The sequence below is a fragment of the Sphingobium sp. TomTYG74 genome, assembly GCF_055393875.1.
Genome location: NZ_AP027341.1, coordinates 1,679,951 through 1,737,621, shown reverse-complemented (window position 1 = coordinate 1,737,621; position 57,671 = coordinate 1,679,951). Strand labels below are relative to the sequence as shown.

At 58.8% G+C, this 57,671-nt stretch carries 45 protein-coding genes and 1 pseudogene (2 of these 46 running past the window's edge); 34 read left to right on the top strand and 12 right to left on the bottom strand.

The genetic code is table 11. From position 1 onward, the window contains the following. The 5 genes from ACZ5TB_RS08685 to ACZ5TB_RS08665 all read left to right on the top strand — a co-directional run. Positions 1-400, top strand: partial view of a tyrosine-type recombinase/integrase gene (locus ACZ5TB_RS08685; RefSeq protein ID WP_464790926.1) — the 3' end only. 761 nt of this gene lie to the left of the window's left edge; 400 of the gene's 1,161 nt are visible here — the last part of the coding sequence; its start codon lies off the left edge, out of view; its stop codon occupies positions 398-400. Between the two features lie 83 nt (positions 401-483). Continuing rightward, on the top strand, positions 484-765 hold the full coding sequence (locus ACZ5TB_RS08680; protein WP_464790925.1) for a hypothetical protein: 282 nt from the start codon (positions 484-486) through the stop codon (positions 763-765). Between the two features lie 206 nt (positions 766-971). Next, a complete protein-coding gene (locus tag ACZ5TB_RS08675; protein WP_464790924.1) occupies positions 972-4,661 on the top strand; it encodes an RNA-directed DNA polymerase in 3,690 nt (1,229 codons plus the stop codon). 169 nt (positions 4,662-4,830) lie between these two features. After that, positions 4,831-5,082, top strand: a complete 252-nt coding sequence (locus ACZ5TB_RS08670; RefSeq protein WP_464790923.1) for a type II toxin-antitoxin system CcdA family antitoxin — start codon at positions 4,831-4,833, stop codon at positions 5,080-5,082. Next, positions 5,082-5,381 carry a CcdB family protein gene (locus ACZ5TB_RS08665; RefSeq protein WP_464790922.1) on the top strand — a complete coding sequence of 100 codons (300 nt, stop codon included), beginning with the start codon at positions 5,082-5,084 and terminating at the stop codon, positions 5,379-5,381. Before ACZ5TB_RS08670 ends, ACZ5TB_RS08665 begins: the two co-directional genes overlap by 1 nt. 36 nt (positions 5,382-5,417) lie before the next feature. On the opposite strand, the gene ACZ5TB_RS08660 is transcribed toward ACZ5TB_RS08665, so the two are convergent. From ACZ5TB_RS08660 to ACZ5TB_RS08635, 6 genes are all read right to left on the bottom strand, one after another. Continuing rightward, on the bottom strand, positions 5,418-6,305 hold the full coding sequence (locus ACZ5TB_RS08660) for a plasmid partitioning protein RepB C-terminal domain-containing protein (protein WP_464790921.1): 888 nt from the start codon (positions 6,303-6,305) through the stop codon (positions 5,418-5,420). After that, complete coding sequence (locus ACZ5TB_RS08655; protein ID WP_464790920.1) at positions 6,302-7,027, bottom strand: plasmid partitioning protein RepB C-terminal domain-containing protein; 726 nt, start codon at positions 7,025-7,027, stop codon at positions 6,302-6,304. Before ACZ5TB_RS08655 ends, ACZ5TB_RS08660 begins: the two co-directional genes overlap by 4 nt. After that, positions 7,014-7,193, bottom strand: coding sequence for a ParB N-terminal domain-containing protein (locus tag ACZ5TB_RS08650; protein ID WP_464790919.1), 180 nt, complete (start codon positions 7,191-7,193; stop codon positions 7,014-7,016). Before ACZ5TB_RS08650 ends, ACZ5TB_RS08655 begins: the two co-directional genes overlap by 14 nt. After that, on the bottom strand, positions 7,190-8,764 hold the full coding sequence (locus ACZ5TB_RS08645; RefSeq protein ID WP_464790918.1) for a recombinase family protein: 1,575 nt from the start codon (positions 8,762-8,764) through the stop codon (positions 7,190-7,192). Before ACZ5TB_RS08645 ends, ACZ5TB_RS08650 begins: the two co-directional genes overlap by 4 nt. Positions 8,765-10,150: 1,386 nt before the next feature. After that, positions 10,151-11,236: a PepSY-associated TM helix domain-containing protein gene (locus tag ACZ5TB_RS08640; protein ID WP_464790917.1), complete on the bottom strand. Its 1,086-nt coding sequence runs from the start codon at positions 11,234-11,236 to the stop codon at positions 10,151-10,153. Beyond that, positions 11,233-13,467, bottom strand: coding sequence for a TonB-dependent receptor (locus tag ACZ5TB_RS08635; protein ID WP_464790916.1), 2,235 nt, complete (start codon positions 13,465-13,467; stop codon positions 11,233-11,235). Before ACZ5TB_RS08635 ends, ACZ5TB_RS08640 begins: the two co-directional genes overlap by 4 nt. A gap of 302 nt (positions 13,468-13,769) precedes the next feature. On the opposite strand from ACZ5TB_RS08635, the gene ACZ5TB_RS08630 reads away from it, so the two are divergent. From ACZ5TB_RS08630 to ACZ5TB_RS08585, 10 genes are all read left to right on the top strand, one after another. Beyond that, positions 13,770-15,227 carry a family 16 glycosylhydrolase gene (locus ACZ5TB_RS08630; RefSeq protein WP_464790915.1) on the top strand — a complete coding sequence of 486 codons (1,458 nt, stop codon included), beginning with the start codon at positions 13,770-13,772 and terminating at the stop codon, positions 15,225-15,227. Between the two features lie 1,037 nt (positions 15,228-16,264). Then, the gene (locus tag ACZ5TB_RS08625) at positions 16,265-18,214 is read left to right on the top strand and encodes a flavin-containing monooxygenase (protein ID WP_464790914.1); all 1,950 of its coding nucleotides are present in this window, start codon (positions 16,265-16,267) and stop codon (positions 18,212-18,214) included. A gap of 74 nt (positions 18,215-18,288) precedes the next feature. Further along, complete coding sequence (locus tag ACZ5TB_RS08620) at positions 18,289-19,227, top strand: alpha/beta hydrolase (RefSeq protein ID WP_464790913.1); 939 nt, start codon at positions 18,289-18,291, stop codon at positions 19,225-19,227. Positions 19,228-19,251: 24 nt separating this feature from the next. Further along, positions 19,252-20,133: an SDR family NAD(P)-dependent oxidoreductase gene (locus ACZ5TB_RS08615; RefSeq protein WP_464790912.1), complete on the top strand. Its 882-nt coding sequence runs from the start codon at positions 19,252-19,254 to the stop codon at positions 20,131-20,133. 27 nt (positions 20,134-20,160) lie between these two features. Next, positions 20,161-20,931, top strand: coding sequence for an SDR family NAD(P)-dependent oxidoreductase (locus ACZ5TB_RS08610; RefSeq protein WP_464790911.1), 771 nt, complete (start codon positions 20,161-20,163; stop codon positions 20,929-20,931). Positions 20,932-21,135: 204 nt separating this feature from the next. Continuing rightward, positions 21,136-22,512: a hypothetical protein gene (locus ACZ5TB_RS08605; RefSeq protein ID WP_464790910.1), complete on the top strand. Its 1,377-nt coding sequence runs from the start codon at positions 21,136-21,138 to the stop codon at positions 22,510-22,512. A gap of 38 nt (positions 22,513-22,550) precedes the next feature. After that, positions 22,551-23,999: an acyl-CoA reductase gene (locus ACZ5TB_RS08600; protein ID WP_464790909.1), complete on the top strand. Its 1,449-nt coding sequence runs from the start codon at positions 22,551-22,553 to the stop codon at positions 23,997-23,999. A gap of 32 nt (positions 24,000-24,031) precedes the next feature. Further along, entirely contained in the window at positions 24,032-24,445 is a 414-nt protein-coding gene (locus ACZ5TB_RS08595; protein WP_464790908.1) for a nuclear transport factor 2 family protein, read from the top strand. Positions 24,446-24,493: 48 nt separating this feature from the next. After that, entirely contained in the window at positions 24,494-25,840 is a 1,347-nt protein-coding gene (locus ACZ5TB_RS08590; RefSeq protein WP_464790907.1) for an MFS transporter, read from the top strand. Between the two features lie 41 nt (positions 25,841-25,881). Continuing rightward, positions 25,882-26,697, top strand: a complete 816-nt coding sequence (locus ACZ5TB_RS08585; RefSeq protein WP_464790906.1) for an SDR family NAD(P)-dependent oxidoreductase — start codon at positions 25,882-25,884, stop codon at positions 26,695-26,697. A gap of 19 nt (positions 26,698-26,716) precedes the next feature. Here ACZ5TB_RS08585 and ACZ5TB_RS08580 read toward each other — a convergent pair whose 3' ends face one another. Then, entirely contained in the window at positions 26,717-27,577 is an 861-nt protein-coding gene (locus ACZ5TB_RS08580) for an SMP-30/gluconolactonase/LRE family protein (RefSeq protein ID WP_464792518.1), read from the bottom strand. Between the two features lie 578 nt (positions 27,578-28,155). On the opposite strand from ACZ5TB_RS08580, the gene ACZ5TB_RS08575 reads away from it, so the two are divergent. Continuing rightward, on the top strand, positions 28,156-28,896 hold the full coding sequence (locus ACZ5TB_RS08575) for a helix-turn-helix transcriptional regulator (protein WP_464790905.1): 741 nt from the start codon (positions 28,156-28,158) through the stop codon (positions 28,894-28,896). A gap of 279 nt (positions 28,897-29,175) precedes the next feature. Next, positions 29,176-31,554, top strand: coding sequence for a TonB-dependent receptor (locus ACZ5TB_RS08570; RefSeq protein ID WP_464790904.1), 2,379 nt, complete (start codon positions 29,176-29,178; stop codon positions 31,552-31,554). A 566-nt stretch (positions 31,555-32,120) separates the two neighbouring features. Here ACZ5TB_RS08570 and ACZ5TB_RS08565 read toward each other — a convergent pair. Together ACZ5TB_RS08565 and ACZ5TB_RS08560 are read right to left on the bottom strand one after the other, a co-directional pair. Next, on the bottom strand, positions 32,121-32,663 hold the full coding sequence (locus ACZ5TB_RS08565) for a hypothetical protein (RefSeq protein ID WP_464790903.1): 543 nt from the start codon (positions 32,661-32,663) through the stop codon (positions 32,121-32,123). Positions 32,664-32,908: 245 nt separating this feature from the next. Continuing rightward, on the bottom strand, positions 32,909-33,214 hold the full coding sequence (locus ACZ5TB_RS08560) for a hypothetical protein (protein WP_464790902.1): 306 nt from the start codon (positions 33,212-33,214) through the stop codon (positions 32,909-32,911). Between the two features lie 260 nt (positions 33,215-33,474). Here ACZ5TB_RS08560 and ACZ5TB_RS08555 point away from each other — a divergent pair, with 260 nt between their 5' ends. Then, a complete protein-coding gene (locus ACZ5TB_RS08555) occupies positions 33,475-34,548 on the top strand; it encodes a helix-turn-helix domain-containing protein (RefSeq protein WP_464790901.1) in 1,074 nt (357 codons plus the stop codon). A gap of 112 nt (positions 34,549-34,660) precedes the next feature. Here the strand turns inward: ACZ5TB_RS08555 and ACZ5TB_RS08550 are convergent, their stop codons facing one another. Next, complete coding sequence (locus ACZ5TB_RS08550; RefSeq protein WP_464790900.1) at positions 34,661-35,914, bottom strand: hypothetical protein; 1,254 nt, start codon at positions 35,912-35,914, stop codon at positions 34,661-34,663. A gap of 194 nt (positions 35,915-36,108) precedes the next feature. Here ACZ5TB_RS08550 and ACZ5TB_RS08545 point away from each other — a divergent pair, with 194 nt between their 5' ends. The 4 genes from ACZ5TB_RS08545 (at position 36,109) to ACZ5TB_RS08530 (ending at position 43,651) form a co-directional block, all read left to right on the top strand. Next, complete coding sequence (locus tag ACZ5TB_RS08545; RefSeq protein WP_464790899.1) at positions 36,109-37,401, top strand: sulfotransferase family protein; 1,293 nt, start codon at positions 36,109-36,111, stop codon at positions 37,399-37,401. A 62-nt stretch (positions 37,402-37,463) separates the two neighbouring features. Continuing rightward, positions 37,464-39,734, top strand: a complete 2,271-nt coding sequence (locus ACZ5TB_RS08540) for a TonB-dependent receptor (RefSeq protein WP_464790898.1) — start codon at positions 37,464-37,466, stop codon at positions 39,732-39,734. Positions 39,735-40,237: 503 nt separating this feature from the next. Continuing rightward, positions 40,238-42,616: a glycoside hydrolase family 2 TIM barrel-domain containing protein gene (locus tag ACZ5TB_RS08535; protein ID WP_464790897.1), complete on the top strand. Its 2,379-nt coding sequence runs from the start codon at positions 40,238-40,240 to the stop codon at positions 42,614-42,616. Between the two features lie 235 nt (positions 42,617-42,851). Then, positions 42,852-43,651, top strand: a protein-coding gene (locus ACZ5TB_RS08530; protein WP_464790896.1) for an IS5 family transposase whose coding sequence is annotated in 2 segments (ribosomal slippage) — positions 42,852-43,185 and positions 43,185-43,651 — 801 coding nt in all. Because the reading frame shifts where the segments join, the coding sequence is not laid out codon by codon here. Here the strand turns inward: ACZ5TB_RS08530 and ACZ5TB_RS08525 are convergent. Next, positions 43,618-43,767, bottom strand: a pseudogene (locus tag ACZ5TB_RS08525) (IS630 family transposase); the annotation flags it as partial. The gene ACZ5TB_RS08530 and the pseudogene ACZ5TB_RS08525 sit on opposite strands and share 34 nt — an antisense overlap. A 135-nt stretch (positions 43,768-43,902) precedes the next feature. Between ACZ5TB_RS08525 and ACZ5TB_RS08520 the strand changes: the two are divergent. The 5 genes from ACZ5TB_RS08520 to ACZ5TB_RS08500 all read left to right on the top strand — a co-directional run bounded on the left by ACZ5TB_RS08520 (position 43,903) and on the right by ACZ5TB_RS08500 (position 50,944). Further along, positions 43,903-44,304, top strand: coding sequence for a nuclear transport factor 2 family protein (locus ACZ5TB_RS08520; RefSeq protein WP_464790895.1), 402 nt, complete (start codon positions 43,903-43,905; stop codon positions 44,302-44,304). 460 nt (positions 44,305-44,764) lie between these two features. Beyond that, on the top strand, positions 44,765-45,700 hold the full coding sequence (locus ACZ5TB_RS08515) for a helix-turn-helix domain-containing protein (protein WP_464790894.1): 936 nt from the start codon (positions 44,765-44,767) through the stop codon (positions 45,698-45,700). Between the two features lie 122 nt (positions 45,701-45,822). Next, on the top strand, positions 45,823-48,432 hold the full coding sequence (locus ACZ5TB_RS08510) for a TonB-dependent receptor (protein ID WP_464790893.1): 2,610 nt from the start codon (positions 45,823-45,825) through the stop codon (positions 48,430-48,432). Positions 48,433-48,434: 2 nt separating this feature from the next. Continuing rightward, a complete protein-coding gene (locus ACZ5TB_RS08505; protein WP_464790892.1) occupies positions 48,435-49,526 on the top strand; it encodes an NAD(P)-dependent alcohol dehydrogenase in 1,092 nt (363 codons plus the stop codon). Then, complete coding sequence (locus ACZ5TB_RS08500) at positions 49,523-50,944, top strand: aldehyde dehydrogenase family protein (RefSeq protein WP_464790891.1); 1,422 nt, start codon at positions 49,523-49,525, stop codon at positions 50,942-50,944. The genes ACZ5TB_RS08505 and ACZ5TB_RS08500 overlap by 4 nt, the downstream gene beginning before the upstream one ends. Before the next feature lie 60 nt (positions 50,945-51,004). Here the strand turns inward: ACZ5TB_RS08500 and ACZ5TB_RS08495 are convergent, their stop codons facing one another. Then, positions 51,005-51,688 carry a TetR/AcrR family transcriptional regulator gene (locus ACZ5TB_RS08495; protein WP_464790890.1) on the bottom strand — a complete coding sequence of 228 codons (684 nt, stop codon included), beginning with the start codon at positions 51,686-51,688 and terminating at the stop codon, positions 51,005-51,007. A 151-nt stretch (positions 51,689-51,839) separates the two neighbouring features. Between ACZ5TB_RS08495 and ACZ5TB_RS08490 the strand changes: the two genes are divergently transcribed. The 7 genes from ACZ5TB_RS08490 to ACZ5TB_RS08460 all read left to right on the top strand — a co-directional run. Continuing rightward, a complete protein-coding gene (locus tag ACZ5TB_RS08490) occupies positions 51,840-53,009 on the top strand; it encodes an amine dehydrogenase large subunit (protein WP_464790889.1) in 1,170 nt (389 codons plus the stop codon). Beyond that, on the top strand, positions 53,006-53,497 hold the full coding sequence (locus tag ACZ5TB_RS08485) for a MauE/DoxX family redox-associated membrane protein (RefSeq protein WP_464790888.1): 492 nt from the start codon (positions 53,006-53,008) through the stop codon (positions 53,495-53,497). Before ACZ5TB_RS08490 ends, ACZ5TB_RS08485 begins: the two co-directional genes overlap by 4 nt. After that, positions 53,497-54,084: a thioredoxin fold domain-containing protein gene (locus ACZ5TB_RS08480; protein WP_464790887.1), complete on the top strand. Its 588-nt coding sequence runs from the start codon at positions 53,497-53,499 to the stop codon at positions 54,082-54,084. Before ACZ5TB_RS08485 ends, ACZ5TB_RS08480 begins: the two co-directional genes overlap by 1 nt. Positions 54,085-54,087: 3 nt before the next feature. Next, a complete protein-coding gene (locus ACZ5TB_RS08475; protein WP_464790886.1) occupies positions 54,088-54,633 on the top strand; it encodes a methylamine dehydrogenase light chain in 546 nt (181 codons plus the stop codon). Beyond that, complete coding sequence (locus ACZ5TB_RS08470; RefSeq protein WP_464790885.1) at positions 54,630-55,079, top strand: c-type cytochrome; 450 nt, start codon at positions 54,630-54,632, stop codon at positions 55,077-55,079. Before ACZ5TB_RS08475 ends, ACZ5TB_RS08470 begins: the two co-directional genes overlap by 4 nt. Then, positions 55,076-55,546, top strand: a complete 471-nt coding sequence (locus ACZ5TB_RS08465) for a cytochrome C (protein WP_464790884.1) — start codon at positions 55,076-55,078, stop codon at positions 55,544-55,546. The genes ACZ5TB_RS08470 and ACZ5TB_RS08465 overlap by 4 nt, the downstream gene beginning before the upstream one ends. Positions 55,547-55,620: 74 nt before the next feature. Continuing rightward, a protein-coding gene (locus ACZ5TB_RS08460) for a TonB-dependent receptor (RefSeq protein WP_464790883.1) crosses the window boundary here: on the top strand, positions 55,621-57,671 show its 5' portion. The gene runs 79 nt beyond the window's last position; the window shows 2,051 of its 2,130 coding nt (coding positions 1-2,051); it begins with the start codon at positions 55,621-55,623; the stop codon falls past the right edge of the window.

Genomic DNA, 57,671 nt, shown 5'->3' with positions numbered 1-57,671 from the left:
CCTGGAAAAGCGACAATGGCTGATCCCGACTTCGAAGACGGGGAAGGCGCGATATGTGCCGCTGTCCAGGCCTGCGATCGACATCCTCAATGCTGTGCCAAGGTTCGATAAGTGCCCCTATGTCCTGCCCAATCTCGAAACCCGCAAGCCGTTCGTTTCCATCAAGCGGGTGTGGCAGACGGCGCGGGAGGAGGCGAAGCTGCCCGATCTCCGTATCCATGACCTTCGACACTCAGCGGCCAGCTTCATGATCAATGCCGGGATCGACCTTTTTGCCGTGGGCAGAGTGCTGGGTCACGCCGATCACAAGTCGACCATGCGCTACTCCCATCTCGCCAATGACACTTTGCTGGCAGCGGTGGAGGCCGGGGCGAAGAAGATGCAACTCCCTCTGGCCTGATCGGCCGCACCCCATCCATGTTCTGGCCGAAACGGCTGGCGCGTGGATGGGGTCATTTTCCATATTTTTTCGAAGGAAATCCCATGACCACTAACCCATCCGACAGCAGCGCCGCGCTGTTCGACCGACTACGCGATCTCATTCACGCTTGTGACGATACCAGCAAGCACGACCAGGCCATCGCGGTAATCACTGCCTGCATTTCAGAGGGCGTTAACACCCGTCCGCGTCTCGTCGGGGCGATGAGGCATCTTGGCTTTGACTATCGACATGCCGCACTGACGTTGAACAACGGCACGGGCAGCGATCCAGAACGACATCGCTGGCAGCGGGACGCCGAAGGCCGCTACAGCCTGCTGGCTTAAGGGAAGTGCCCCATCAGGTGCGTACTGTGATGGATGGGGCGTTTTCCATTCAAGGCGCTGCAGCGGCGCGATAACGGCCATTATGTTGATCAACCGTGATTCACGCGAGTTGCTCGCCCGGAAGTTGAGCAGCGCAGATTCACCACACGTTGACGAAGCGAAACATATTCGCAAATAGATGATGCATAGTGACGCGGGGAAAGTGAATGCATCATCTAATTCCAGATATCGATCTGGCTTCCCAAGAATACGTTCTGGTACAAGCTTGGAAAAAGACTGCTTCATATATCCGCTATCATAATTGGTTTGCAGATACGCTGGAGCTGGACCGTACGGCTGCCGATCTTCCAAAATTCATTAACCGGCTTTCCCAGCGCATCAAAGCAGGAAATTATCAGACGCGCGAAATCCGAATTGTACCAGCTCCAAAGAGCCAAACTTGGTTGATCGACAAAGAGGGCCAGTGGAAACCATCAGATAGGCGAGATGTAAAAATTCGTCCGTTGGCCCATGTATCGCTTGCGGATCAGGTGGTCACGACAGCTATCCTGCTGTGTTTGAGCGAGCGAGTGGAAACACGACAAGGTGATCCGGCCGCGCCTTTTCAGCAATTGGCGCAACGCGCATCCGTGCTCTCCTACGGCAATCGACTGTTCAGCGACTTTGACCGTTCACGGCAAACGCTCGTTCATAGATGGGGATCGACGAAGCTATATCGCGCTTATTTCCAAGATTACAGATCGTTCCTCGCACGACCTGAGACGGTTGCGGCAGGCTTGGTAGGCGGTGATCGTACGTTCATTCTTCAAACCGACCTGAAACAGTTCTATGATCGGGTTCGACCAAGCCTTCTAAAAGAGAAGATCGGTAACTTTCTCACCGACGAGGATGACCCACGTTTTCGCGATCTCGTCAGCCAGTTTTTTTCCTGGCGCTGGAACGAAGGCTCTAGGCAACGAGCTGAACATTATTCTCAGGCTGCAGGCCTGCAATCTTATTCGGAGATATCTCTCCCCCAAGGGCTAGTCTCTGCTGGTTTCTTTTCAAACATTGTGTTGATCGATTTCGATGCGCGATTGCGTGGCCATTTCGGGCAAGAGGTCGTCCCAGGTGTATGGCTGCGAGATGCGTGCCGTTATGTGGACGACCTGCGGCTCACAGTCACTGCGGCTGCGGGAGTGGACAGCACCGACGTGCAACTGCGGCTCTACGAGTGGCTTGGTAATCTGCTTTCAGAAGAGGCTCCCGGCCTCCTCCTGGCTGAGGAAAAAACGCAGACTGCGGAATTCGGCGGCGAAGACCAGCAGCTCATTCGGCAGTCGCGGAAAATGGAGAGGATTCAGGCTGCCGTTTCGGGTGGCTTCGACGCGGCGGGAGGCGAAGAAGTAATACAGGCGATTGAGGCGTTGGTTCGCTCCCAAGGCGCACTGAACGTTGCAAGCGAAGACGGGCGTCCGGTCTCGCTGCGGGCGTTTTCGGATGTCAAGGACGAAACTATTGGCCGCTTTGCCGCAGCCCGTTACAGAAGGACCTATCGCTCCCTTCGTCCTTTACTAGAACACCGCCCAGTTGGGGTTATGAACGAAATAGGTGAGGAAACCTTTCGGCGTCAGCGCTTGACGCAGGAGGAGCTTGACGAGGAAGCGCGAGCGTTCGCGCTTACACTTATCGATCGCTGGGTTACTAACCCGGCGAATGTTCGACTTTTACGAGTAGCACTGGATATTTGGCCTTCTCAGCAAATATTGAGAGAGGTTTTGCATCTGCTTGAGCCTTACATCGATGGTACCTTGAGGCAGAAACTGCCACGGGAAATCGCTTACTACTGCATGGCTGAGATATTGAGGGCGGGGGCTACCGAGACCGGATTTGTAAACGACGACGAGGAGCTCCCAAAGGGCGCTAATTTAGAGGGATATCGGCTTCTTCTAGGCAAAGCCGCTCTAAAAATTGGCTTGAGCAAGAGCAGAGCCATACCCTGGTTCGTCCGGCAGCAAGCCTTGTTGTATCTAGCCGTACATTCAAAAGAACAGGTGAAGTTGCCCCGCCAACGTGCTGCCGAAGACCGTTACCTGAGGATGATCAGGTTTCTAACAGGCGAGCATGACACCTTTGCAGATGCAGAATATGCGATTCTTTCGATCGTTGCCAGAAGGTCATTTTTATCCGAAAATGAAGCAATCTCGCTGATATCGAATTCAATGTCGGAAGGCCGCTTTTCCGAAATCGCTGCGCGAGATATTGAATTCGCACGAGATGTTCATCGTGCGACTAATATCTCAATCGGGTCAACAAGTGGGCTCGCAGAAGATTTAGGTGTGGTGGAATGGGCGATGTCGAAAGACCGTCGGCCGCTAAAGGATATCGTTGGGAATAATCCGTTAAATCCTCTACGGCACGAAATTGGCGTCTTGAGCTTTGCATTGGCGTTCGTGCGTGAGGTTAAGGCTGGTAGGATCCCCACCATCGTCACACCCGCCACCATTCAGGTAGCCCTGGAAAGGAGGGGTGCATACGAAACGGCTCAGGAACTGAGCTTTCAGTCCGTGGCTACCGCCCCAACGTATCGATCGATTTATACCCCACCATACTGGGCGCCTAAGGGGCAAGAATGGCGTTTCCAACTGGGGTACCTTCTTCGGTACATCTTGACCGCTCGAGTTGATTTTACTGCACCCGTTCGGCCAGCATCCCGAAAGGAAGCGGAGCCGATTTACCGGCCAACACGCGGTCATTGGTTTCAGAGGCTTTATGGTTTTTACAACGGTCATGAAGCGTTTGGCGACGATTGGCTCCCAATTTCGCAATTTACGCAAGATCTTCTTTTTTCACTTTTGGTCTGGCCGGGGTGCTACTCACCGAACGCCCATCCAGATGAGTTGAATATCGACAGCACCGAGGAATTAATCTCCGATAACCTCAGCAAAGCATATGAAATGGTCGGTAAATCTACCGGTGTCTTGATGATACCAGTAGCCGCTCCAATTCCAGGTACACGTTCTAGCGCTGGCCGACCGTTACGTGGCTGCGTCGTTCAATCCGTCACGCCTGAGGTGGCCGACTTCCGGACTCACGGACCAGAACTGTCAAATCCCAGCATCAGGCGTAAACACCGAAATCATCTGTCTACGGCATTAGCAGCTGTGGAAAAGATGCTGGACCTTCGAGATACCCACAAAAACCAAAATAAGCGTCTCGACTGGCTTATACTTCCTGAGTTGTCGGTACATCCACGCGACATAGCGACGCACTTGGTCCCTTTCGCACGAGCGTTCAAGACAGCGATTTTGGCAGGACTGACGTATGAGCGGGTTATTCCTGGTGGATTGTTAGTAAACTCCGCAGTTTGGATTATCCCTCGGATGGTTCCCGGCCAAGGGCTTCAGACTATCATTCGGCGGCAGGGGAAGAAGTACCTCTCGCCCATGGAAACGCCGTTCAATACACCTTCTCCAGTGATCGACGGCTTTCGGCCTTGCCAATGGCTCGTGGGTTATGAATGGTCCTCACAGCCCCACGCCGATCCTTTATGGCTTACAGGGTCTGTTTGTTACGACGGCACTGACTTAGATTTGGTCTCAGATTTGCGCGGACGATCAGACGTTTTTGCCATTCCTGCGCTCAATCGTGATGTCGGCACGTTTGACCAAATGGCTCAAGCGCTTCATTATCATATGTACCAGCTCGTGATCGTAGCCAACAACGGTGCCTTCGGGGGCAGTAACGCGCACCTTCCCAAAGGGGCTACCTTTCAAAGGCAAATTTTCCATACGCACGGACAGCCGCAAGCAAGTATCTCGTTTTTTGAGATCGACGATATTGCTGACATGAAGGCGCGCCGTGCGAATGGGTTCACCGGAGCTGGCGAATGGAAATATCCTCCTGCGGGCTATTAGGCCAGAGGTGCCTGGGTGTTCCCGCTGGCATTTTAAGGAGCGCATCAGCGTCTATAATTTCGATGCTGTTCCATACGTGGAGTGATAACTGCGGTTATGTTTAGGCCTGCTGACCGGTTGACGAGACAGAGCGGAATGCGCATATTTGTGCGCATGGAAGGAGGCTGCAATGGGCAGGCTTGAGCATGAATTCACAGGACAGGGGCGGAAGCCTACCAATGTGTCCCTCGACATGGCGTTGGTAGCGGAAGCTAAAGGGCTCGGCATCAACATTTCGCGCGCGTGCGAGGTGGGATTGCTCGAGCAGATAGCCAAGGAGCGGGGGCGACTCTGGAGGGAGGAAAATGCTTCCGCCTTGAAAAGTTCCAACGACTATGTTGAGCAACATGGCTTGCCCTTGAGCAGGCATCGCCAGTTCTAATGGCAAAGTTTGATGTGTATCGTCAAGAGAATGGCGGTCCTCTTGTGCTCGATTGTCAGGCGGATCTTCTCGCTGATCTCAACACCCGTTTAGTCGTTCCGCTTCTCCCGATTGAACAGGCTCCCAAACCTGCAGCGCGCTTAAACCCCATATTTAATCTGGACGGTGAGCGCTACGCCATGGTGACGCAGTTTGCAGCGAGCGTGGCAACGCGGGAGTTGGGGGAAATCACGCAATCGCTCAGGTCAGAGCAGGACTCTATTGGTGCTGCGCTAGACATGCTCATTTTTGGCTTCTGATTGGCAAAGGGTGTGGTCGTCCGGGGGGGGCGGGCGTCACGCAGCTTGTGGAATATCGACGATCTTTTGGAACTCGCCCAATATTTCGGCATGATGATGCGCCAGATATCGCACGATGCGCGCATTGCTGAGAAGGCGGTTCACGTATCCAATCGCTAAAACGAGATCGAGGTGATCTGCGCCGTAGGTTTGTTCAACCATCTTGAATTCCCGATCTAGGCTGGCTGACTCCCGTTCCATAAGCGCGATTTGCTCGGAGGTTAATCCCTTCAGGATTTTCGGACGTCCCGCGACCAGCTGATCCTCTGGAGTGGCCGCAACCAGAGATTTGGCATAGCCGGAGGAAAATCGGTTCATCGCGATCATTAGCTCGGCCGCTTCAATCTGTCGTAATGGCTTCAATTTCCGAAGTTCCACAAAGGCTGCAAGCGGGAGGTGCTTATCGTCAAGCAGGGCAACAGCTTCAGGGCAAATGCCTCTAAGAAGATTTCTCTTCGAGCGAATATTTGCGATATTAACATTTAGGGCGCGAGCAAGCCTCTCCTCCGAAACGCCCTTGTGAATCGCGTTGAGAATCATTTTGTGTTCTTGAATTATAGCAATTCTGTTGACGCGCTTATTATAGGTGAATGCTTCATCTTCAGTAGCGACAAGGCATACCACCTCTGAATCGCCTCGCTCGAGCAGGATTTGTACTCGGAGATGGCCATCAAGAAGGTGATACTGATCCGGATTATGGGGGTCCCTAACTACGACAGGCGGTTCAATGATGCCGACCTCGCTGATGGACGCAGCGATCTGAGCATATTTCACGGATTTCTTTACCTGATCGGATACCTCTCGCAGGGGAAGTATTGCCGCGAGATTGATGCGCAGAGTAGCGTCTTCAAATGCTTGAGCGATTAACTTGCGCGGCCTCCTCATAGGTTGGCTCCCTGCATTCCTAAGCGAAGAGCTATATTTTCAGGCAGGGTGGCGAGATTTTCGTCTTCGGCAAGCCCAACGAATTGCTGGTCCTTAATCAGCTTGCGAAGCGCCTCCGCAATGAAAATTAAGCGGCTGCGGGTGATTTCGGTGCGCCTAATCATGACGCGTTTCCTGTCGGTTTCTTCCTGATATGCTTTTACCAGGGCTTCGGCGGAAACCGGGATGCGCGGCCTGCTGTTAGACCAGTCCAGGCCTTTGCCTCGGCGTCTTCGTATCTCGAGGAGCCTCTTTGCGGCGACAAACCGGCGACCTCTGAGAAGGCCCTTATCATATGCGCTGCTTAGCGCTGTCTGTGCATCTTGGTCAGGAGCGTCTGCGATTTCGATAGCTATACTCAGGGGAATCGTTCCGCTTTCCACCGATTGGAGCAGGCGCTTCTCCCCATTTTCTAACAGATGGGCGACGCCGCTAACATATTCAGCGGTTAAGCCGGTTCGCCGCGCGATATCCGCGATAGAATACCCGCGCCGCCTCATCCCCGCTATATCTTGAAGGAGGTCGATAGCTTTGTGCTGCCGCCGTGCGCAATTCTCCACCAAGCTTGCCACGAGGCAATCCTCCGGATCGGCGCTGACGACCAAGGCGGGAACTTCCGTCTGATCCAATGCCCTATAAGCTTCCAGGCGGCCTTGCCCGCACACCAAATCATAATGGGCCATCAGCTTCCGCCCGTCGAGTGACGGTGATGGGGCGCTTGAGGCCGACCTTGCCAATATTATCAACGATTTCTCGGAAGACCCGGCTGTTCCTGATGCGCGGGTTCACCACCGTGATCCGGTCGATTGGGATCAATTCAACCCTTTGTGCGGGTAGCGCATTTGTCATGCCGCATTCCTTAGTCGACGACGTGCAGCCATTCGGTAGAACGACGAGAGATCATCAAAGCGGTAAGCGTCAAAGGAAAGGCCGTTATATTCAGCCAAGCGTAAAAGTGCCGATCTCATGTCGAGGCGGGGCAAGATGTAGAAGTCTTTTGGGTGGTCGTTTTCCTCATCCATTCGGGCTACGACTGTTACGTCCGGATTAAGAGCTGTATCCAGTCTGACCTTCCATCTCAGTGAGCCAGCGCTAGTTTGAAAGCAGCGGACAATCACAATAGATGCGGTAAACTCTCGATTTACAGTTAATATGTCTGTTGTCTCATCAACGAGCGCTAAGCCTCCTGCCGCTTCGATACCAGCAGTTACATCGGTGATAACACTAGGATGGATTTCTCGTAGTCTTTTATTGATTTGGAGATATCGATAATCATGGTCCGGCGAGAAACCGACCAGTGCGTAAGCGCGCAGAAGGCTACCAAACCGCGAGCGAAATGCGCTGCTCGATGGCGCGTCACAGGCTTCGTCTATTATGATCCCTGAAAGCTGGCCGTTCCGTTCGAGTATCTTCCTCAAAGCATCGAGCATCTCGGCATCAGAAAGTTTCTCCGACCGAGCTGCAATGATGGCCTGAGCCTTTGCAAACACCGTTCGGTCAACGATTGCGTGAAATGCACCGTCCGATCTTATCCACTCTTCTGGGCTGTTTCGAACATACTCGCGTTTCAGTTTGAAGGAGGTGCGCCCCCAAACATTGTTGCCGATATATTTCTCGTTGATCAGTAGTTGGTGGATGGAGCCTCGCGTCCACGGGCGGCCTAAATCTGACAGGACGTTCTGGCCGTTGAGCATCGCTGCAATTTCGCGCTCCTGCATGCCATCGTGAACGAAGCGACGGTAAACATCCTGAACGATTTTCACCTCGTCGTCGGGTCCGGGAACAAGAATGATCCGATCGGTTGCAATGCTCTTGTGTTCGCCTCGGCCCAGTTCGCTCTTCTGGTGACCGTCCTGATCAACAAGCACTCGCCGTAGTCCGAAGCCAGCAGCGCCACCCTGCCGAAAGCCGAGTCGGATCAAATTTGCCTGACCAGCAAAAACCTTCACTGAAAGTTCTCGGCTGTATTCGCCCGCCATTGCTCGTTTGACGGTCTTTATGATGGATGAGCCGATGCTGCCATCGTTCTCAAGCGGTTCAGCGCAATAGTGCACGGACACACCAGCATGCCTGCATCTGAACTCGTAGGATGCTGCTTCATCCGTGTCCTGGAAACGGCCGAAGCGACTGATATCGTACACGATGAGCGCCTTGAACTGGGCACGTCCTGATTCGATATCGCCCAAGAGGCGTTGCAGCGCTGCGCGACCGCCTAAACTGAGGCCGCTCTTCCCTTCATCCGCATAGGTTTTGACAATCTCATAACCTCGCGCTTCGGCATACTCCCTGATGGCCTGGGCCTGATTGTCAGTCGAATATCGCTGATGTTCCGTCGACATGCGGACATACTCAGCCGCTGGGATGCGCTTCCCTTCCTGGTGGGCGTCTGGTGCGCCGGGCTGGTTCCAGTTGATAACCATACCAGTCTCGCATTTGGCAGAATGTGCCAGCTGGTCGGCTTACTATGGAAGGCGGTGAAGTATGCTTCCTAATACCGGAACTCGGCTTCCGAAACGGCCCTTGTGGTCGGAATTTGAAATCGCAGCTGCTATTAGTCAGGCGCTCACCGAGGAGCTCGGAGGCTCGCGACGGGCCGCAAAGACCGTGATGAAGTGGGCTGACGTGAGCGATCGGTCCGCCCGGGCTTGGCTGCATGGTCAAAGTTGCCCGAGCGGACGGAACTTGCTCGTGCTGGCCGCACACTCACGGCGCGTGATGGCGGCATTGCTAAAGCTGCTGGGCCATGATCAGCTAATGGTCGCGCTGGACCTTCAGGAGATAGAGAACCAACTTGAGCGGATGGCCGAGCGTGTCAGACGCCTGCGCAGCGAGTTGTCCCCATAGGCCGCGCGCGCATCCACGCCGGGTGGGCCGAGGCATGACCTGCGCTGCCGACTTGGACTTCGCAGGTATGGCGCAGGTCGAAGTCCAGGATTGCTTCCTAGCAAAGTGCCTTCAGTAGGAAGCGGCCCAAAGCTGGACTTCCGCTGCGTTTGGGTAGGGCGTGGGAGAAGGCGAAATTGCCTCCCGCTTTGATCCGAAAATCGCCAGAAAAACCTAGCCTTTCGCTCAACCCGTGAGTCGCCTTCGTAATGATGGGGTCACGTGTTCGAGTCACGTAAGCGGCACCATTACCCCCTGAAATCGTTGGGAATCTGCGAAATCCGCGCTAATCTGCGGTTTCTGTCTGCTTCACTGGTGCAATCGCTGGTGCAAAATGCACCCGCTGAGCGTGGAGCGATGAGGCTGTGGGAGTGGCTGTGCGATACATTGACAAGGACCCGAAAACCGGAATCCGGTCTTACTGACGAATCTTTCCGGCTGGCTTGCGGCCCTTCCTTCCGCGCCGCGCCCGAGAGCTAAAGCGGTCCCTTCGCGCCCGAACGTTTCATGAGGGGAAGGCAGCGGAAATCTATTAGCAGGCAGCAGCCGACTATGAGCGGATGTTGGCCGATGCCCAGGCGAAGGCGACAGGGACGCAGCGTCCCCTCCAAGATGCAGACATTCCCTTCCTGGTGGACAGCTATGCCTTCCGCATCTTGAAGGACGCTGAGCTTTCCCACTTCGATCCCGACGATAGCGCCTTTAATCTGCCTTGGGTCCCATCGCTCCGCTACAGTCCGATAGCTCTTAACGCCCTGGACGATGCTGGGCAGGAAATCCCCGGCTCCAGGCGCGAGCGGGTCCTTTCTGGCCTGCCTATTGCGCTCCAGGTCTGGAAGGGGGCGCTAGGCTCGGGGGACCGGGCGAAGGTCATAGAGAAACAGAATCAGCGGTATGCTCGGAGTGGATCCGATTTATCCTACTCAGCGCTGCACCTCGGCCAATTGGGGCACATAGCGGTCGGCGCGTTTTCTCGCGAACCAGAAGGACCAGACGGTTAAAGTCCCCAGGAGGCCCAATGCCAATCCAGCGAAGGTCATAACCAGTCGATAGCTCAACCCTCCCACCTTGGCGGCGTGAAGCGGGTAGAGCATGTTGTAGATCTTCACGGTCTGAGACAGACGCGAGGCATCCCGTGCTTTTACCAGGCGATCATCATCCGCCGCGAACCACAAGGTTGTGCGCCCGTTTGGCAACCATTCGTTCGGCCCTTTCATCCGCAGGGTGATGAGGCCGCTGCTTTGCCGAGGCAGGGACAGGCTGCGTATTTCGGCGTCAGGAAAACGCGCCCGAGCCTCCACGATAACAGCACGCCAGTCATGCCTTGCCGCCAATGGAACGGGCGGATGGGAAGGCGGCTTGAGACTGGCATCGATCTGCGCGGGTGCGGCGGGTCCCAAGATCAGGGCCGCCATGGGACGGAAGACCAGAATGGCCCCTGTCAGCAGCGCCAGCGTCAACAGCGGCGCCGCGACGACGCCCAAATCACGATGATGGCGCAGGATCGCCGGTCGGCTCACCCGCTTGGGCAGAATGCGGAACTCGAACGTCTTGCGCGTGCGGGTCCACAGGATGACGCCTGAGATGACGAAGAACAGCCCGGCAATCGCAGCGACGCCAATCACCGTTTCGCCCGCATCACCCGCAAACAGATGATGATGCAGATCGAACAGCCAGAGTTCTGGTCGCTCCCACTGGCTACTCCAGCGCGTGACCATATTGCCTGCCTGATCGGTATAGGCGCCGGAACCGTCCGGGTAGCGCAACCGGTTGAGGCCGAAATTCTGCCCTGCGAAGGTGATCATCTCCGGCCGGGTCGCGGAATCGGCCATGATCCTTTCGACCGTAGCAGCGATGGCAGTGGTTTCCTGCACTTGCGCGTCGGACGCGTGCGGCAGCAGAACCCATGCATCCTTGTGCACCAACAGGGCGCCCGAAAACCCCAACACCGCCAGAATGAGGCCGATCAATCCGCCGATCCAGCGGTGCAGGAGGTCAAGCGTCTTCAAAAACCATAATCCCAACTCAGCGTGAAGGTGCGGCCGCGTCCCGCGAAAAAGGCGAGGTTGTCAGTCGGAAGCCGCGTGTCGCTGCTATAGTCGATGTAGAATTTGTCGAACAGGTTCTGCACGCTCAGCCGCACCCCGCCGAAGTCCGTCTGGTAACGGATGCTGGCGTCGGTAATGTGATAGCCTCCGAAATCATTTTCGCCGAGCTTGAGGGGATGCAACGGATTGGCATCGTCGGCCGCCCTCGCAAGACCTTGGAAACGACGCGACAGGTAGAACTGCGTCTGCACGATCGCCGACACCGGCCCGCGATTATAGGTTGCCGACAGGTTGACGCGATCAGGCGAGATATTCACGCCGTCGAGGTCAGTATCCACCTTCCCGTCGGCATTATTGTCGTAACGTCCGTCGATATGGGCATAGCCGATGCCGAGCTTCAGCCCTTCTATGGGTGTCTCGCTGCGCAGATTGACCTCAATACCCTGTATTTCGATGCGCTGGCGTTGCACGTCGAAATTGCGGCCAAGGCCGGGGACCAGAAGCTGGCCCTTGTCGCTCGACGACCAGAAATAGGTAACCGATGCATCGACAGGCCCGCGCTTCACTTCCACGCCAATCTCGCGGTTGTTCGACACGATAGGTTCGATGGCGAGGTAGCTGTCGATATCGACGCCCGACAGATTGATCGACCGGGCGATGCGGCCGACATCGGGCGCGGTATAGCCCTCGGCATAGCTCGCATAGGCGCGGATGCCGTCCCACGGCTCGATGATGACCCCGCCGTTCAGCAGCAGATCGTCGAATTTGGGCTTGCCACCAGCGACCGCGACACCGCCATAGGTCGAAACGCCGCAAGGGGTGCCCACCGGCAGGCTGGCCGAGCAGGCGACAAAGGTCGTCGATGCCAGCGTGCGATAATCGTCGATCTTGATCTGGACATTTTCCCACCGCGCACCGCCCGCGACGCGTACCAGGCCGTCGAACAGCTTGAGATTGGCCTGCGCGAAGGGTGCCAGGCTGCGGAACTCGGCCGGCGGCACCCAGACGCGGTTGGTGGCTATCAGCCGCTGCTCGGTCTTGTCCCACAGCGCGTCGAAGCCGAGCGTCGCGGTCAGCGCTTCGAAGCCCGGCATTGCGCGTTCGTAGCTGAACTTCGCGCCGATCTTGCGGGAGCGGTTTTGCGACTGGTCGAACAGCGTGTTGACGGTCGCGATGGCGGGGTCCTGGAACGTCGGGATCGGCGCAACTTCGCCGCCGAACGTGTCACGGGAGCGGTTGAAGAAGATCTGGCTGACGAAATTGCCGCCCAGCAGATCGCTGTCGGTGTAGGACAGGGCGACGCTCTCGGTGCGATTGGCGGCCGGTTCGCCTGGAGGCGTGCCCCGCGCGGCGCTGGTCGGCAGGCCGGTGGTGCGGTTACCGGGGACGGCAACGAAATCGCCTTCGCCCTTCAGTTCAAAGCGGCTGGCGATCAAGTCGATGCGACCGGTCGCGGAGACGGCATAGCCAAGGCGCGCGAAGAGATTGTTGGTCCGGGAATCCTGTGTCTCACCCTGTGTCAGGTTGAGGCCTACGCGCCGGTCCCGCCCGTCGTAGAACACTCCGCGCTTTTCGTAGGTGGCGCCGATCGTCGCGTCGAAATCGCCGGCCTTGTATTGGAACAAGCCGCCAGCCTTCCAACCGAATCCGTCGGAGTGTAAGTTGTTGTCGGCGGTGCCCTGTAACAGCGCCCGGCCGCCAAGGCCCTCCTGCGTGGGTGCGCCGACCGTCACCTGGTTGACGATGCCACCCGTGCCGCCGATACCCTGCAGCGCGTTCGATCCGTAGATCAGCTCGACCCGGTCAACAAAGAATCCGTCGATGGTAAACCCGTCGCGGGCGCCGTCGCGCAATGGCGTCGATTGCGGGATGCCGTTGATCGCATAGAGCGGCGAGCGACCGCGCAGGGTTTCACCCGCGCCCGAGAGCTTCTGGCGGGTGGGCGAGAAGGACGGGGTCAGCGTCGCGATCGCGTCGGTCACCGAACCGGAAATTGCGAGCTGCTGGTCGAGTTTTTCCTTGTCCACGACGTCGATCGTCAAGGGTAGCGCGTTGACGGGCAGGATGCTGCGAGCGGCCGTGACGATGATCGCTCCTTCGGCCACCGCCTCAGCGGGCACGGATCGCGCGTGGACAGAAGTGGTCAGCAGGATTGCAGTGGTGGAAAGCAGAGTCGGAATCGCCGAACGCATGAAGGAGCCCCTTTTTGCTGGCCGCTCGCTAGCGAAAGAATTGTACTAATGCAAGTCACTCGCAACTGGAGCGAGGTCGCCCAAACGAAGCGCCGCCAAAGGCGTGATCGCGGCGGATCGTTCCCGGAAGCCGTTGAGACGATGCTGATAGTCGTTTCGCTTATGTCAAAAAAGGATTGATATACAGTGATATAGCTGCGTCGCGTTCCGTGCGGATTAGTCGGCGGCGGCAGCTCTTTTGCCCATGAAAGGAGAAACCAGCGAAGCGGTAAATCTGCCACAGAAACAACAGGGGTCGCATCATGAAAAAATCATCGTTCTCCCGCCCGCTTTCGGGCGCTCTGTTCGCATGTCTTTTTGTGGTCTGTGTGAGCGCCTGGGCCATAACCTCAAACGCAGGCTTTCAGCGTTCCGATTATGAAGCGCCGCCACCGGCTCAAGCAGGTAGCAAACATGCTTCAGACGACGAGTTCAACACATTGGCATTCATGCGCGCTCCTATAGACAGCGCAATGGCGCAGCAACTTGCCAGCGCTGACACCAGCGCCGCAGCTTTCTCCTTATCGACCGATGCGGGGGATTTTGCTGGCTTCGACTTCGCCAATGGCACCCGATACCCGGAGCAGGCTATCGCATCGGTTGGCCCGGCCACCTATCAGCCAGGTGCTACCGTCGCCTATGTCCCTATCTCTCTTGACCGGCCGACGCCGAACACAGTCATCGCGCGGGTCATGACGGAGGATGGCACTGGCCTTGTGAGAGGCGTTGCTGGGGTCAACTACCAGGCCATCTATAAATCCGTCATCTTCCGTCCTGGCGATCCGCTCACCAAAACGGTCGAGGTGCCGATCATCCTGGGGATTCCGCAGGCTGATTTTATCGTCAGGTTTGTCGAGGCGCCGTGGGGAGGCAAAATGGGCACCGACCGGGCCTATGTGCAATGCGATTTTCTTAAGGAGGCCACACCCGCACAGACAGCAGGGCGAGAAGCGCGAACGTTCACGCCAAGCGGCACGCTCCAATGGCGGATGAGCAGGGAAACGCTGAAATGGTCGGACGCGGGACATGACAAGGCTTGGTCAACCAAGCTGCCAAACGGCCGCTCGCAGCCTGGCAATCAGGAAACCGGGATCTATCTCGATGGCTGGGTGTACCGTGACGCGGGGATCGAGGCGCCCCTGCGTTACACGGACGAAGGGCTTGTCATGCATAGCCAGAAGTTGAAACAGCCGCTGGAGTGGGATGGGGTTGCCTATGACTACGGCGCGGTTGTTCTGAGCGGTCACAACACCAAGCCGGTGCAGATCGGCCACGGTCAATATGAATTCACTGCCAAGATGCCCGACAGGCGCGGTTCATGGCCGGCATTCTGGCTCATCTCCACAGCCGGCTGGCCGCCAGAAATCGACATTTACGAGGGCTTCGGTTTTGAGAGTTGGTGGGATTTTGATCGATATACCGCCAATACTCTGCACGGCGGCGCCAATATCACACGGACCTTCCAGCAGGGCATATTCATGAACACTGACGAGGTTTATGGCATCGGGGGTTTTACGAAGGGGTTCCACAGTTTTGCCGTGGATATCCAGCCCGATTACATAACCTGGTTCATAGACGGCAAAGAGACCTATCAAGCGGTCAATCCCTTTGCCGGATTCCGCTGGTATCCAATCATGAATGTCGCGGTAAAAACCACTAGCGATTACACCGACGGCTCAGGTGACATGATCGTCAAGGACATTAAGATCTATTCCAATTGACGGGATCAAGCGCGGTCCTCGATCGGAAGGGTGGAACCACCGAACATCAGGGCGCCGCCAACTGCATGGGCGGCGCCGGGACGGATCGCCTATCGAAGTTCATCCTGAGCGGTCGTTCCGCAGTCGGCCAGCCGATGCCATTGAGTGCCTGCCAAACGACGTTGCCTTGCACGAGTTTTCAGAGAATCGGGCGTCGATGATTCTGAGTTTTGACGGAATTGTGACTCGAACGCGTGCCGAAAGTCGTCAAAACTGTCTGGGGGTAAGGGCGGGGGTGTCAGTCAACTTGACTTTTGAGAAAGTCGAGAAGACCAGCCATATCAAGGCGCTATTCGAGGATCGTAAGCGCACCAGCCCTCGAGATCTGCGAAAAAGCTGGGTCTTCACCGACCCCATAGAGGGCTATCTGAGAACTGAGCGCCTATCCGGAGCTGCAGTTCTGCCCATATTGCCACAGGAAGGTACCTCATTCCCCGCCGCCCCGGCTAAAAAGCGGGTCGTGCGTTCAGCGTCCAGATCTGGTCAAGTGCTGCGTGCGATACGATCCATTAAGGGCGCGACGCTGGCCATCCGTTTTCTAGCGTTGGAATTTTCGACAACAGCAGGGGCCGGATGGACAGGCTCGGCATCGACAGGATGTGCCGGTGATCATTATCTCCAGCCTCTAGGCGCATTCTGATGGCGGTCTCCTGAAACTACCATAATTATGGTAAGCGGCTCCGCGATACCCAAGCTAAGTCACGAGGCACGAGGATAGTTCTGCGATTACGGAACGAGATCATTTCTGGTTCATCTGCGGTCGATGCTCACTCAGGATGTCCACGGACGACAATAACATATCGAGAGGAACGCGAGATGTCTCTCCAGAGAAGCGGCGCTCTTTGTCTGCCAGAAATTTTGACGCATTCGTCGGCCTGGCTGAGAGACCTTGCTGCGTCGATCCCTCCCTGTTCCTTGCCCACTAAAGCCATGCCCGGTCATGTCCGGTCAGTCGGAATATTCGTCCAGACATCGCAACCCAAAGGAAAATGCCGAGCATGAATATGCTGGAAGCTAGCGTTGCCCAATTAGACCCCGTCGTCGCCCTTTTGGCATTGGTTCAGATAACCGGCGATCGGTCACTTCTGGATCAGCATGGACCTGCGCTTCGCCTGCGGCCGGGGGACAGGAACCAGACCATGTTTACCGGTGAGCGCCGGGGCGATGAAGGCGGCGCCGACGGTTACGAGGATGCGGCTGCCCAGGTGCGCGCCATGCTTGTCGCCGAAATGAAGGCGGGTGCCAAGCCACTGCTGCCGAACCTTGACCTTCCACTCTTCCGCAAAATGGCCGAATTTGCCGCCGGCCAACCGTTGCCCGACATATCCGTCGGCCCGGCTTATCAACATAGCGGTTTCACCACGGACACGCGTGTGCGTCGACCGCAAAAGGCGCCTCCGTCGGATTTCAAGGTGCTGGTCATCGGAGCGGGCATGATGGGCATCAACGCCGGGGTAAAGCTACAGCAGGCGGGATTCAACTTCACGATCCTTGAGAAGCATGGCGACGTCGGGGGCAACTGGCTGGAAACCCGTTATCCGGGCGCTGCCGTCGATACGCCCAGCCGCAGCTATTCCTACTCCTTCGACCCTAATCCCAACTGGACACGCTTCTACCCGACTGGGCCGGAGTTTCTGCACTATATCCAGGACATTACCGACAAATACCGCCTTCGTCCGCAAATCCAGTTCGACACTGCGGTGAGCGGCGCGCGATGGGATGAGGAGCGCAACCTGTGGGTGGTCGAAGCAAGGCAGGGGGAAAAGACGCAAAGTTACGAGGCCGACTTCGTTATCTGGGCGGTAGGGCCGAATAATGCCCCCAATTTCCCCGATGTGGAGAATCTGGACAAGTTCCGGGGTCCCGTCATGCATACCGCACAATGGGATGCGGACATCGACCTGGAAGGCAAGAAGGTGGTGCTGGTCGGCAGCGCCTGTAGCGGGGTTCAGGTGGCAACCGCTATCGCCGATCAGGTCGGCGACCTGACCATTGTCCAGAGGCAACCGGAATATATTGTGCCCAACCCGCTGGCTCATACCGGCGTTGATGCGCTGGAACGGTGGGCGCTGGAGAATATCCCGTTTGTGCACCAATGGCTGCGATTTCAGGCGGCGGCTCTGGCGTATCAGGATTTGCGCGGCCTCGCCGTGATCGACGAGGAATACCGCGCTCGCACCGGCGGTGCATCGCCGCTCAGCGACATGATCAAGCGTCAGGCGATGGACTATCTGGAAAGCCATTTCGGCGACGATCCCGCCATGAAGGCCGAATTGACGCCGAGCTACCCGCCTTTCGCCAAGCGCATCATCCATGATTGCGGGTTTTTCGACACGGTGAAGAAGCCGCACGTGAAACTGTTGTCGGGGGCAATGAAGAGCGCCGACGAGAATGCTGTCATACTGGCTGACGGGCGCAGGCTGGAATGCGACGCGATCCTGCTTGCCACCGGCTATAAGCTGATGTTCGGGCGTCAGTTCGACATCAGGGGACGAAGCGGCACCTTGCGGGACGCGTTTGATCCTTATCCCTTCTCCTATCTTGGCGTTCTGATCCCCGGCTTTCCGAACATGGTCTATCTGGGCGGTCCTTATAGCCATCTGGTTGCAAATCACGCGGTCGTCAGCGAGCAGCAGGTCCATTACACGATCGAGCTGCTGCAATGGATGGTGGATGAGCGCCTTGCCTCGATCGATGTGACGCGTGAGGCGGCCGACAGGTTCGTGGCAGAAGTCGATGCCGAGCTTAGCCAGACTGTATGGGCTAATAGTGGTAATGCGCACGGCTATTATCGGGATCAGGGCAAGAAGGTCGTGATCGGCATCGCGCGCCATAATTCGCATATCTGGCATGACACCCGCTCGCCGCGTGCGGAGGATTTCGAGATCAGGCGGAAGGCCGATGCGGGCGAAGATGAAGTGCGGACGCCCACCCGCTTGTCCATGTAATCAATTCCAACCCACATAGGCGCGGCAAACCGCCACAAGAGCGGACGCTGATAACATGAGAGAGAGGAGGGCAAATGCCGCTCGACCCATATTTTGCTAAGATGATAGCAGAAGCGCCGCCATATCCCCCGTTGCGCGACATTCCGATCGAGTTCCTGCGGAAATCTTTGCGCGAATCCGCCTCCTCCCGTCCCAGCGTGGAGGTCAGCCTTGCCGATGTCCGGGATCGAACCATTCCCGGTCCGGTAGGTCCGATACGTGTGCGGGTATACACGCCACTCGGGACGGGGCCTTTCCCCATCATCGTCTATTTCCATGGCGGCGGGTTTGTCGTCGGCGACCTGGATACGCAGGATGTCATCCCGCGCTCCCTCGCCGCAGGGGTGGGAAGCGTCGTGATGTCGGTCGATTACCGGCTGGCGCCTGAACATAAATTCCCGGCGGCGCCCGAAGATGCATGGGCTGCCGTACAGTGGGCGGCGGCTCATGCGGAAGAGTTGGGCGGCGATCCGTCCCGCTTGGCGGTTGCGGGGGACAGCGCGGGCGGTGTGCTGGCTTGCGTCATGGCGATCCTGGCGCGGGATGCCGGGGGGCCTCGTCTGACGGCGCAGGTCAACTGGTACGGGCCGGGCGACCATCCTTTGAGCGACAGCGAATCCACACGCGAATTCGGTGACGGGCCGGGTCTCAGGCTCTCCGACGTACATTATTTCTGGGACCTCTATCTCGAAAATGAGGCGCAATATGCCGATTTCCGCGCCAGTCCCGCGCGTGCCAGCAGCCTTGCAGACCTACCCCCTGCGTTCATCGCGACGGCGGAGTGTGACCCCGCTCGTGATGAGACCGAGGCCTATGGACATCTGCTCCGCGCGGCGGGCGTGGAGGCGGAAATCCATCGCTACGCAGGCATGACGCATGGCTTCATGGCCTATGTCGGCGCAGTCGAAGGCGCGCGGCAGTCGATGGACGACGCATGCGCTTTCCTGCGCCGTCGCTTCGGCAGCGAATCATAAGACCGCATCAACAAGGTGTTACCAATGACGGAAGAAGAACGTAAATTCAGCGGGGGCGTGGCGGTTATCACGGGCGCTGGCTCCGGCATCGGCATGGGCCTCGCCAAGCGCGCGGGGAAGGTCGGGATGACGGTCGTCGTCGCTGACCTTGTCGGTGAGCGGGCCGAGCAGGTTGCGCAGGAAATCCGTGCCGAAGGCGGCCTGGCCGAAGCGATGACTGTCGATGTGTCGCGGTATGAAGAGATAGACCGTCTGGCGGAAACGGTGTTCGCCCGCCATGGTTCGGTTCGCCTGCTGATCAACAATGCGGGCATCGAAACCATGGGTTGCTCCTGGGAGATTCCCGCTGAGCGGTGGGAAACCACGCTGAACGTCAACATCCACGGCGTGGTGCATGGGTGCAGGGCGTTCGTACCGAGGATGATCGCTAGCGGCGAGGAGTGTTGGATCGCCAATGTCGCGTCAGGCGCGGCTTTTGGGATGATGCCCGCCAACCTCGCCTATGTGATGTCCAAGCACGCGATCCAGTCCTTCAGCGAAGGCCTGTATCTGGAAATGGACTATATGAACGCGCCGATTCATGTTGCGAGCGTTCTGCCGGGCATGGTGAAGACGCGGATCTTCGACCGGGAGGCTGGCGCCGGCGAAAGCGAGGCGTCACATCCCTACAGGGACTCCATGCGGCTGCGGATGCAGGATTATGGCATGGAACTGCCGGAGGCGTGCGAGAAAATCCTCAGTCAAGTCGCCGCCAACGCATTCTGGGTCTCCACCCATCCCGACCTCCTCAAGCTCTTGATCGACACGCGGATCGAATTTCTGGGAAGCGGAAAGGCACCGGTGCTCAGCGATCAGGTCCGCCAGATGCTGCCTGAGCGATCCTGCGCTGCGTCGGCAGGTGAGTGAGTGCCGTTCGGACGAAGGGGGATTGGGATGAAAGAGCGATTGGGCGGCAAAGGGTTGATCGTGATTGGGTCCGGCACCGGCATAGGGGCGGCCACCGCGCGTCGACTGGCCGCTGAAGGTGCCCGCCTGTGTCTGGCCGACATCAATCTAGCCGCGGCGACGTCGGTGGCGGATCAGATCGCGGGCGAAGGAGGAGAGGCTTTCGCCACCTTCATCGACCTCGCCGACGAAGCGTCGGTCACCAAGGCGGTCGATGCCGCTGCTCAGCGTTTCGGCGGGCTGGACGGCGCGCATGTCAACGCGGCTGACATGCGCTGCATCATGCAGGACAGCGATGTGCTGACGGAAGAGTTGGCGGTATTCGACAGGACGTTGACGGTAAACCTGCGGGGGCATCTGCTCTGCACACGCGCCGTGCTGCCGCATCTGTTGGCTCGCGGCGGTGGCGCGATCGTTTACACCAGTTCGGCTGCTGCCGACATGGGGGATCCGCTTCGGCCGGCTTATGCAGCGTCCAAGGGCGGGCTGAACGCGTTGATGCGGCATGTCGCGTCGAAATGGGGGCGCGGTGGCGTGACGGCCAACTGCGTCGCGCCCGGATATGTGATTACGCCCGAAATGACGGAGAGTGGCGCAATGACGTCCGAACTGCTGTCCCAAATGGGCAGCCAGACGCCATCGCCGCGACTGGGTGACCCGGCCGATATAGCGGCGATGGTCGCCATGCTGTTGTCGGATGACGGGCGCTGGATGAATGGTCAGGTTTATCATGTGAACGGCGGCGCGCTGATGCGTTGATTTACCTCATTCGGGGTAAGCGTTTGCCGTCACGAGCTTTTAGCCATCGATACTGTAGCGGGGCCTCGATCGATGAAGTGGTCAGTGCGCGCTCCAATTTATCATTGATGACGACAGCGGCTGAACAAAAATTAGCAAGATAACAAAGGTTGGAAAATGGGCAGCATCTCAGATCTTGAGACAGTATTGAACGATCCATCGAATATGATGGACATTGGTACGGAACGGCTTTGGTCGATCGACTATGCCGAAGTCGAGGCATTTCAGCTTTCGACTATCGCCAGACGCTTTTCCGAACTGCGAAACCGGCTCGGCATCCTCAACAATCTCGCCGAAGATATCGGGATCACGGAAATCAGCGGCGTGGGCGACATAACCGCGCTCTGCTTCCCGCATACGACTTACAAATCCTACACCGAAAAATTCATCGAGAACAAGGAGTTCGGCAAGCTCACCAACTGGCTGTCGGCGTTCACGACGCATGATCTGAAATCGACGGACACCAGCGGCTGCCAGTCGATGGAGGAATGGATTTCGGTGCTGGAACGCGATACGCCGATCCGGCCGATGTGCTCTTCGGGCACGAGTGGGAAGATTTCCTTCTTCCCCAAAAGCACGGACGAACAGCTCTTTTCCCACTATGGCTATATGTTCGGCAACAGCGGTTTCCGAGACGAGGATGATTCCGGGCTTCAAACCGGCGAGGTTGATTTCTTCTGCCCCTGGCCGGTCGCCAGCGGTCATCATAACCTGCCGACAGCATTCCGCATCTTGCGCGACTTTCATTATGCGGGGCGTCCCGGCAAGCATGTTTACACAGTTGGCGATGGCCATTGGGACCTCGACATGCACTGGCTATCGGCGAAATTGCAGGCGGCGGCAAACCGGGGTGAGACCCTGCAGCTCGATGCAAAACAGGCGGATTTGCGTGAGCGCCTGCGCCAGGTTCGCGAGCGCGAGCTTCAAAACAAAGAGGCGGAGTGGGACGCGTTCCTGAACGAACTGGTGGTTGGTCATGCGGGCGAGAGGGTGTTCGTCATGGCGGCAGCGCCCCAGCTCTACTCCATCGCGCTGGAGGCAGAAAAGCGCGACCTGACCGTGACCCTGACCCCGGACAGCTACATTCAGGCGGGCGGCGGCTCGGGCCTGCGAGGGACAGCTTTCCCCGACGACTGGATGGACGTCGTCCGGCGCCGCATTCCTCACCGCATCAATGAGGTTTACGGCATGTCTGAGATCAATGCCGTTGCGCGCCTTTGCAGCCATGGCGAGTTCCACTTCCCGCCCTGGGTGTTCATGTCCGTTCTGGATCCCGATACGGGCGTCCCACTTGCGCGCGAGGCCGAAGTCACTGGGCGGCTGGCGCTGTTCGATCTTCTACCGCAGACTTATTGGGGCGGTTGCATTTCAGGTGACAGAGTGAAGGTGCAGTTCAGCGGCGAATGTGGCTGTGGACGCAAGGGTCCCCGGATGAGTCCTGAGATTGCGCGCTACAGCAGCCTGAAAGATGACGACAAGATCACCTGCGCGGTGTCCGCTGGCGCTTACGAGCGTGCGACGGACCTGACGTTGACCGCTTGAGCGCTCGGCAAGTGAGCAATTCCCAACTGGAAGCAGATATGTCCGATCCTATTGTGCCGCTCGTCATTCGTGGCAAAATCATAACCGACAATCTCAAGACCCATTCGACCCGGGGCGGAAAGTTCACTTTCCAGTCCCCGGATGTCACGAAATATATCGATCAGCTCGTCCTGTCCGATCCCTGGCAGCAGAATGATCTTTATCAAATCTCGCTGGATGAGATCATCGATTACTTCGTTGATCTGGGGAAGCATCTTGCGCTGGACAGTAATGTCCATGTGCAAAAGGCGCTTGAAATGAGCATCGGTACGTCCAGCTTCAGCGAAGAGATGCTCCGCTTCCAATATGGCCTGATCCCGATGCTGCTCAGCCGCGCCGCAATCGAGGAGCAGATTACCAACAGCATCGGCCGGGAATATCTGGAAGGATGGGTACCGGGCACCGCGGGTGGCCGTGATTATGCCATAAGGGCATTTGGTGCGCGGGCCGTTCACGTCATTGCGGGCAATGGATGGGTTATCGCTCTGCAGACTCTGCTTGTAAACGCCTTCACGCGCAGCGACGCCATCATCAAGATACCGTCCAACGACCTCTATTTCTGTCTTGCCGTCGTTCAGACCATGATCGAAATGGCGCCGGACCACCCCGTGACGAAGCATGTCAGCGTCGCCTACTGGAAGGGCGGGGACGAGAATGTGGAAAGGGCACTGTACCGGCCGATCAACCTTGAGAAGATCGTGGCGTGGGGTGGCTTTTCCTCCATGGAAAGCATTCGCAACTATCTCGGCCCCGGCCTCGACCTCGTGGCACTCGATCCCAAGAGCAGCGCGTCGATCATCGGGCGGGCGGCTTTCGACTCCGAAGCGTCCATGATGCACGCCGCTGAAATGGCAGCTCGCGATATCGGCTATCTGAACCAGGCCGGATGCATCAATGCCCGCACCCTCTACCTCGAATCCGGTACGGACGCTGACGGGATCAAGCGCGCCAATGATTTCGGTCGCGCGGTCTTCGACGCGATGCAGAAACTGCCTTCGCATCTCAGCAGCGCCCACCCGGCTTTCGACACAACCCTCCGCGAAGAGATAGAAGGTGTTCGCCATTCTGGCATATTCCGTGTCTTCGGCGGGCGATCGTCCGAAGGCGGGATCATCGTTTCGCAATATCCCGATGGCGTGGATTTTGCCGACAGGCTGGATTGCCGCGTGGCGAACATAATTCCGGTCGATGAAGTCGATGAGGCCGTCAACCGGCTTACCATCCACACGCAGACCATCGGCATCTATCCCGATGCGCTGAAGAGCGAGATCCGCGACAAATGCGCGCTTCGGGGAGGCCAGCGGCTCACCTCTCTTGGGACAGCGACGTTGGGCGGCTTTGGCGGCCCGCAGGACGGCATCGAACCTGTCCGGCGCATGGTCCGCTGGATACGCGATGACACGGCAATCGCCGACGCGCCCGCTGGCCATTTCGGCGCTGCCGCCTGAGTTCCGACAATATTTGATGAGGACGACTGAAAATGTCTCAACAATCAGACAATAAGGCGATCGTGGCGCGATTCTGGAGCGCCTTTTCGGACTGCCGCTTCGACGAGGCGCTCGACCTTCTGGATGATGACGCGTCATGGTGGGTCGCCGGTGATCTGCCCGGCGTTTCCGGCACCTACACCAAGGACCAATGCGGTCCGATGTTCGCCGGAATCGCTGCGGGCACTAAAGCCGGGGTGCGGGTCACGCCTGGGGTGATGACTGCGGAGGATGACCGCGTGGCCATGGAAGCGACGTCGCAGGCGGTGACGATCGACGGCATCGATTATGCCAATACTTATCATATGCTCCATGTCGTTCGCGACGGGAAGATATTGAAGGTGCGCGAGTATATGGATCCAAGCCGAATTTCGCTGGCCTTCGCTTCTTCGGTCAAGGATCAATAGCCATAGACGGCGAAGGCGCTCGCAAAGTCGTTCCCAAGCGCCGGGATCATGAATGAGTTTGGCAGCGCTGACCTGAAGATGCGCGTCATGGAGAGGATAATCGATTTGGCAGACTCATCGGCGAGGATAGCGGGACCGCAGTTGGCGGCTGGCGGACTGGAATCTGCCAAGGATCGAAAGACCGGTGCGACTTCCGGCGTCGCCGCCGGGGCGGTAGGCGGCTCCTTCGGCCTGATATTGGCAGTGTTTGCCGAAAGCATGCTTTCGCCTGCGGGCATGCATTTCGTTGCCCCATCCCTGCCGCTGATGCAGGCGGAATTCGCCGGTGTGGCGCAAGCCGATATTCTCGTGCCAATGGTCGTCACGCTGCCTGGCTTGATGATCGCCATGTGCGCGCCATTCATGGGCGCGCTTGGCGACCGTATCGGCGTCCGCCCGCTTCTGATCTGGTCGATGGTCGCTTATATGATCATCGGAATACTGCCTTACTGGCTGGAATCGCTCTATGCGATCATTGGCGTGCGTTTCCTGTTCGGCATTGCGGAATCCGCCTTGGCCGTTTGTGGGACGCCATTGATCGCTGCCGGATTCCTGGCGGGCCGCAGGCGTGCCATGATAAGTGGCCGGGTAGCCTTCATCGGTTTGTCGTCGATGTTTTTGGCGATGTGCGGCGGCTGGGCGGCCCAGTCCGGCTGGCGTACGGCCTATCTCCTCTACCTGTTTGCAGCTGTACCGTTGATGCTGGTGCTGTTCTTCGTCCCGCGTTCCCTGACCATCGTGGAATCATCGGCGGCGGGTAAGCAGCCTCGGCAGCTATGGGCGATCTATGGGCTGAACTTCGTCTATGGCACCGGGATCGCCGCTCTCTTCGTCTATTCCGCATTCCTCCTCAAGGAACTCGGAATCCACACACCCAGGCTGGCAGGCACTTTGTCAGGGGCGGCAGCGTTCACGACCGTTGCTGCCTCGCTGCTATTCCCGTTCATATCCCGGCGCGTAAGTGGGCGCGCGCTGATGATCTTGTCCTTCCTGCTCATGGCAGCGGGGTGCGCGATACTGTCCGGGGCGGATGACGCGGCTTTGGTGGGTGCGGGTCTTGTCCTGACGGCCACGGGCATGGGCCTGTTCATTCCCACTTCGACCGACATGCTGCTGCATTATTGTCTGCCCCAGTATCGAGGCCGCGCTACCGGGATCGCGATGATGGCTCTCTATCTGGGCAATTTCGTGGTGCCCTTCAGCATGACGGCGCTGACACGGTCGGGATCTTCGATCGGCCAAGGCTATGTGCTGCTGAGCGTTGTCTATGTAATTACGGCGCTGGTTGCCATGTGGCTGGCAAAAGCGGTGTTCGCCATTCCCGGCGGCAGTGGTGATCGCCCGGCCGCGCACTGATAGTCACCAAGCATAGCTTGGCGGAACAAAAGGAATTCAGAATGGATCGTCTCAAAGGCAAAGTAGCCATCGTGACTGGAGCCGGACGGATCGGCAATATCGGCCTGGCGATCTGCGAGGCTTTCCTGCGCGAAGGTGGCAAAGCGGTCATCGGCACTGATCTGCGCGCTGACGAAAGCGAAGCCATATCAGCGCGGATCAGCGATCTGAAGGCTCCGGGCCGGTTCAAACTGGTGGCGCATGACGTCACCAACCCGGGCCAGTGGGAGAGACTGGTGTCGGACGTCGTCGCCGAGTTCGGCGGGCTGGACATTTTGGTGAACAATGCCGGGATTTCCATCCATGGTGGCATCAAGAACAGCAGTCTTGAGGATGTGCGCAAAGTGATGGCCGTCAACCATGACGCCCTCTTTCTGGGCATGAAATATTGCGCGCCCGCGCTGGAAGGCTCGATCGAGCGGTTTGAGGGCGGCGGTTCGATCATCAACAATTGCTCTATGGCGAGCTACAAAACGAGCAGCCACAATATCGGCTATCATGTGTCGAAGGCGGCCGCCCGCATGCTCACCATGTGTGGGGCAGAGGAATTCGGCGCGCAACGGATACGCGTCAATTCAGTCCATCCGGGCCTGACGGTGACGCCGCTGGTCCGCGAAGGGCTTCAGGAATATACGCAGAGCGGCATGTTCTCATCCGTGGACAGCGCGATCGAGGAGATTGCCGGGCGGAACCCGCTGAAGATCGCGGGGCAGCCGGAGGATGCGGCGCACCTCTTCGTCTACCTCGCATCGGATGAGGCGCGCTTTGTAACGGGCGCAGGTTTTTGCCACGACGGCGGCTTGGGCATTCAATATTGAGGTAGCTGCGTCGGCCCACTCAGGGGCTTCCCGCTCCTGAGAAATCAAGTGTGACTTTCTCGATGCAGCCTTCACCTTCACTCCCTGCGGCCGAGCCTTCGAAATCAGGCACAGTACAAATATAGAGCGTTGATCGGCCCGAGCCGCCGAAAGTGCAGGCAAGGGCTCGCCTGCCTGGCCGCATGGGTACGCGGTGGGTCGCCCGTCCTTCCTGGTCGATGCGGAGCACGCCCGGCCCGCTGCTTACCATGCCAGCGTTGAACGAGACGGGCGCTGCCGTCCACACGGCGCCTGAATCATCAAGGCAGATACCATCCGGGATCGCGCCATCGGGCAGGGTCGCAAAAACATGCTGGTCCGAAAGCGTACCCGACGTCATGTCGATGGTGAAGGCGGACACCCGCATCGCCGAGCTTTCCGCAACATAGAGTGTCTTGCCATCCGCGCTGACCGCCACGCCGTTCGGTCCCATCATCTGCTGCGCCGCGATCGTGGACTTGCCATCGACATCCACCATCAGCAGGTCGGTCGCCTCGGGCATGCCTTGCTGCTCGCTGGCCCAGACGTCGCGGCCCGGCTGGCTCACATAGGCTCGGCCCTTCGCCGTGATCATGTCGTTCAGAACGAAGCGGCAAAGTCCGCTCAAGTCCGCATGCCCGACCGCGCCATCAGGATCGATCCGAACGATCCTGCGACCCTTTGACAGGACGGCGATCAGACCGCCATCTTCAAGGAAACCGAGCCCGCCGACGAAATCGTTCGCCGTTTCGAAAAGGATTTCAGGGGGGGTGCTGTCTTTCAACCGGTATATGCGGCCTTGGCGAATATCTGAAAAATAGAGCGATCCTTCAAACCATCGTGGGCATTCCGGTAGGTGCAAGCCTCCAAGAACGGTCTCAGGATATTGCGTCGTGATCAATCACACCTCCCTGTAGAAATGCCGTTCTGAACGACGGTCTTAAAGATTGCTGCAGCAGTGAAGTGCAATGTGCGAGATCGCCATCAAGCAGCGGCAGCGCGGGTCGAGAATCGCTTGAGCAAGACCGCAATGCATGATCTAGTTCAAACAGCGGCCCCATGAGGTCGGCGAAGAATAAAAAGATCAGGAGCGGATTGTCAATGAATGTGGTTGATAGGATCGGTGTTTCCACGGCGGGCGATGTCGGCCGGGACAACCGGCTGGTCTCGTCAATCTACCGCTCGGCACAATCTTCGACGCCCTGGTATGATGTGCTGGACGCATTGTGCGAACATTATGACCTTGCGAAGGCCGTTTCGATCTTTTCCAGAAAGGGTCAGGATAGACATTGCATGACCGTGGATGCCCGCTGCGGAACGCGTGAGGCATTCAAGCCAGACCCTGATGGAGGAGCCGATCAGCTGAAAGGGTTGGCGCAGGGCGAAGCTGCCTTCTGCCATGTTCAGGATTCGGAACAAACCGCAGGATCGTCCGCGCCAATGAACTTGCTCGGCATCGACTTTTTCATTGGCGAGGTTCTGGCGAAGCTGAGGCTCTACCGGGCAGGCGGAAGCCATTTTCTGCCCTCAGAGGCCGTGCAACTGCAGGCTTTGGCTTTCCATATTGCCGAAGCGATGAAGGTGGCCCAGCATGTTTGCCGCCTTCAGCATAACCTGTCCTTCCACGACATGGCGCTTAACCGCGTCAATGTCGGCCTCATCATAGTGGCGAGTGATGACCAGGTGGTATGGCTGAACCAACGCGCGCGGAGGATGCTGGCGGAGGGGGATGGTGTCCGCCTGATCAATAATCAGCTGCGCTGCTGCTGGCAGGCGGATACGACCAGATTGTGGGCGGCTGTGAAATCCGCGCGCGAAGATCCTGAAACGACTTACGCCGCCAGTTTGTCCCGTCCCCATGGTGAACACGACATGTCGGTCATGATAATCGCCAATCCTCAGCATGATGGACGCAATGACGGCGACCCGCCTGAAGTGGGAATATTCCTTCGGGACACCGCACAGCGCGCCACCATGGATCCCAAAGTGCTCAAGAAACTGTTCGATTTTACGCACACTGAGATACGCCTCGCCATTAGTCTGAGCGAGGGAAGCAGCCTTGAAGATGCTGCGGTGGATTTGGGCATAAAGCTCGCCACGGTACGCGTGCACTTGCGTTCGATGTTCGGCAAGGTGGGCGTGCATCGCCAGTCTGAACTGATCCGCCGTATTCTTGTCTGATATGTTTGAGCTTTGATTTCAAGGTTCCGCGTGGGGCATCATCCTCCATGCCTGGATGGGCGAGGGATGCGATTTCCTCTTCATCGCAAGGTTCCCCGCATTTTACCTAAAATAGGGTAAGCGGCCGCATTCCTTATTTTCTAAGACAATCCGACCTGGCTTGGGGTGTTCTTCTTCATATCACAAGATGCCGGCTTCGTGTCGGCGGTAAGCCTCTGCAAGCAACGCCATGCTCATTGCGTACAATAAGACTAATTAGAATATAGAGGGGATAGGTCCTTGAAGCATCTTCTTCAAATCCGCCATTTCATGATGGCAGGCAGCGTCCTGGCCATGACCACACCCGCGTTGGCGCAGGAGAGTGGCCCGCAGCAGGAAGTCGGGCTCAACGACATTGTCGTCACTGCACAGCGGCGCGAAGAGAGCCTGCAGAGCGTGCCGGTTGCAGTGACGGCGTTCGGCACCGAACAGCTTGAGCAGTTGCGTATCACCAACGCGCGAAGGCTCGACGCTCTGGCGCCGGGCCTGCAGGTCACGACCCGCGGCCAGCAGTCGAGCGTCACAGTCGCGATCCGGGGCATTACGTCGGGCGTCGCGAATAATTCTGTCGATCCCAAGGTCGGCATCTATGTCGACGGCGTTTATGTCGGGCGGTCCGTCGGTTCGCTTTTCGACCTGGCCGATATTCAACGCGTAGAGGTGCTTCGCGGTCCACAGGGAACCTTGTTCGGTCGCAACGCCACCAGCGGCGCCCTCAACATCACCACGGCTGATCCAAAGGGCGAATGGGGCGTGAATGCCAACCTGTCCTACGGCAATTACAACGCATTCCGGGGTAAGGTCACCCTCGATCTTCCGTCATTCGGACCTTTCTCTGCCAGACTTTCCTATCTGCACGATCAGATTGACGGCGATGTCGAAAATCTTCTCGCAGGGCGGACGATCGATCTGAGATTGCGCGAGCCGAGTTTCGGGGTCTTCCGCTACGGCAAAGATCTCGGCATGACGAACGTCGATGGTGTACAGGCCAGCGTTAAGGGCGACTTTGGCGACTTGGTCGCGACCTATCGCTTCGACTATACCGACAGCCAGTCTTTGGGCCGCGCGATCCAGACTTTTGGCGTGATACCGGATTCGACAGGAGCCTTGCTGTCAGGGATTATCGCGTTCCAGCCTCTATTTGGAGGCATCACTAATATTTCGTCGCGCCGCCTTGATGCAGTGGCCAATGCCAGCAGCAAGGAGCATGTCATAACCCAAGGGCACAGCCTTACCTTGGCGCTTCAGGCGACAGACAATTTTTCTGTGAAGAGCATTTCCGCATATCGTGAGCTGGAACAGAAACCCTATATCTACGACCTTGGCGGAACCGGCGGCAACCGCTTCACCCTTGCGCAACTTAGTGCGCTGCTGGGGCGCAACGTCGCGGGCGTGCTGGACCCGGCTAATGCGCCCGGCCCCAATGACAGCTTCTTCTCTCTGCTCACTGCCCGTACTACGCAGCAGAAGCAGTTCAGCCAGGAACTGCAGTTTCAGCTAACTACCGACTTGTTCGATCTCACGGCAGGCCTATTTTATTTCCATGAAAAGTCACCGGCGAAGGACGTGTTGGGAACCTTTCAGCCGGTTGAGGATGGCGTCGTCATTCCGCTTCCCGGACTGGACGGCCCGTTCGGCAATGGCTTGACCAGCACCGTTGCCGTCAACGACTCCATGGCAGGCTATGGCCAGCTGACATGGCACATAACCCCTACCTTCGATCTGACCGGCGGCCTGCGTTATACCATCGACGACCGCGAACTCGACATCAAGGCGATCACCGGCGGGCAGGGCGGCAGTCTGGGCGTTGGGCGGTATAAGGCCTCTTTTGAGAAGCTGAACTACACCGCGATTGCAAACTGGCGCCCATCTAGCAGGCTTACTGCCTATGGCAAGGTCGCCACAGGATATGTCTCTGGCGGCATATTGAGCGGCATTCCGTACGAACCTGAAACGCTGCAATCATTCGAAGTCGGACTGAAGACGATTCTTTTCGACAACAAGATGCGGGCGAACATCGCAGCCTTCCATAATAAATACCGTGGCTTGCAGGTGCAGCAGTTCGTCAATGGACGGCAGCGGTTCGACAATGCAGGAAAGGCAACGATCAAGGGCATTGAGGTCGAGACCGAAATCGCACCGTTCCCCGGCCTCACCCTAAGTGGGAATGCGAGCTATACCGATTTCGACTATCAGGAGTTCATCATAAATGGCGTGGACATCGCGGATGAATCTCGACCGGTGTTCTTTTCAAAATGGACTGCCAGAGGATCTGTGAACTATTCCGCGCCGGAGTTCGCAAATGGCAGCTATATCAATGCCCGTGTCGACGCGACATATAAGAGCAAGCATTATTTCTTGCAGCGCCCGATCCGCGAGGCTGCAACCGGTGCGATCTCAACTCTTGAACAATATGACGGCGTGCCCGCCCGGACGGTAGTGGACGCCAGGCTGGGATTGATGGATGTCCCAGTCGGAGGGGGCAAGGTGAGCTTGTCGGCATTTGGCCAGAACATCTTCAACAAGCGCTTCAATCCCTATGGCGTCTCCGTGCTTCAGTTGGTCACAGCCTATGATCGGGGGCGGACCTATGGTGTAGAACTCGGAGCAAAATTCTAAGACGGGGGATGTGATACGCTTTGGTGACTTTTTGAGGAAGGCAGGTTCACTGGGGCGATGAATAGGACAATGTGTTCCGGTTATAATTTTGACCAACTAACACATTTTTCGAGATCGGAAGGCTTCAACCGCGATGGAGAGGATTTTCACTTATCGGGTACCTCATTTGACTGTTCATATTATATGGATAGCAAATTCGGCGCCAGACTGTGGAGAGGCATCCGTCTGCTCATATCTCGTAAGGAGTGGTGCACCGTCCGCTGCACCTCCTCTAACCACTTATCTCGCGTACTATGGGTGTAGACCATGAGCGGCCGTCTCGGCGAAATGGCGGACTACACCGAGCGAAGGATCGAAATCTCCCAGTGATTTGAGTGCCCATCTTTGTCGTCTGTGGGGCACCATCGCCTTGGCTTTATGGGCCGGGATCCCCCACTGAAAGCGCTTTGAGATGGGTCCGCCGTGGGTTCCCTGTGGGAGGCACTCTGGGCTTATGATTCGGCAGATTCAAGGGAACGGGCGTCAATCCGAATGCCCTAACACTGCGCGAGAAATTCGTTTGTGGATCAAAAAAGCAATGCGAACCCGCCGATGACCATACCTGAGATGGCCGCAAAACTTACCACCAGATCGACCATGCCAGAACCCATGAGGTGACCGAAGCCCCGATAGGTCTCAACACCATATTGGTCTGTGCGGGCGAAACTCCGCTTGTTTCGCCATACAATGGCCGCGATTGATAGGCCTATCAATAGCCGTGGCTTGAAATTGCCGCCCATGGGATGGAACAGCGTCGGTGGAATTAAGAAGACATAGAAAAGTACGACAATAGCCGCCCCTATGCCGAACATCGGTGTGGTCCATAGCGCGGGACTAGGGTTTTGGGCAGTCGCTGCCGCTACAGCATCGCTGGCCACTGTCTGACTTTTCGGCCCGATCGGATAGACATCGATCGCACGACCCTCAACTATCTGGAAATCGACACGTTCGCTCGCCGAGGGGGCAAGGGAGCCGCGCCAATCTGTAGGGTCAAAGCGATAGCGGGTGCCGTCCTCGCCGGAGATTGCACCACCGTAAGCATCGCTGAAGCCGAGGATTTCACCCTTCACGCTGTACCCCGCTTAATCTCCTCAGTCCCTCGTCATCTCCAGAGCAGCAGATTTCCCGCGTTGGACTAGCAACTGGAATGGCGCGCGACTTACTCCTAATTCCGTTGTCTTGCACATGGTAAGTAATTTGCTGATTCGCGCAAGCAGGACAAAGGTATTATCCCCAAGGCGTTAAGCACCGGCATACGTCAACCGAGTAATACGTTTACCTATGCGTCCGCAAGATTGAAGGGATGGCCGTTAATTCAAGCCACACCATTTCTTGTATTTTTTGCCTGATCCGCAGGGCAGGGATCATTCCGACCTACCTTTCCGCCTTTCGCTGCCAAAGGCCGATTCTGATCATTTTCCAGCCGCCATTCATGCAGCATCTGAACCCAAATGGGGATCAGGTCTGGTGCTTCCCGGTCCCAGCGGTCCTCTTCTCCCTCGGTCAACTCATGTCGACCATCTGCGAATGCTGCAAGCTCGGTGATTCCGGCAATCGCTGCCTTTGGCCCTTCATCATCGTTTGCGCGTATGCGCTTCCAGCCGCGAGGGGCGAGTTCCATGGCCTTTGAGAAGCCTTCAACCGCTCAAAATCCGCCATCTTATATAGAACAGGCGAATACAGACGCCTACCTGACAACACCGCCGCCTATCAAGGCAGCGCTGCCGCACGCAAACGGAACGCTGCGCCGCCGCCATCCTTGCGACGGAGGCGAAGCTGCAATAAGTGTTGGATACGGAACATGACGTGCCGGGCACTCGCCCCCTCAGCCGAGCCGAGGGAGAAGCAGGAGGCCGGTCGTTTGCCCTGCGAGGAGAGCCCATGAGCACAACGGAACGTCTGTCGTTCGCAAGCCATGTTGCGGCTGATCATATCCAGGCGCTGCTGGAAAAGGCCCACAGCCTCGACATCGACACTACCGCTCTTCTCCGTCAGTGCAAATTATCCTTCGACCTTGCCCATCTCAAGGACGCCAGCGTTTCAGGCCTGCCCCTTCACCAGTTCGTCAAACTTCGGCAGATCTGCATCGTGGCGATCCGCGCCAAACTCGTATCCCCCCAGCGCCCGGCTATGCAGCTCCACGAATTTCAGCTTATGTGCCACGCCGTCATCAGCAGCACGGTCCTGAACGAAGCCATTGAACGGATCCTCACCTTCAGCACAATGGCCGCAGACCGTTTCGGCTCGGCGGGACTGAGCGTGGAAGGCGACGAAGCCTGTTTCCAAATCGGGCTGGGGCCGCTCGAACAATGCTGGGAAGAATTTTTTTCGGTCAACGCGCTGATGCTGTTCAGCGGGCTGTTCGGCTGGCTGATCGGCGAACCGCTCCGCTGCACCTATATGGTGCGTCATCACGCCACCCGCGAGAGCGATGCGCTGTCCAGCACGTTCAACATCAGGCCCCGCCATGATGCCTCTGCTAACGCCATCCTGTTCCCCGCTTGCCAACTCAAACTGCCGATCGTCCGCTCCAATGTGCAACTCCATGACTTCCTGAAGGGCTTTCCGGACAACCTGATCGTCACGGAAAGCGTGGAGGCGGATCTGGGGGAACGGATCGCGGCCATCTATCGCTCTGCCCTGCATCGTGGCCAGCATGTTCCCACAACCGGCGAGCTGGCGCGCGCCCTGGGCGTGAGCGAGGCGACCTTGCGGCGCCGACTGGTGCACGAGAACGGCGCCTTTCAAGATATCAAGGACCAGGTGCGCACGGAGATCGCGCAAGAATTCCTGGCGACCGGCCAAGCGAGCATCGATCGCATTGCCTATCAACTCGACTATTCCTCCAGCCGCGCCTTTGCGCGTGCCTTCCAGCGCTGCACCGGCCTGTCTCCGACCATGTTCCGCAAGCGCGCCACTAGCGGTAAGACCACCCCGGCGGCACAGACCCGCTGACCCAGCGCCCTAGAGCGCGCTGCGTTTAATCGGACGCAGGTCGCGCGCTCTAGTTTTCTGTTATCGCATCCTTTTAAGCGCAAAACCGGTTCCCACTTTTGCGCACGATGCTCTAGCCGAGCAGCACCCCATAGGCCCGCGCCCGGTCCTCGATCTGGAGCGCGCGCGCGGCGGCATTGATGCGCGGCGTGCCATCCGGCAGATGTTCGGCCAGCGTGTCCAGTTTGACGCGAAACACTTCCAGGGCCGGAGGGGGTCTATTTCCCCAATCCGGGCCGAGACCGACCCAGCGGACCAGCACCGCGCCTTCGTGAAGTCCGTCGGGATTAACCCAATTATGAACTCCCGGATCGCCATGGCTGAGGACGAAGACGAAACGCCCGTCGGGGTTGGACTTCGCCATTGTAGTGCCAAGCGAAACCGGGCGGCGGACAGATTCGCCGACGCCGCCCCAGAAATTGCTGACCGTCACCGAGGCAAAGGCCGCGACTCCTCTTTCGACGATGAAGACCAGCGCCTCGTCGTCAGCGATGAGGAAACGGCCGGCCGAGTAGGCTTGACCCACGGGAAATGCAGCCTCTGTATGCACCTTGGGTGTTACAAATTCATTGGCGGGCTTCCCCGCCAGATTGCGAGCAGCGGCGATCATGTCATCGGCCTGCTTGCGCAGATGCGCCTCAACGCCTTGCGCCATCGCATCCAACCCGAGTTCCGGCCGCGAAGGCGGAGGTCCAAAACGGCGGACACCCAGCTGCACCGGACGCTGGCGCCAGGCATCGGCGATGATGTCGCGCACCAGCAGTTGATAGCCGCCGCCTGCCGAGGATAGGTGATTGGCTCTGCCGTCGGCTGGCAGTGCGTCGATATGGAGGGTGAAACTGCCATCCGACCGGACCTCAAGTTCGTGCAGTGAGATGTTCTTAAGGTAGACCTCCCCCCTGGTCAGCAGCGAAATTTCCAGGGCGATGGGGCCGTCCGCTCCGTCCGGGAAGCGCCCGCTCACCTCATAGCGCGACTCCTCGTCGATGATCATGAACCGGTAAATATAGTCGGGATTGGGATGGCCGAAACGGGTCGACGCAACGCTCGTTCCGTCCAGTTCGTGCGCCGAGCGCCCAAAGGCGTGTATGCGCGGATAGAGCGGATCATGATTGGCTGCGGTCACCAGCCCGCACTGAACCGCGCGCGCATACTCCGCGTCGAACCGCGCCAGCTGCTCGGGACTGGTGGCGACGGCGTTGCGCCAATAGTCGCCGATGCGCTCGCAGATAGCGCGCACGTCCGCCCGCGCCGCCAATGCCAGCGTACGCCGCTCGATCTCAATCTGATCTTCGGTCGCCAAAGGTGATGCCGCGATTTCTACCATCTTGCGCATTCCTGTGCTTGAAAGTCGCCCTGTTCTGACAGGAAGCGGCGCGCAGTGCAGGCGAGAAACGACTGTGGAGCCTTTTATCCCTTAGTTCGACGCCTTTTGTCCTTCCGTGGCGCTGGACGCTGGGCGCTACGCCGATACCTTTACTTCAAAAGGGCGGCTGTCGCCCGCGACCTGGAGAGACACTGATGGCATTGAAAGAAGATGAGGGTCTTCTCAAACGTCGGGCCGCCTGGCAGCTGCCGCCGCGCCCGCAATGGGCAAGCGATCTCAACGCTCTGGGTAGCAAGCTGGACATTGGCGGCATCGTCCCCCTCGACGAAAATTCGCTGGTCGATGCGGCGCGTCGCAACACCGGCCTCGATGATTTCGAGGAAGATGGCTGGCGGGAACATTTCCGTCTGCTGCTGAAGTCAATCGACGAAGATGCCGCGCTGAATTTCGTCGGCCGCATCCTGACCCGGTCCGACATATTGGGCTATCTCGAGGCGCGGCTGCGCGTCGTCGACGCCTATAAGCGGCATCCCGAAATCGATCAGGAAGTGGTCAAGGAGCCTGTCTTCATTCTGGGTTTCGGCCGCTCGGGCACCACCATCCTGCACGAGACGTTGTCGCAGGATCCGCAGTTCCGGTCGGTTCAGCGCTGGGAAGCCCTCTTCCCTGACGGGCGTCCCAACGCGGACCAGGCGGAGATCAATCACTGGATCGCCAAGGCGCAGGACCGGGTCGATTTCGTCCATGCGCTTAGCCCTGAATGGAAGAGCATGCATGCCTGGGGCGGCGACCTGCCGGTAGAGGATATCGAGTTCACCTATCTCGCCTTCTTCTCCGAAGTCTGGGCGACGGCAATGAACGTCCAAAGCTACGAAAGCTATTTTAACAGCCAGGATCCGGCCTACCATTTCCACTGGCACACGAAGGTGCTGAAGCTTTTGCAGTGGGGGCATCCCAAGCAACATTGGCTGCTCAAGAATCCGACGCATATGCCGCGCATCCCGCAGTTGCTGAAGGCCTATCCGGACGCCAAGATCATCCTGCCGCACCGCGACCCTATCGCCTCGTCCGATTCGGTCACCAACGTCGGCGGGACCATCTTCTCCTGGCGAACCGATGACATCTACGGCAGCAATTCCACAGGCCGCGAATGGGCGGCGCTCGATGGCCGGATCAAGATGTGGGACGACGTCATCAACTGGATCGAAGACGGCACGTTGCGCGAAGGCAATTATGCCAATTCCGTCTACACCCAGTTCATGGAGGCGCCGGAAGATGCCATTCGAGAGATCTATTCGTCGCTTCGTCTGGAACTGACACCTGAGGCAACGGATCGCATGCTAACATTCCTGAAAAGCCGTCACGGCCAATCACATGGCAATAGTTCCAAATATAAGAAGTCGCAAACCGATGACCCAGTCATCCAAGCCGAGCGCGCCAATTATGCACGCTATCAAAGCTACTTCAATGTTCCCAACGAAATATGATATTACAACTATTATGACAGACGGCAAAGCCGCGCGGAGGAATATAAGGAGGGGAGAATAAGATGAGAAGACTCAAGTTACTCGCGTCAGGTGTTGCGCTGGCGGCACTCGTTCCGCAGACCGTGTATGCCCAGGCGCCCGCCGCGCCCAGGGACGACAGTTCCGGGCGGAACGACAAAGTCGCTGACATCATCGTGACCGCGCAGAAGCGGGAACAGAATCTGCAGGATGTTCCGATCGCCGTGTCAGCGATCGGCACCGAGCAGATACAGAACAACCGTATAGAGACAGTCAACGACATTTCATCCTTCGCGCCGAACGTCATTGCCCTTCCGCAAATCGGCGGCAACCAGATCGCTAGCTTCTCGATCCGCGGCGTCCTGGCATCCAACACCGCTCCGGAATCGGACAATCCGGTCTCCATCTATGTCGATGGGGTGTATCTCGGTCGCGCGGTCGGCGCCCAGTTCGACTTCGCCGACATAGAACGGATCGAGGTGCTGCGCGGGCCGCAAGGCACCCTGTTCGGCCGCAACTCGACGGGCGGCGCGATCAGCGTCCTTACTTCAAACCCTACCGGCAAGCTGGGCGGCTATATCCAGGGTTCGCTCGGCAATTACGACCTGCGTCGGTTCAAGGTCCGGCTCGACACGCCCGAATGGAACGGCTTCAGCGCCCAGTTCAACTTCTATAAGAAGAAGCGGGACGGCGATGTGCGCAACCTAGGCGCCGGCACGACTTGGGACTTCACAGACGCGACCAACGGGCGGCGCACAGTTTATCGAGCCGCCGATACACTTGGCGCGGAGGACACCACGGCCTTTCGAGCCGCGCTGCGCTACAATCCCAATAGCGACATCGACATCAGCTACAAATATGATCGCACGCTCAACAAGGGCTCGCCGGGTGCCACCGCCTCCATCTTGCCTCCCGCACAGAGCCAGGGCACGGTCAATTTCCTCAATGGGCTGTTCGGGCGGGGCACCGTCAGCGGCGATTTCACCGAGTACGACAAACGACCGAAGGCGGTGAACAACTGGTTCACCTCCAACTCGCACCAACTCGTGCAGGGCCATACGCTGACGGCCACCTTTGCCCTGTCGGACACGGTCACGGTCAAGAACATCGCAGCGCTGCGCAAGCAGAAGGGCAATTCGATCAACCAACTGGACGGCCTTGGCGGCCTGATCGACGACGACACAGGCGATCCGCTGTTGGCCGTGACCCTCGCCAGCGAGACTGACTTCAAGCAAGTCACCGAAGAACTACAACTCAACGTTTCGACTAACTCGCTTGAGATGGTAGGAGGACTATTCTACTTTAACGAAAAGCTGGTCAGTGGCGGTCCTGGCATTCCCCAGGTATTCTTCTTCCAGACTGTTCCAAACTTCGTGATCTCGGCGCCATCGGTACCGGACAACCGCTTCCAGTCGACTTCCTATGCGGTGTTTGCCCAGGCCACGCTCCACCTCACCGACAAGCTTGACGTCACTCTGGGTGGACGTGAGACTTTTGATCGCAAGGTCGCGGTCTATAACAACGGCCCGATTCTGGGCAATTTCCATTATCGAAAGCAGCGGTTCAACTATCTGGCCAACGTGACCTATCGTCCTAATGCGGACGTGATGGTCTATGCATCGACGTCAACCGGCTATCTCTCGGGCGGCACAAGCAACGGCACGCCATTCTCGCCGGAAGAAGTGACAAATTACGAAATCGGCGCTAAGATGGATCTTCTCGATCGGCGTCTTCGCGTAAACGCCGCAGCTTTTTATCTAGACTATCGCGGACTGCAGTTCACAGTATTCCCGTCTGGTTCTGCAATTATTCTTAATGCTGGCAAGTCACGTACTTGGGGTGCGGAAGTCGAAGCGACCGTTATTCCTTTTGACGGATTGACACTGACCGGCAATTTTGGCTACACTAACTTTAAGTACTTGGAGTTGGACCCGTCCGTAGGCGACCCCCGCACCTTCCTTGAGGCCTATCGTCCGAAATGGACTGCCTCGCTGGCAGCGACCTACACCCTCCCAACAATGAGCAACGGTGCCGCCCTTTCATTCGGGGCAGATACGCAGGCAGCGGCGAAACAGTTTACCGCCGTCGACCCGGCCTTCAGGGACCAGGCGCAGGCGCCCGAACGCTGGCTGGTCAATGCCCGCGCCACGCTGACCGATCTGCCGATCGGTAGCCTGAAGGCAACAGTCCAGGCCTGGGGCAAGAACCTGACCAACAACCGATCGATCACCTTCAGCGGCAATGTGGGACCGACGCTGGCGAGCTATTTCCTACCGGCACGCACCTATGGCGTGGACTTGACGTTGAAGTTCTGACGTCCTTGAACAAGGGCTGGAGAGAGCGCGGCTTTCTCCAGCCACTATTGGGGGGGAGAGCCGACTCGGCCCAAAAGGCCGGGTCGGCTTACGTTCGAGCGAATGTAGGCGGGTCGGGGCGGAAATTATACCAATCTGCATTGATCACGACCCACGTGCCCATTTGCGACGTCCGATCGTCATGATGGGCGTGACACCCCTGAATACGCCCCCAACGTTCAGGGCTGGCAACGATATCGCGCATTGTCGGGATGAAAGATGTGGCCGGTCGCTTCTAGACCGAAAAGGTCAACATCGTTAGGGCAAGATGATCCAAAAACTGGAACAATCAGTTGCAAGACAATCATTTTAGGATCTCGCGACGCTCCGCGTTGCAGTTGGCAGCAGCATCCACAGCGCTGTCTATGACAGGTATGACCTATGCTTCTACTCCCCTACAGGAGTTCGCCGCAGGGCTTCGAGACCAGCCTTTCGATCGAGGATGGACGTTCTTTCGCGGAGATATGGCCGAAGCCTCAACCCCTATCTTCAACGATTCCGGCTGGCGACGCCTTGTCCTGCCGCACGACTGGAGCATTGAGGATTTGGAGCCTCAGGAACCGTCCGTCAACGCGGTGATCCGGGATGTCGATACTGCGCCGATCTGGGCTCCCGTCAAGGACGCACCGAGGATGATCGGTCCTTTTGAGGGTGCGCCGCCGCCGCTGCTGATTGCGGCTACGCGAAGCGCAGGAGGAAGGCATACGGGCTATACTGTGGGGGGCGTGGGTTGGTATCGTAAGCGTTTCTCCCTCCCCGTTCTGCCCGCCGATGCTTATATTGAGCTGGTATTCGACGGAATTTACGGGACTGCTGAGTTCTGGCTCAACGGCGAGCATATCGCTTCCAACGTCTATGGTTATTCGCCCATCGCACTCGATTTGACGCCGCATATCCGTGCGACGGGCGACAATGTTCTGGCTGTGCGAGTTTCCAATTTGGGCAGTAACAGCCGATGGTATTCCGGGTCCGGCATTTACCGCGCGGTTCGCCTCAATGTCACGCGCGCCTCTCGCTTCAGTCGCTGGGGAGTGCGCGTCACCACGCCGGAGATCAATGCCGACCGTGCTGCCGTTGCCGTTCGAGCGCGCGTCGAGAACATAAAACCGGGCTCGACTATCGCTGTGGCGCTGCGTGACGCCAGCGGACGTGTAGTCGCTCGGGGCGAAGCTCCCGCTACCGCCGAAACTACCTTGTCGATGGAGATTTCCAGACCGCGCACATGGTCGCCTGATAGGCCTGCCTTGTACAAGGCAGAATGCACGCTTCACGAGGCAGGGGGCGTGGTAGATCGGATGGCTACCACCTTTGGCGTGCGCCAGATCGAGATAGACGTCGAGCGCGGACTTTTGATCAATGGCACGCCCACCAAGCTACGGGGCGGCTGCATCCATCATGACAATGGATTGATCGGCGCGGTCGCGATCGACAGGGCGGAAGAACGCAAGATCGAACTGCTCAAGGCACGAGGTTTCAATGCGATCAGGACATCCCACAACCCGCCGTCGTCGAGCTTTCTCGACGCCTGCGACCGATTGGGTATGCTTGTCGTCGAGGAAGCATTCGACAGCTGGACCATTCCCAAGATCCCGGATGATTATCACGTCTATTTCCAGGAGCATTGGCGCCGCGACCTGAGCGCGTTCGTAGAACGTGATGCCAATCACCCCAGCGTCATCATCTGGAGCATCGGGAACGAAATACCGGAGAAATATCGGCCCCTGGGCGTCGATATTGCCCGCCAGATGGTAGAGGAAATCCGCCAACTTGATCCCACCCGCCCGATCACCGCCGGTATCAACGGATGGAATGGGGCGGCCGTGACCCGGAGCGACGGAACGCCTGACCAAGCGGCTACCCAGTTCCTGGATATCGCAGGGTACAACTATAATTACGTCGCCTATGAGAAGGAACATTCCCAATATCCGGGACGCCTATTTCTAGGCACCGAGAGCTTCCCCAAAGACGTGGCAGCGATTTGGAGCACGATCAATCGCGTTCCTTATGCACTCGGCGACTTCGTCTGGACCGCGATGGATTACTATGGCGAGTCTGGCGTCGGGATGTCGGCCTTGGAAGAAACTGACCCCTTCCAGTCCAAATATCCTTGGGTTAACGCCTTTTGCGGCGACATCGACCTTATTGGCCAGCAAAAGCCGCAATCCTTGTTGCGGGATGTTGTCTGGGGGATCAGCCCGATCGAGATAAGCGTCATTCGGCCTCTGCCGGAAGGCAAGAAGCCGTTCCATTCCAATTGGGGCTGGGGCGATGAGCTTCAAAGCTGGACCTGGCCCGGCCATGAGAACAAATCCATCGACGTGAGGGTATTCAGCCGGGGGGACCGCGTCGTCCTCACCCTCAATGGAAAGACTGTCGGTGAGCGGTCGATGGTGGAGGCGGACGGCCCAGAGGTTCGGTTCACGTTGCCCTATACGCCTGGAAAACTCGTAGCATCGGCTTACAAGGGCAAGACCCTCATCGGCCGCCGCACGCTGGAGACAGCCGGGTCGGCGGCGGCGTTGCGTCTTGACATTGACCGGGCTCGCATCAGCGCGAGCCCGAACGATCTCGCCTACGTCACCATAAGCGTTGTTGACGCCCACGGTCGGATTTTGCCCGACGATGCGCGCGTGCTTCAGGCGGTGCTCAACGGGCCGGTGGAACTCGCCGGGTTCGGCAATGCCAACCCTCGTGGCGTGGCAAGTCTACAGCAACCCATCGCCAAGACGTGGCACGGGCGAGCGCTGGCCATCGTGCGACCGACAGGAGCAATGGCAATCGCATCAATCACAGTCCGCTCAGAGGGCCTCGCGCCGGCGGTCGCTCGACTAGCCATTGTTTAAGCCCGTCAGCCAAGGTGGATAGCGAAAGATATAACTTTAGGGATTTTGAAAAACGCTTGTAGGCTCTCTGTCTGTTGCAGCAAAATGAGTCTGGGAGTGGACTGTGACCGGTGGCGTGAGAGCTGCAGGGCGCTGGACTGGTGCCGGTTTTGCGCCGGTCTAGGGTCAGGACCTATTAAATCTCTTGCCGAGCGGAAGATTGGTTGATTCAATGGCTGCGTGAGGAGACGTTGCCATGAGTGATCTGATTTGGCTGTCGGAGGCGCAGATGCGCCGGATCGAGCCCTATTTTCCTCTTTCTCACGGCGTGCCGCAGGTGGATGATCGTCGGATCATCAGCGGTATCATCTTCGTCATCAGGAACGGCTTGCGATGGCGCGATGCGCCCGCCGACTATGGTCCGCCCAAGACGATCTATAATCGTTTCATCCGGTGGAGCCGTCTCGGTGTGTTCAACAAGATTTTCTCCGCCCTTTCGGCGCAAGGCGGCAAGCCAGACCAGTTGATGATCGATGCGACGCATCTGAAGGCGCACCGGACAGCTGCCAGTCTGTTAAAAAAGGGGCTGTTCCCAGACGTATCGGACGCACCAAAGGCGGCCTGAACTCGAAGCTCCACGCCGTGTGCGACGGCAAGGGCAGGCCACTGGTCATGCTGCTAAGCGAGGGCCAGATGAGCGATTACAAGGGAGCAGCCCTGATGCTCGACGCTTTGCCCCGTGCCAAAGCCCTGCTCGGCGATCGAGGCTATGACGCCGACTGGTTCCGCAAGGCCCTCGCCGAACGCAACATCACGGCCTGCATCCCGTCAAAGCGGAACCGGAAGGTCCCGATCCCGCACGACGCTATGCTATACCGCCAGCGTCACAAGATCGAGAATATGTTCGGCAGGCTCAAGGACTGGCGGCGCATCCAGACCCGCTACGATCGCTGCGCTCACACCTTGATGTCAGCCATCTGCATCGCTGCAACCGTCATCTTCTGGATTAGAGCGGTTTTCGATCAGTCTGGATCATGGCCGCACGAGCTGAAGTAGTTGGCACATTCGGCGGGCTGGAAGATGTCGTCGAGCGTGCCGATGAGGCCCCAGAGGCCGCTGACGGTGCGCTCGCCTGCTTTTCGGAGCATGGCCTTGAGGCGAGAGAAAGCCTCCCTGCATCAGGGACCGGATTCCAGCGAGTTGCTCGCAAGCGTAAGGGCGAGCCAAGCCGGCTGATATTCTTTTGCCCTCATTCCCTTCGGGCAAGTGAGGTCAGACATGCAACAACAAGAAAGGACGGAACTAGGATGTTTGATCCCTGCAAATTCATTCTCGCCTTTATGGAGAATTGGGAAAAGGCCGACCTGGAAGGAGCAATGGCGTGCGTGAGCGATGACATATCCTTCACGCCCGACCTGATCTCAGAGCCAGTGGTCGGCCGCGAAAAGGTTCGGAAGCTCTGGGGCTTCTATATGAAGATGATGCAGGAATATCGCATGGATCTGTGTCATGTGATTGGAACGGACAAGGTGGTGTTCCTCGAACGCGTGGAGCATGTCCTGACGCCGGAAGCGGAAAGGCTCGCGCTGCCGATCGTGGGCGTCTTCGAACTTGACGACAATAACAAGATCAAGGTCTGGCGCGATTATGTGGAAAGCACCACCATGCCCGGTGCGGGAGAAAGTCAGGCTGTTCTCTCGCTGGCTTAGCCGAGGACGTGTCGGACCGCCGTAGCGGTCCGACACACGCCATGGACCCAAATTCCCTGGACCGACCTGTCCAATTGTCAAAGTAGTGCCACGGGCGTCACGGGGCTGCCCGTGCCGCCGATAATCATCAGCGGAGGGGCGAAGAAGAGGGGGTCATATTGGTTGAGCCGCGCGCACTGCTTGCCGAGCGCTTCCAGATCGCAATTTTCGAGCAGCTACATGCCTATGGCGACTGGGGTGATGGCATGGAAGCCTGATCGAACGGTTGCGGGGGGATATCCATGTCCGCCCATCAGAGGATTGATCCCCGTGAAGCTCATGGCCTCCTCTTTATCACTAGGGGATTTTTAGCTATGGAACATAGCAATAGGCAACTCTACTTTCATCGAAAGTGGCAATAAAGGCCGCAGCCGGGGGTAACAACGGGACCGGATGCAGGGAATATGGGGAGAATTATGAAATGGCGCTGATCAGCACCTTTTCGACATCGGCCAGTCCATCTGCACATCGGCTCGACGGCTGGAACAGCTTCCTGCAAGCCGCCTTTCCGGGAATCGTGGTCAATGCCGCACGCGACATCCACGGCCGGAGCAAAACCTTCCTCCTCGGCGACATCAGCGTCTCCAAGATCCAGTCGGAACGAGCGACCGTCCGGCGGTGGATCGACGGACCCGCGACCCGATGTGAAGGACGGGCCAAGCTGCACATCCAGACCGCCGGGATCAGCACGACGACCCAGCGGGGCCGCACAGTATCGCTTTCGGTGGGCGATGCGACCTGCGTGCTGACCGATGAACCTTATGAGCTGGAAATTTCCGACCGCAATGAGATGCTGGTCATCGAATTTCCGGTTGCCGCCATGCGTGACCGGCCAATTCAGCCCGCCGTCACGATAGATCGGGCAATGCCGGTAAACGGCGTGCTGCGAGACATGGCGGGATCGCTGTTCCAACAGAATTGGCCCGGCGATATCGCCGCCGAGGAGGCGGAAGCTGTGGGCAAGAGCATTTCCCAGCTCGTCCCGCTTGTCGTCGGCAATGCCCCCATGCCGGTTGAGCAGGACAATTCGGACCTGCGCCGCCGTATCTTCGCGTTCATCGACGGGAATATTTCCGACAGCGCGATGCGGACGGGGAAGATCGCTGATTCGCTGGGCATCCAGCCGCGCGACGTGCAGGCCGTCTTCGCCGAACTCGCGACGACGCCGACCACCTATATCATCGAACGCCGTCTTTTCCTCGCAGCGCAGCGGCTGGGCGGTGAAAGCTGCCAGCCGGCTCTGACCGACCTTGCCTACGACCTGGGATTTTCCGACGCCGCCCATTTCTGCCGCCGCTTCAAGTCCCGCTTCGGCATTTCGCCCGGCGCCTATGCCCGGCAACGCGGCTGGCACTGACGGGAACGGCGCCGCAATCGTTCAAGAGCAGCTTCCCACGCGTTCAATACCTGCAAGCCGACGCTGCCTATAGCTCCGCAATATCATTCAATCAGACACGCATGATATTTGGGGAGGAAATAATGCAAACAGCGATTTATGGCGCGATCAGCGTCCTTGCGCTCGGCTTCGGCATGGCCGCGCACGCGCAGACGGAGGCATCGGCCACCGAAGAACGGGCCAAGCCGTCGAACGACAATTTCGGCATTCAGGACATCGTCGTCACCGCCCAGAAGCGCAGCGAAAGCGCGCAGACGGTTCCCATCGCTATCAGCGCCTTTTCGGCTGAATCGATCAGTGAACGATCCGTCGGCAATGTCGCGCAGCTTTCGGGTCTTTCGCCTAACGTGAACCTGGACGCGGGCACGCCCTTTTCCGGTTCCACCGCCGTCCTTTCCGCCTTCATTCGCGGCATCGGTTCGGACGACTTCGCATTCAATATCGACCCCGGCGTCGGCATCTATCTCGATGGCGTCTACCTCGCCCGGACGGTCGGCGCGAATCAGGATTTGCTGGATGTGGAGCGCGTCGAAATCCTGAAGGGGCCGCAAGGCACGCTGTTCGGCCGCAACACCATCGGCGGCGCGATCTCCATCGTCACGCGCAATCCGGGCGATGAGTTCAAGTTCACCGGCGACGTCACCACCGGCAGCTTCAATCTGTTGCAGGCGCGCGGCAGCGTGGACCTGCCCATAGCCAAGGATCTCGCGGCCTCCGTCACCTTCGGCATCAAGAGCCGCGATGGTTATGTCCGCCGCATTCCCTTTGCCGATCCGCTGGCGGCCAACAGCTCCAGCTATACTGCTTTCCCCAGCTCAGGCTTCGGCAAATCCAATCGCGAAGGCGGCAACAACGACTGGAGCCTGCGCGGCAAGCTGCACTGGAAGGGCGACGCGGTTTCCCTGACCCTTACCGGCGACTATTCGCGGGAAAACTCCACCGGCCTGCCCAATACGCTGCTGGCCACGGTGCCCAATGTGCCGGGGCCATTTGCCGGGACCACCAACCTGCCGGGCACTGGATTCGACCCAACGAGCACCACCGGCTTCCTGTTTGCCGGACTCTATAATTTCTGCATCGGCGCCACCCCGGCAGAGATCGCTGCACGCAACGCCCAGGCGATGTGCGGGGTGCGGGGCACGCAGTTCAACACGACCCTGCGTCAGCCGCCGCTGGCCAGTGTCAATGTCGACGGCAATCCGAACAATGATCTGCTGCCATTCGACAACCGCTTTCTGACCGGCGACAAGGACACCACCTACGCCACCGGCAACAGCTTCTCGCGCCTTACCAATTGGGGTTTGGCGGGCACGCTCGAATGGGAACTCACGCCCAATGTGACGGTGAAGTCGATCACCGCCTACCGCCAGCTCAACTGGAAATCGGGCATGGATGCCGACGGTACGCCGCTCAACTTCCTCCAGCTCAGCTTCGCCATGAACCAGTGGCAGTTCAGCCAGGAACTCCAGCTGCTCGGTTCGGCGTTGGACGACAAGCTGAAGTTCGTCGCTGGCGGCTATTATTTCAAGGAAAAGGGCGACCTTCACGACTATGTGACATTCGCCGAAGGCCTGTTGCAGGTTGACGGCCCCAACCAGCTCGAAACGCAGAACTACGCCTTTTTCGGCCAGATCGACTATCGTCCCATCGACCTGATCGGCGTCACCATTGGCGGCCGCTACACGCATGAATCGAAGCTTTTCGAGGGCGGCCAGCAGGATTTGAACGGCTTCAACTACAAGCTGTTCGGGTGCAGCGATGATCAGGGCAATATCACGCCCAACGGCCCGTTCCCGCTCGCGCCGGTTACGTGCCAGCAGGGGCTTGAATATCCTGATCCGAACAACCCGATCCGCGTCTACGCGCCGGGCGTGAACAAGCAAGTGTTCAATAATTTTTCGCCCAAGGTCGGCATACAGCTTCACCCCGCCGAAAAGGTGATGATCTACGGCAGCTGGTCCAAGGGGTACAAGACCGGCGGCTGGACCACGCGTCTCACCAACCCGCAATTGCTGGCGCAGCCCTTCGGCCCGGAAAAGGCAACCACCTGGGAACTGGGCCTGAAATCGACCCTGCTCGACAACATGCTCCAGTTCAACATGGCGGCCTTCACCACCGATTACAAAGGCATCCAGCTGAACTTCCAGCAGGGCACCTCTCCCACCATACGCAATGCGGGCGACGCACGGATCAAGGGCGTCGAGCTCGAGCTGGTCGCCGCGCCCGTCCGTGGTCTGACGCTCAATGGTTCGGTGGGTTATATCGACGCCCACTACACGTCGGTCCTGCCGGGGGTGATCGCGGTCAGCGGCCCCAACGCGCTGCAAGCTGGCACCTTCGCGGGCGCCGATCTGCCCAAGACGCCGTCGTGGAAGACCAACTTCTCGCCGCGTTATCAACTTGCACTCGCCAATGGTGGCTCGATCGTCATGGTGGCCGACTGGACGCATACCACCAGCGTCTGGAACAATGCCCAGCGCACCCTGCTGCTGAAGCGTCCATCGACCAATGTGGTCAACGCATCAATCACCTATCGCACGCCGGGCGACAACTGGTCGCTTACCGTGGGCGGGACGAACCTGACCAACGATCGCTACCTGACCACAGGCAACGCGAATGTTGCAGCGGGCACGATCTACGGCACTTATAACCGTCCAACCGAATGGTATGCCCGTCTGGGGGCGAAGTTCTGATCATGCCCCGCGATATCCGTGCAGCAGTGACCCGCGCCGGTGGCAAGACCGCCATCGAGACTCTCTCCCTAGACGACCCAAGGCCTGACGAGGTCCTGGTCGAACTGGTCGCCACCGGCATCTGCCACACGGATATCGTGATGCGTGACGGCCTGCTCCCCGTGCCCACGCCCGTCGTGCTGGGGCATGAGGGAGCAGGTCGGATACTCGCCGTGGGGGAGGGCGTTACCGGACTCCAGCCCGGCGATCCGGTGGTGCTTAGCTTTGCGAGCTGCGGTCACTGCCGGAATTGCGACGATCGTCAGCCAGCCTATTGCCGCGATTTCGTCCCCAACAATTTCCTGGCGGCGCGCTCCGATGGATCGACCGCTCTCCGCAATTCGGACGGGCCGGTCCACAGCCATGTGTTCGGCCAATCATCCTTTGCCACCCACGCTGTCGTGCCTGCCCGCAACGCCGTGCGCGTGGCAGAAGACGCACCGCTTGAATTGCTCGGACCGCTGGGCTGCGGGCTTCTGACTGGAGCGGGCGCGGTCTGGAACGCGCTGGGCGTGCGAAGAAATGACAGCATCCTCATCCTCGGCACCGGGGCGGTAGGGCTGGCGGCGATCATGGCGGCGCGCATCACGGGAGCAGCGCAAATCGTCGCCGTCGATCGTTCGCCCGAACGCGTCGCCCTCGCGCGCGAGCTTGGCGCAACCCACGCTCATGTCGCCGACGGCCGCCCGCTGGGAGATTCCGGCATCCGCGATCTTGACCACGCCATCGACACCACCGGCCACGCGCCGTTGATCGAACAGGCGATTGCCCTGCTAGCACCGCGCGGGCAAATGGGTCTGGTGGCCGCCTTTGCGCCGGACACCGCCATCCGCTTCGACGGTGCGCATCTGATGAGCGCCGGGCGCGTGGTGCGCGGTATCGTCGAAGGCTCGGCCGATCCGCATGACATCATTCCCCGCATGATCGAGCACTGGCGGACAGGCGATTTCCCGATAGAGAAACTGGTGGAATTCTACCCATTCGAACAGCTGGCAGAAGCCATCGCAGCAGCCGAAACCGGCCGCGTGATCAAGCCCATTTTGAGGATGCAATGACCATGGACAATTTCCGCCTGTTGATCGACGGGACGCTCGTTGACGGCGCGTCCGGCCTTCCCGTCGTCAATCCTGCGACTGGCCTGCCCTTTGCAAACGCAGCACGGGCCGACGCGGTGCAACTCGATCAGGCAGTGAGCGCCGCCCGCCGCGCCTTCCCTTCCTGGTCCGCACTTGGCTGGAGTGAGCGGCGCGCCATGCTGGAAACATTGGCCGACGCTATGGAATCACGCCTCCATGATTTCGCTCGCTTGCTCACGCTCGAACAAGGCAAGCCGCTCGACCAGGCGACATTCGAAACTGGCGGGTCCATTGCGGCACTGCGCTATTTCGCAAGTCTTCAACTTCACGACCGGATATTGCGGGAAACAGGCGAGGAACGCATCGTCGAATTCCGCTCGCCGCTGGGTGTCGTGGCCGCAATCACACCGTGGAACTTCCCGATCATGCTGCTGATGCTGAAACTCGCGCCCGCGCTCATTGCAGGCAATGTGGTGATTGCCAAACCCGCGCCCACCACGCCTCTGACGACGCTGCTGCTCGGTGAGGTCGCCGCCCCGATCTTGCCCGGCGGCGTGTTCCAGACGATCGTGGACGCGAACGACCTCGGCCCGCTGCTAACCGCCCATTCCGGCATCGCCCATGTCAGTTTCACCGGCTCTACGGCGACCGGCAAGAAGGTGCTGGCCAGCACCGCCGACACCCTGAAGCGCTCCACATTGGAACTGGGGGGTAACGACGCCGCGCTTGTTCTGGAGGACGCCGACACCGCCACGGTGGCGCCCGCAATCTTCCAGGCCGCGATGGTCAATAGCGGTCAGGTCTGTCTTGCCGCCAAGCGCGTCTATACCCCTTCCAGCAAATATGACGCGCTTTGTGATGCGCTCGCTGCCCTTGCAGACCGCGCCCTGGTAGGCGACGGGCTTGAACAGGGCACGCAGATCGGCCCCATCCAGAACCGGCTCCAGTTCGAAAAGCTGCTGGGCTATCTTGCTGACGCGCATGACAGCGGACGGGTGATCGCGGGGGGACATGCGCTGGAGAGAGATGGCTTCTTCATAGCTCCCACGGTCGTCCGCGACATTCCTGACGACGCCAAGCTGGTTGCCGAAGAACAATTTGGTCCGGTGATCCCTGTCCTGTCGTATGACAGCCTGGACGATGCCATCGCCCGCATCAATGCAAGCGAATATGGACTTGGCGGCACGGTGTGGACATCCGATCCGGCCGCCGGGGAAGCGGTCGCCCGGCGCATCGAAAGCGGCACGGTCTGGGTGAACCGCCACCTTTCGCTTCCCTTCGACATACCGTTCGGCGGCGCCAAGCAGTCGGGCATCGGCCGCCAGCAGGGCATCGAGGGGCTGGAGGAGTTCACCCAGGCTCGGGTCGTGAACGTCAATCTTGCTCCGCTGGGGTGAGCGCCTGTGGTCAGACTGACGGCAAGATGCCCAGCAGATCAACAGCGCAATGCGACAGCGTCATTCTGAAGAAGGCTGTGATCGTTGCTCAGCAGCCATTCCACCATCGTAAGTTTCTACCAGAGAAACGAACGAGTGAAGGGCAATAGCTTCAAGCGTCGACATGATCGGCTCGAATGGTTTCTCGTAGCCGCCAAAAGGCGTCAGTCCTTCCATCGACGCAGAGATGAATAGAGCGATTGCCTTGCGGTCCTCAAAAGACAGATCTGGTCGCATCTCGCCTATTATTTCGGCCAGCGGCGCGCGGGCGCGTTCGTACAATTCTTGCACACGGCCCAGCACGAAACTATCGTGATTGGACAGCGCCCAAAGTTCGGGAAAGAGGTGCGTCGTTTTCTTGCTGCGAATATCCTCCAGGATTAACCGGCAGATGCGCTGCAGCCGTTCGGCGGGCGGCCCCGGCAAATGGATGATTTGGTCAAACTCCACCTCATAGCCACGGATCACCGCTTCCAGCAGTTCGCGGACCAGATCATCGCGGCTGCGATAATGATAGGTCAGGTTGCCGAACTTGATGCCGCAGTCGGTCGCGACTCGGCGCATGCTCATCGCGCGATAGCCCTCCTCGATCAGGATGTTGAGGGCGGTATGGAGGATAAGCTCGCGCGTCTCGTGCCCCTTGGAATAGCCGCCATCCCGTTCCGTCATGATCAGGGCCGCCGCCTGGCCTTCCGCCTTATCCATCTGAATATCCGTTATTTTCCGTTCAATCAGGTGAACTATAGAGGTTCGTATAAATATGTCGAATGACAAATTTAGGTCACTTGACAGAATTGTTGCCGTTTATTCATAATCATCCTCAAGCGGACGGGATCCGCAGTGGGAGATTACAAACATGCGGTCCATTGGTCTGAGCTTGCTGCTTGGCGCGGCAATGCCCTTGTCAGCATCTGCCGACACCACAAAATTTCCTACGCCTTTGCCCGAAGAAACACTGCCCAGTGTCACGGAACTGCCTGTTAATTGGCCGAAAAGCTGGGTCTTGATCCATGATCTCAACTTCGCCTCTATCCTCGACGGCAAGCTGGCGCTGGTCGATACTCGCTCGGCGGACCGGCCACTTAAGGGGCTGGTACGCGCGGCCCAATTCGCCAATGAACTGGTAGCGCAGGATCGCGGCGAGATTTACACCGCAGAAACATTCTACAGCCGTCTCACGCGCGGGGAGCGAACCGACGCCATAACCATATGGGATATGAAAACGCTTCAACCCAAGGGTGAGATCGTCCTGCCCGGTAGCAAGCGCCAGTTGTCCGTTACCTATCCCAACGTTTTCCAGTTCACCAATGGCGGCAAATGGGCGCTGGTCGCCAATTTCACTCCGGCCCAGTCGATCACCGTCGTCGATCTGGAAGGGCGCAAGGTGCTGGGGGAAATTGACCTGCCCGGCTGCACTCAAATCTATCCCAGCGGCCAGCGCGGCTTCAGCAGCCTGTGCGCCGACGGATCGATCTTTAGCGTGACGCTGGACGAAAAGGGGCAGGCGGCCTCCTCCAGCAGCGTCGCCAGGGTGCAGGATATTGACCGGCAGCCGCTGTTCGGCACGCCCGCCATGGTGGGCCGCACCGCCTGGTTCGTCAGCTATTATGGCATGGTCCAGGGCATCGACCTGTCCGTACCCGTTGCCAGGCCACTTCCGGGCGCCTTCAGCGTCGGCAAGGCGGACGGCGGCGCCCCGCAATGGCGGCCGGGCGGCTGGCAGGTCATCGCCTCGGACGCCAAGGGGCTGCTCTATGTACTGATGAGCCCCAACGGCAAGGAAGGCAGCCACAAGGATGGCGGCACCGAAGTCTGGGTCATCGATCCGGTCAGGAAGATGCGCCTCTCCCGTATCGCGCTCAAGGGGCAGGGGCTGGCCATCGCGGTGACGCGTGAGGATGCGCCGCAACTGATCGTGGCGCGGGCGGACGGCGTGATCGACGTGCATGATGCCGCGACCGGTGCTTTCGTCCGGACCCTGGGCGCAACGGTCGCGGCCAATCCCATCGTCATCACGGTGCCATGATGGCTGCGCTTTCCCTTTTCCTCGCCATGCTGCTGGGCGTGTCGGTGCTGCATAAGGCGATTGATCGCAAGCGCCTCGGGACGGCGGCGGCGCGGCTTGTGGGGGCCACAGCACCGGCTGGACCGCTGCTGCTGATCGCGGGGGGCGTTGCGGAAACGACCGCTTCCCTGTGTCTGCTGATTGGACCACTGCGGTCGGTCGGCGCCATCATCGCACTGCTGCTGTGGGCACTCTATGCCCTGCTGCTGCTGCGCCGCCGGGGCCAGTCGCTTGATTGCGGTTGCGACCTCATAGCCCGGGAGCAGCTGGTCGGCTGGGTCCAGATCGCCCGCCCGGCGCTGCTCGCCGGTCTCGCAGCATTTGTGATCCTGTTGCCCCAGGCCCCCTTCACGCTCGATGCGCCCTTCGCCGCCGCCGGCTTCCTGGCGCTCTGGTTCGGTGCGGCCGAGCTCCTTGCCATTCCCCAGCCTGTTTGGAGGAAGAACTGATGCTAACATCCCAGATATTGCTTTGGGCCGCAGTGATTGCCCAAGCGCTGCTGATTGCGGCACTCGCCCGACAGGTCGGCATCCTGCACGAACGGATCGCTCCCGCAGGCGCGCTCACCCTGCATCAGGGCGTGAAGATCGGCGAGACGGCCACGCCGATGGACCTCATCACCATCGACGACGCAAAATTGCTCGTCGGCGGCAAACGCGATGGGCGCAGCCAGTTGCTCTTTTTCGCCTCACCCGACTGCCCGGTCTGCAAGTCGCTGCTGCCGGTGCTGCGCTCCGCCGCGCGCGCCGAGGCGGACTGGATCGATGTGGTGATCGCGGGGGATGGCGCAAAACCCGCCTATCGCGCCATGGCGTCCGACCATGGGCTGGTCGGCCTGCCGATCATTCTTTCCGAAGCCCTGGGCCGTGCCTTCGGCGTCGCGAAGCTGCCCTATGCCGTGCTGCTGGATGAAAATGGCAAGGTCGCCTCGCTCGGCCTCATCAACAGCCGTGAGCATCTAGAAAGCCTGTTCGAGGCAAAGGAACGCGGCGTCGCGTCGATCCAGGATTTCCTCGCCCGCCGGAAGGAGGCCTGAACCATGGCCGGTTTCGACAAGTTCACCGAACGGATGGCCCGGACCGTGGCGCGGGGCACGTCCCGCCGCTCCTTGCTGGCCTGGCTTGGGGCGGGGATGACCGGCACTGCCATGTTGCCCGCCTTGCCGGTGGCGCGCGCTGCCACCCACCCCGATGCCGCCCGGCCTGAAATGACCTCCGGCACGCCGCAAGATCCCGGCAATCCGGCGAGTTGCGATTATTGGCGCTATTGCGCGATCGACGGCTTCCTTTGTTCCTGTTGCGGCGGCACGGTCAACACCTGCCCACCGGGCACGGAAATGTCGCCTATCACCTGGATCGGCACCTGCACCAACCCTGCGGACGGCCGCGCCTATATCATCAGCTACAACGACTGTTGCGGCGTGTCCTCCTGTGGCCAGTGCCTGTGCAATCGCAATGAAGGCGACCGGCCGCAGGTCCGGCCACAGTCGAACAACGACTATAATTGGTGTCTGGGAACCGAAAGCAGCATCTACAATTGCTCGGTTGCAGCGATCGTCGGCACGGCCCTGGAGCAACCGAAATGAAGATCGCCCTGGGACTGGCCCTGCTGACGACTGCGGGGATGGCGCAAGCGGCGCAGGATGGCGCGACCATCTATAATCGCTGCGCTGCCTGCCACACCCGGACCGGCGCTGGCGTACCGGGCGCCTATCCGCCGTTGGGGCGCGATTTCCGTACCCTGGCCGCCAAGCCGGGTGGCCGCCGCTATCTGGCGCTGGCCGTAATCAAGGGACTGAACGGCCCGATCAACGTCGAGGGCAAGGCCTATCGCGGCATGATGCCGGCGCAGGGCGGGCTGGACGATGCTGGAGTGGCGGCAGTGCTCAACCATGTCGGCGGGTCGATCGCCAGCACCGGTCCCGATTTCAAGCCCTTCACCGATCGGGAAGTGGCCGGATATCGGGTTGGCGGCAAGGCGCTGAACGCCGCCGATGTCGCGAAACTCCATGAAGGGGCGGGCGGCAAGTGAAGCTGGCCCTGCTCGCTTTGGCAGGCCTTGTCGCATTATCCGCGACCTTGGCGGCTGGAGCGAGCGAGCGAGCGATGCCGGGCGTCGTCAATCCGCGTCAGGCCCATCAAGACTATATTTTGAAATGCCAGGGTTGCCATAGACCGGACGGGGGCGGCGACGATCGGTCCAATCCGCCGATGCGCGGCATCGTCGCCCGTTTTCTGACGGTGCCGGGCGGGCGGGCGTTCCTCGGCCAGGTGCCGGGCGTCGCCACGGTCGATTTGGACGACCGGCGATTGGCGGACCTCGTCAACTGGACACTTTACACTTTCGACGCAGAGCATCTGCCAATCGATTTCAGGCCTTATTCCGCCACGGAAATCGCTGCCTTGCGCCGCAACCCCCTGCGACTGGATCGCGTCGCTACAAGAGCGCGACTGGTGGCAGGTTTCGAACATGCAGGAATGGAACAGGGAAAACCATGATTGGAGTATAATCGATGGGGGAAGTATATACAGGGTTGGTAGCATGCGGCTGTGCGGCTTTCGCAGGTCTTGGCATGATGAATCCGGCGTTCGCGCAGGATGACGCGCAAGGTGAAATCGTCGTTACGGCGGCTAAGCGGTCGGAAAATGTACAGTCTGTCCCGATTTCTGTAACCGCCATAGGTGGTGATATGTTGGCAAAGTCGCGCGTCAGCAGCGTCGACAGCCTGGTGACGAAGGTCGCCAATCTCCAGCTCACCTCCATTGTAGGCGACAATACGCCGATTTTTGCGCTGCGTGGCGTGTCCATGTCCGATTATAGCCTCAACCAGTCGAGCCCGGTCGCCACCTATTATGATGAAGTTTATAAAGGCAATTTCGCCTTTCTCGGCGTTGCCATGTACGATCTCGAACGGGTCGAGGTGCTGCGCGGGCCGCAGGGCACGCTCTATGGCAAGAACACCACGGGCGGCGCGGTCAACATCATCAGCCGGGAAGCGAAGCTGGGTGAAACCAGCGGTTATGTGAACGCCGGTTATGGCAATTATAACCGGTTCGAGGCGAACGGCGCGGTCAATGTGCCGCTGGGCGAGAAAGCCGCCCTGCGCGTGGCGGGCACCTTTGCCAGGGCGGACGGCTGGTTCAGGAATGTCGAGCCCGGCATGCCGGACCTTGCCAGCACCCGCGAATATGCGTTTCGCGGAACGCTGAAGGCCCAGCCGGTCGAGGGGCTGACTTTCGTCCTGCGCGCCTCCACCAGTTTCCAGAACCCGCAAAATTACGGCATTTATGCCCAGCCCGAAGCCAACCATCGGCCCGGTCTGTCGCGCTGGGAGATTGCGTCCGACGTCTCCACCCGCCGCCGCGCCCGCACGACATCGGTAGCACTGACCACCAATGTCGATCTGTCCGATGCGATCGCGCTGACCAGCATCACGTCCTATGACAAGGGCACGCTCTTCTTCCGCGAGGATACGGACGGCACGGCAACCAAGCTGCTGGAAATCCCCTATTATGACAAGGCCAGCCAGTTCGCGCAGGATCTGCGCCTGACCAGCGACACGGGCGGTCCATTCGACTTCATCCTGGGCGTCTATTTCAACCGGGAAAAGGTCTTCAACCGCACCGCCTTTGAGATCGCGACCGATGTCGACGTGAACGCGGACGGCACCATCGACGCACAGGATTGTGCCGACGGCCTGCCGCTGGCCTGTAAGGTCCAGAACCAGTTCACCCAGGTGAAGAAGAGCGTCGCTGTCTATTCCGACCTTAAATATAAGATTGGCGAGGCGGTGACGCTACGTGGCGGCCTGCGCTATACCCATGATACCGGCCGCCAGAACGGCTTCATTTCGCAGGCGCTGGGTGTCGATGACAGCGTCGTCGCGACCCTGATCCCGCTGTCCGACCTGCGCTTCAGGAAAAACAATTTCTCCGGCAAGATCGGCCTCGACTACAAGCTGGCCGACGGCAACCTTCTCTATGCCAGCGTCAGCCGCGGCTATCGCGCGCCCAGCTTCAATGCTCAGGCCTTTTTCGATCCGTCCGAATTGTCGGTGGCCAAGGCGGAGCAGGTTACATCCTATGAAGTGGGCGCAAAGACCCAGTTCTGGGATCGCCGCATCACGCTAAACGTCGCCGGCTTCTATTATGATTACAAGAATCAGCAGTTCATCAACGTCGATCCGTCCAGCGCGGCGCAGACATTGCTCAACATCCCCAAGTCGCGCATCTATGGTGGCGAGGTCGAACTGACCGTGCGAGCCGCCGACATGCTGACCATGCGCGCGGGCTTGGGCGTTTTGTCTGCGAGGATCAAGCAGGGCACGGTCAGCGGCGTCGATGTGGGTGGCAATCGCCTGTCCAACGCGCCGAGCCTGACGCTCAACGGCGGGATCGACTGGACGGTTGCGCAAGGCGGCTTCGGCAGCCTCTCCTTCCACCCGGAAGTCGCCTATCAGTCGAGTCAATATTTCGAGGTGGTGAACATCCCCCGTCTGAAGCAAAAGGGCTATGCCCTGCTCAGCGGCCATATCGACTGGGAAAGCGCGAACGGGCGCTTCAATGCCTCGCTCTGGGCGAAGAACCTCACAAAGAAATTCTATTTCACCTCGCGCGTGGACCT

Bases quoted from the DNA above. Each gene is read 5' to 3' on its own strand.
- ACZ5TB_RS08680 (WP_464790925.1), top strand. From the start codon at position 484: ATGACCACTAACCCATCCGACAGCAGCGCCGCGCTGTTCGACCGACTA.
- ACZ5TB_RS08675 (WP_464790924.1), top strand. From the start codon at position 972: ATGCATCATCTAATTCCAGATATCGATCTGGCTTCCCAAGAATACGTT.
- ACZ5TB_RS08670 (WP_464790923.1), top strand. From the start codon at position 4,831: ATGGGCAGGCTTGAGCATGAATTCACAGGACAGGGGCGGAAGCCTACC.
- ACZ5TB_RS08665 (WP_464790922.1), top strand. From the start codon at position 5,082: ATGGCAAAGTTTGATGTGTATCGTCAAGAGAATGGCGGTCCTCTTGTG.
- ACZ5TB_RS08660 (WP_464790921.1), bottom strand. From the start codon at position 6,305: ATGAGGAGGCCGCGCAAGTTAATCGCTCAAGCATTTGAAGACGCTACT.
- ACZ5TB_RS08655 (WP_464790920.1), bottom strand. From the start codon at position 7,027: ATGGCCCATTATGATTTGGTGTGCGGGCAAGGCCGCCTGGAAGCTTAT.
- ACZ5TB_RS08650 (WP_464790919.1), bottom strand. From the start codon at position 7,193: ATGACAAATGCGCTACCCGCACAAAGGGTTGAATTGATCCCAATCGAC.
- ACZ5TB_RS08645 (WP_464790918.1), bottom strand. From the start codon at position 8,764: ATGGTTATCAACTGGAACCAGCCCGGCGCACCAGACGCCCACCAGGAA.
- ACZ5TB_RS08635 (WP_464790916.1), bottom strand. From the start codon at position 13,467: ATGCGTTCGGCGATTCCGACTCTGCTTTCCACCACTGCAATCCTGCTG.
- ACZ5TB_RS08630 (WP_464790915.1), top strand. From the start codon at position 13,770: ATGAAAAAATCATCGTTCTCCCGCCCGCTTTCGGGCGCTCTGTTCGCA.
- ACZ5TB_RS08625 (WP_464790914.1), top strand. From the start codon at position 16,265: ATGAATATGCTGGAAGCTAGCGTTGCCCAATTAGACCCCGTCGTCGCC.
- ACZ5TB_RS08620 (WP_464790913.1), top strand. From the start codon at position 18,289: ATGCCGCTCGACCCATATTTTGCTAAGATGATAGCAGAAGCGCCGCCA.
- ACZ5TB_RS08615 (WP_464790912.1), top strand. From the start codon at position 19,252: ATGACGGAAGAAGAACGTAAATTCAGCGGGGGCGTGGCGGTTATCACG.
- ACZ5TB_RS08610 (WP_464790911.1), top strand. From the start codon at position 20,161: ATGAAAGAGCGATTGGGCGGCAAAGGGTTGATCGTGATTGGGTCCGGC.
- ACZ5TB_RS08605 (WP_464790910.1), top strand. From the start codon at position 21,136: ATGATGGACATTGGTACGGAACGGCTTTGGTCGATCGACTATGCCGAA.
- ACZ5TB_RS08600 (WP_464790909.1), top strand. From the start codon at position 22,551: ATGTCCGATCCTATTGTGCCGCTCGTCATTCGTGGCAAAATCATAACC.
- ACZ5TB_RS08595 (WP_464790908.1), top strand. From the start codon at position 24,032: ATGTCTCAACAATCAGACAATAAGGCGATCGTGGCGCGATTCTGGAGC.
- ACZ5TB_RS08590 (WP_464790907.1), top strand. From the start codon at position 24,494: ATGAATGAGTTTGGCAGCGCTGACCTGAAGATGCGCGTCATGGAGAGG.
- ACZ5TB_RS08585 (WP_464790906.1), top strand. From the start codon at position 25,882: ATGGATCGTCTCAAAGGCAAAGTAGCCATCGTGACTGGAGCCGGACGG.
- ACZ5TB_RS08575 (WP_464790905.1), top strand. From the start codon at position 28,156: ATGAACTTGCTCGGCATCGACTTTTTCATTGGCGAGGTTCTGGCGAAG.
- ACZ5TB_RS08560 (WP_464790902.1), bottom strand. From the start codon at position 33,214: ATGGAACTCGCCCCTCGCGGCTGGAAGCGCATACGCGCAAACGATGAT.
- ACZ5TB_RS08555 (WP_464790901.1), top strand. From the start codon at position 33,475: ATGAGCACAACGGAACGTCTGTCGTTCGCAAGCCATGTTGCGGCTGAT.
- ACZ5TB_RS08550 (WP_464790900.1), bottom strand. From the start codon at position 35,914: ATGGTAGAAATCGCGGCATCACCTTTGGCGACCGAAGATCAGATTGAG.
- ACZ5TB_RS08545 (WP_464790899.1), top strand. From the start codon at position 36,109: ATGGCATTGAAAGAAGATGAGGGTCTTCTCAAACGTCGGGCCGCCTGG.
- ACZ5TB_RS08540 (WP_464790898.1), top strand. From the start codon at position 37,464: ATGAGAAGACTCAAGTTACTCGCGTCAGGTGTTGCGCTGGCGGCACTC.
- ACZ5TB_RS08535 (WP_464790897.1), top strand. From the start codon at position 40,238: ATGGCCGAAGCCTCAACCCCTATCTTCAACGATTCCGGCTGGCGACGC.
- ACZ5TB_RS08520 (WP_464790895.1), top strand. From the start codon at position 43,903: ATGTTTGATCCCTGCAAATTCATTCTCGCCTTTATGGAGAATTGGGAA.
- ACZ5TB_RS08515 (WP_464790894.1), top strand. From the start codon at position 44,765: ATGGCGCTGATCAGCACCTTTTCGACATCGGCCAGTCCATCTGCACAT.
- ACZ5TB_RS08510 (WP_464790893.1), top strand. From the start codon at position 45,823: ATGCAAACAGCGATTTATGGCGCGATCAGCGTCCTTGCGCTCGGCTTC.
- ACZ5TB_RS08505 (WP_464790892.1), top strand. From the start codon at position 48,435: ATGCCCCGCGATATCCGTGCAGCAGTGACCCGCGCCGGTGGCAAGACC.
- ACZ5TB_RS08500 (WP_464790891.1), top strand. From the start codon at position 49,523: ATGACCATGGACAATTTCCGCCTGTTGATCGACGGGACGCTCGTTGAC.
- ACZ5TB_RS08495 (WP_464790890.1), bottom strand. From the start codon at position 51,688: ATGGATAAGGCGGAAGGCCAGGCGGCGGCCCTGATCATGACGGAACGG.
- ACZ5TB_RS08490 (WP_464790889.1), top strand. From the start codon at position 51,840: ATGCGGTCCATTGGTCTGAGCTTGCTGCTTGGCGCGGCAATGCCCTTG.
- ACZ5TB_RS08485 (WP_464790888.1), top strand. From the start codon at position 53,006: ATGATGGCTGCGCTTTCCCTTTTCCTCGCCATGCTGCTGGGCGTGTCG.
- ACZ5TB_RS08480 (WP_464790887.1), top strand. From the start codon at position 53,497: ATGCTAACATCCCAGATATTGCTTTGGGCCGCAGTGATTGCCCAAGCG.
- ACZ5TB_RS08475 (WP_464790886.1), top strand. From the start codon at position 54,088: ATGGCCGGTTTCGACAAGTTCACCGAACGGATGGCCCGGACCGTGGCG.
- ACZ5TB_RS08470 (WP_464790885.1), top strand. From the start codon at position 54,630: ATGAAGATCGCCCTGGGACTGGCCCTGCTGACGACTGCGGGGATGGCG.